Annotated in this window: 39 protein-coding genes (2 of these 39 running past the window's edge); 23 read left to right on the top strand and 16 right to left on the bottom strand. The window is 55.6% G+C overall.

The annotated features are described in order from the left end of the window. The 11 genes from Pla100_RS23000 to Pla100_RS22955 all read left to right on the top strand — a co-directional run. Positions 1-217 carry the end of an efflux RND transporter permease subunit gene (locus Pla100_RS23000; RefSeq protein ID WP_146580575.1) on the top strand. Its footprint begins 3737 nt before the window's first position, so the window shows 217 of its 3954 coding nt (coding positions 3738-3954); the start codon falls outside the window, past its left edge; it ends in the stop codon at positions 215-217. Then, entirely contained in the window at positions 214-1470 is a 1257-nt protein-coding gene (locus Pla100_RS22995; protein WP_146580573.1) for a GspE/PulE family protein, read from the top strand. The genes Pla100_RS23000 and Pla100_RS22995 overlap by 4 nt, the downstream gene beginning before the upstream one ends. Further along, the gene (locus Pla100_RS22990; protein WP_231603415.1) at positions 1467-2480 is read left to right on the top strand and encodes a type II secretion system F family protein; all 1014 of its coding nucleotides are present in this window, start codon (positions 1467-1469) and stop codon (positions 2478-2480) included. The genes Pla100_RS22995 and Pla100_RS22990 overlap by 4 nt, the downstream gene beginning before the upstream one ends. Continuing rightward, complete coding sequence (locus Pla100_RS31040) at positions 2477-3268, top strand: hypothetical protein (protein WP_197168171.1); 792 nt, start codon at positions 2477-2479, stop codon at positions 3266-3268. Before Pla100_RS22990 ends, Pla100_RS31040 begins: the two co-directional genes overlap by 4 nt. Beyond that, positions 3265-4542 carry a type II secretion system F family protein gene (locus Pla100_RS22985; RefSeq protein ID WP_197168170.1) on the top strand — a complete coding sequence of 426 codons (1278 nt, stop codon included), beginning with the start codon at positions 3265-3267 and terminating at the stop codon, positions 4540-4542. The genes Pla100_RS31040 and Pla100_RS22985 overlap by 4 nt, the downstream gene beginning before the upstream one ends. Continuing rightward, a complete protein-coding gene (locus Pla100_RS22980; RefSeq protein WP_146580569.1) occupies positions 4539-4937 on the top strand; it encodes a prepilin-type N-terminal cleavage/methylation domain-containing protein in 399 nt (132 codons plus the stop codon). The genes Pla100_RS22985 and Pla100_RS22980 overlap by 4 nt, the downstream gene beginning before the upstream one ends. Further along, entirely contained in the window at positions 4934-5434 is a 501-nt protein-coding gene (locus tag Pla100_RS22975) for a prepilin-type N-terminal cleavage/methylation domain-containing protein (RefSeq protein WP_197168169.1), read from the top strand. The genes Pla100_RS22980 and Pla100_RS22975 overlap by 4 nt, the downstream gene beginning before the upstream one ends. Next, on the top strand, positions 5431-5760 hold the full coding sequence (locus Pla100_RS22970) for a hypothetical protein (RefSeq protein WP_146580565.1): 330 nt from the start codon (positions 5431-5433) through the stop codon (positions 5758-5760). Before Pla100_RS22975 ends, Pla100_RS22970 begins: the two co-directional genes overlap by 4 nt. A gap of 139 nt (positions 5761-5899) precedes the next feature. After that, positions 5900-6736 (top strand): DUF1559 family PulG-like putative transporter, encoded by an 837-nt coding sequence (locus tag Pla100_RS22965; RefSeq protein ID WP_146580563.1) that lies wholly within the window; start codon positions 5900-5902, stop codon positions 6734-6736. Between the two features lie 6 nt (positions 6737-6742). Next, a complete protein-coding gene (locus Pla100_RS22960; RefSeq protein WP_146580561.1) occupies positions 6743-7579 on the top strand; it encodes a hypothetical protein in 837 nt (278 codons plus the stop codon). A gap of 164 nt (positions 7580-7743) precedes the next feature. Further along, a complete protein-coding gene (locus Pla100_RS22955) occupies positions 7744-8724 on the top strand; it encodes an RNA polymerase subunit sigma-24 (protein WP_146580559.1) in 981 nt (326 codons plus the stop codon). Between the two features lie 657 nt (positions 8725-9381). Here Pla100_RS22955 and Pla100_RS22950 read toward each other — a convergent pair. Continuing rightward, positions 9382-16479 carry a GEVED domain-containing protein gene (locus tag Pla100_RS22950; protein WP_197168168.1) on the bottom strand — a complete coding sequence of 2366 codons (7098 nt, stop codon included), beginning with the start codon at positions 16477-16479 and terminating at the stop codon, positions 9382-9384. Between the two features lie 443 nt (positions 16480-16922). Between Pla100_RS22950 and Pla100_RS22945 the strand changes: the two genes are divergently transcribed. The 3 genes from Pla100_RS22945 to Pla100_RS32475 all read left to right on the top strand — a co-directional run bounded on the left by Pla100_RS22945 (position 16923) and on the right by Pla100_RS32475 (position 19507). Next, positions 16923-17837: an AraC family transcriptional regulator gene (locus Pla100_RS22945; protein ID WP_146580555.1), complete on the top strand. Its 915-nt coding sequence runs from the start codon at positions 16923-16925 to the stop codon at positions 17835-17837. Between the two features lie 298 nt (positions 17838-18135). Beyond that, complete coding sequence (locus Pla100_RS22940; protein ID WP_146580553.1) at positions 18136-19281, top strand: hypothetical protein; 1146 nt, start codon at positions 18136-18138, stop codon at positions 19279-19281. Positions 19282-19375: 94 nt separating this feature from the next. Then, positions 19376-19507, top strand: coding sequence for a transposase (locus tag Pla100_RS32475; protein WP_146580551.1), 132 nt, complete (start codon positions 19376-19378; stop codon positions 19505-19507). A gap of 291 nt (positions 19508-19798) precedes the next feature. Here Pla100_RS32475 and Pla100_RS22930 read toward each other — a convergent pair whose 3' ends face one another. The 7 genes from Pla100_RS22930 to Pla100_RS22900 form a co-directional block, all read right to left on the bottom strand. After that, positions 19799-20350, bottom strand: coding sequence for a DUF1579 domain-containing protein (locus Pla100_RS22930; RefSeq protein ID WP_146580549.1), 552 nt, complete (start codon positions 20348-20350; stop codon positions 19799-19801). A gap of 998 nt (positions 20351-21348) precedes the next feature. After that, positions 21349-22782 carry a right-handed parallel beta-helix repeat-containing protein gene (locus Pla100_RS22925; RefSeq protein ID WP_146580699.1) on the bottom strand — a complete coding sequence of 478 codons (1434 nt, stop codon included), beginning with the start codon at positions 22780-22782 and terminating at the stop codon, positions 21349-21351. A gap of 82 nt (positions 22783-22864) precedes the next feature. After that, a complete protein-coding gene (locus Pla100_RS22920; protein WP_231603414.1) occupies positions 22865-24988 on the bottom strand; it encodes a heparinase II/III family protein in 2124 nt (707 codons plus the stop codon). Positions 24989-24996: 8 nt separating this feature from the next. Beyond that, positions 24997-26277: a DUF1552 domain-containing protein gene (locus tag Pla100_RS22915; protein WP_146580545.1), complete on the bottom strand. Its 1281-nt coding sequence runs from the start codon at positions 26275-26277 to the stop codon at positions 24997-24999. A 10-nt stretch (positions 26278-26287) separates the two neighbouring features. Then, complete coding sequence (locus Pla100_RS22910; protein ID WP_231603412.1) at positions 26288-28825, bottom strand: DUF1592 domain-containing protein; 2538 nt, start codon at positions 28823-28825, stop codon at positions 26288-26290. Between the two features lie 158 nt (positions 28826-28983). Next, the gene (locus Pla100_RS22905; RefSeq protein ID WP_231603410.1) at positions 28984-30606 is read right to left on the bottom strand and encodes a FecR domain-containing protein; all 1623 of its coding nucleotides are present in this window, start codon (positions 30604-30606) and stop codon (positions 28984-28986) included. Then, positions 30606-31148, bottom strand: a complete 543-nt coding sequence (locus Pla100_RS22900; RefSeq protein WP_146580538.1) for a sigma-70 family RNA polymerase sigma factor — start codon at positions 31146-31148, stop codon at positions 30606-30608. Before Pla100_RS22900 ends, Pla100_RS22905 begins: the two co-directional genes overlap by 1 nt. Positions 31149-31707: 559 nt before the next feature. Between Pla100_RS22900 and Pla100_RS22895 the strand changes: the two genes are divergently transcribed. From Pla100_RS22895 to Pla100_RS22885, 3 genes are all read left to right on the top strand, one after another. After that, on the top strand, positions 31708-31908 hold the full coding sequence (locus tag Pla100_RS22895) for a hypothetical protein (RefSeq protein WP_146580536.1): 201 nt from the start codon (positions 31708-31710) through the stop codon (positions 31906-31908). Between the two features lie 232 nt (positions 31909-32140). Further along, positions 32141-33460 carry an MFS transporter gene (locus Pla100_RS22890; protein ID WP_146580534.1) on the top strand — a complete coding sequence of 440 codons (1320 nt, stop codon included), beginning with the start codon at positions 32141-32143 and terminating at the stop codon, positions 33458-33460. Between the two features lie 140 nt (positions 33461-33600). Then, positions 33601-34551, top strand: coding sequence for a DUF4886 domain-containing protein (locus Pla100_RS22885; protein ID WP_146580532.1), 951 nt, complete (start codon positions 33601-33603; stop codon positions 34549-34551). Between the two features lie 565 nt (positions 34552-35116). On the opposite strand, the gene Pla100_RS22875 is transcribed toward Pla100_RS22885, so the two are convergent. Next, positions 35117-36493: a magnesium chelatase gene (locus tag Pla100_RS22875; RefSeq protein ID WP_231603435.1), complete on the bottom strand. Its 1377-nt coding sequence runs from the start codon at positions 36491-36493 to the stop codon at positions 35117-35119. Between the two features lie 277 nt (positions 36494-36770). On the opposite strand from Pla100_RS22875, the gene Pla100_RS22870 reads away from it, so the two are divergent. Together Pla100_RS22870 and Pla100_RS31840 are read left to right on the top strand one after the other, a co-directional pair. Next, complete coding sequence (locus Pla100_RS22870) at positions 36771-37445, top strand: hypothetical protein (protein WP_231603408.1); 675 nt, start codon at positions 36771-36773, stop codon at positions 37443-37445. A gap of 768 nt (positions 37446-38213) precedes the next feature. After that, entirely contained in the window at positions 38214-38603 is a 390-nt protein-coding gene (locus Pla100_RS31840; RefSeq protein ID WP_231603406.1) for a hypothetical protein, read from the top strand. 178 nt (positions 38604-38781) lie between these two features. Here Pla100_RS31840 and Pla100_RS22860 read toward each other — a convergent pair whose 3' ends face one another. The 3 genes from Pla100_RS22860 to Pla100_RS22850 all read right to left on the bottom strand — a co-directional run bounded on the left by Pla100_RS22860 (position 38782) and on the right by Pla100_RS22850 (position 41898). Continuing rightward, positions 38782-40176: a phytoene desaturase family protein gene (locus Pla100_RS22860; RefSeq protein ID WP_146580528.1), complete on the bottom strand. Its 1395-nt coding sequence runs from the start codon at positions 40174-40176 to the stop codon at positions 38782-38784. 123 nt (positions 40177-40299) lie between these two features. Beyond that, entirely contained in the window at positions 40300-40551 is a 252-nt protein-coding gene (locus Pla100_RS22855) for an acyl carrier protein (RefSeq protein WP_146580526.1), read from the bottom strand. Positions 40552-40638: 87 nt separating this feature from the next. Next, positions 40639-41898: a beta-ketoacyl-[acyl-carrier-protein] synthase family protein gene (locus tag Pla100_RS22850; RefSeq protein ID WP_146580695.1), complete on the bottom strand. Its 1260-nt coding sequence runs from the start codon at positions 41896-41898 to the stop codon at positions 40639-40641. Between the two features lie 165 nt (positions 41899-42063). Between Pla100_RS22850 and Pla100_RS22845 the strand changes: the two genes are divergently transcribed. From Pla100_RS22845 to Pla100_RS22830, 4 genes are all read left to right on the top strand, one after another. After that, on the top strand, positions 42064-42780 hold the full coding sequence (locus tag Pla100_RS22845; protein ID WP_146580524.1) for a hypothetical protein: 717 nt from the start codon (positions 42064-42066) through the stop codon (positions 42778-42780). 33 nt (positions 42781-42813) lie between these two features. Next, entirely contained in the window at positions 42814-44259 is a 1446-nt protein-coding gene (locus Pla100_RS22840; protein ID WP_146580522.1) for a phytoene desaturase family protein, read from the top strand. Between the two features lie 472 nt (positions 44260-44731). After that, positions 44732-49192, top strand: coding sequence for a PVC-type heme-binding CxxCH protein (locus Pla100_RS22835; protein WP_231603403.1), 4461 nt, complete (start codon positions 44732-44734; stop codon positions 49190-49192). Between the two features lie 53 nt (positions 49193-49245). Further along, the gene (locus tag Pla100_RS22830) at positions 49246-51852 is read left to right on the top strand and encodes a glutaminase family protein (RefSeq protein WP_197168166.1); all 2607 of its coding nucleotides are present in this window, start codon (positions 49246-49248) and stop codon (positions 51850-51852) included. A gap of 215 nt (positions 51853-52067) precedes the next feature. Here Pla100_RS22830 and Pla100_RS22825 read toward each other — a convergent pair whose 3' ends face one another. From Pla100_RS22825 to Pla100_RS22810, 4 genes are all read right to left on the bottom strand, one after another. Then, positions 52068-53066, bottom strand: coding sequence for an RluA family pseudouridine synthase (locus Pla100_RS22825; RefSeq protein ID WP_146580520.1), 999 nt, complete (start codon positions 53064-53066; stop codon positions 52068-52070). 81 nt (positions 53067-53147) lie between these two features. Then, positions 53148-53546 carry a PD-(D/E)XK nuclease family protein gene (locus Pla100_RS22820; RefSeq protein ID WP_146580518.1) on the bottom strand — a complete coding sequence of 133 codons (399 nt, stop codon included), beginning with the start codon at positions 53544-53546 and terminating at the stop codon, positions 53148-53150. A 78-nt stretch (positions 53547-53624) separates the two neighbouring features. Beyond that, positions 53625-56984, bottom strand: a complete 3360-nt coding sequence (locus Pla100_RS22815) for a serine/threonine protein kinase (protein ID WP_146580516.1) — start codon at positions 56982-56984, stop codon at positions 53625-53627. A 116-nt stretch (positions 56985-57100) separates the two neighbouring features. Further along, a protein-coding gene (locus Pla100_RS22810; RefSeq protein ID WP_146580514.1) for a 1,4-dihydroxy-6-naphthoate synthase crosses the window boundary here: on the bottom strand, positions 57101-57671 show its 3' portion. 326 nt of this gene lie beyond the right edge of the window; 571 of the gene's 897 nt are visible here — the last part of the coding sequence; its start codon lies off the right edge, out of view; the stop codon is at positions 57101-57103.

The raw sequence follows: 57671 nt of genomic DNA, 5'->3' as shown, positions 1-57671 counted from the left end.
CCGTATCGGATCGACCGGCCAATCCAAAGTCGACCAGATCACCGCGTCGCGCGTCCATGATGACGGCGAGCAAGGATTCCATGACGACTCGTCGAGTCCCAAGCGGTTCACGGGAACGGGATCGGTGGTCGTATTGGATGACGTGCCGATCCTGAAAGTCCACTCACCGCCGAACAAGAGCAACGCGGGCCGCCCGAATCCAAAACGCGGGAGATGAAACCGTTCATCCAGTGGCCCATTGATGCTCGATCCCCGTCGAGTCCGCAGTTCGCGACCGAAATGGTCAAAGCCACTTTGGATGCGGCGATCGGGTGTGGGGCCAGTGATGTGCATTTCCAGCCCCGCTCGGCGACTTGGGAAATCTCGTTTCGGATCGACGGCGTGTTGCAACCAGTCGAGTCGTTCGATCGCAGTGAGGAAAGCGACCCGGTTGCCCGTCTGATGGCGTTGGCGGGATTGCCGTCGTACCGTGGCGGCGTTCCCCAAGAAGGTCCACTGCGGTGGACGACGCAGCACGGCGACGAACGAGAAATGCGAGTCGGTGTGTTCCCCACGGTCCATGGCACCCGCGCGGCGATCCGTATCATGGACCGTCGCGAGTCGATCCGTGATCTCGATCAGCTCGGATTCGATGACAACATCAAGGTGCAATTGCAATCCATTTGCGACGCGACCGATGGTTGGTTGTTGGTCGCCGGTCCGGCCGGCAGCGGCAAGACGACGACGCTTTACGCGTGCTTGAACCGGATCGCCTCGCATCCAACCGGCCCGCATGAAGTCGGTTCAGGACAACCGCGACGCAGCGTGTTGACGATCGAAGACCCGGTCGAATCGGTGATCGATTCGATCAGTCAAAGCCAACTGCAACCGATGACCGGATTGACATTGGCATCGGCACTCCGCGCTGCGGTTCGGCAAGACGCCGAAGTGTTGTTGGTCAGCGAGATCCGCGATGTTGAAACCGCCGATGCGGTCTTGGCAGCATCGATGACCGGGCATTTGTGCTTCTCGTCAATCCACGCCGGATCGATCGGCTCGACGCTGCGTCGATTGGTGCAAATGAACCTACCCACATTCGCGATCCAAAGCGGTCTAAGAGGAATCTTGTGTCAACGCTTGCTTCGTCGTCGATGTGCGGCGTGCGAGGGCCGATCACGGATAACGGACGATGCGTGCCACTGTTGCCACGGGACCGGGTATGATGGTCGAGTGCCGATCGCCCAAGCGGTCACGTTCGACGGGGCTGAGGCCGGTCAATCCATCTTTGACGCATTGGTTCAGCATCGTCCCGCTCACGAGATCGATGAGATCGCGACACGGGCGGGCGTTGAATCCTTGCGGACCCAAGCGACCCGCTTGGTCGAGCAGGGACAAACTGATGAAGCCGAAGTTTACCGTGTCTTGGGGACGTCCATGAGTTCTAAAATAGGAATCAACGATGACCAAGCCCCAGGAAGCAACCTGAAGTGACCGACAAACCGACTCAGCTCGACGACGACGCGTTGACCATGTTGCTCGACGAAATCGTCGCGATGGTTCGTTCGGGACGTACGTTCGTTGAAGGTTTGGTGGATTTGGATCAATCCGGCATGGGGCCGATCGGAAGGGCGGCCGGATGGGTCCGCCGCCGCATCGAACAGGGGCATTCGGCGGCCGATGCGATTGCCGACCTTTCGAGAACGCATCGCGAGCCTGTTCGCATCGCGATGGACGTGATGGCCCGCACCGGATCGACCGAACCGATCGAAGAGGCCGCGAGATTAATCCGCGATGGCGACGAACAATTGCGACAGAGTCGATTGGCGGCGATCAATCCGTTGCTCAACGTCATCGTGGCCGCGACGGTGGCGTTTTTCGTGTTGCCATTCATGATCACGTCGTTCGCCCAATCCGAACCGATCCGAGACGCGTTCGCTCCATCGGTTCAACAAATCAACCAAACCTTCCGTCAGAATTTCCTGCTCTCCGTCGTGGCAACCGTCATCGTCGTCGGTGGGTTTGCGGGCGGCGTCTACGTTTGGTTGATTCGGTCGATCCACCGGTCCGATCCGTTTCGAGATCACGCAATCTTTTGTCGTTGGTTGGCATTGCAACTCGGTCTTACCGAAACCGCCCGCACGCTCGAAACAGCAGCTCGAGTCGTCGGTCCTCGCTTCGCCGAATCCTGGAAAACCGTCGTCGAGCGGGTTCGCGGTGGTTCGATCGCCGCCTCCTCATTGATGATGCCCGCAGGAACGCCCGATGCCGTTCAAACTTGTGTGGCCGATTGGGTCGGCGGTAGCCGAGACACCGAATCGATTCAGAACGACCTTTGGCAACTCGCGGTTTTGTACGACCAGAGATCGCATCGACGCCGAACATGGTGGATCGATGTCGTGCCGCGTTGGGTTTCGTCCGTGCTGATGATCGCCGTCATCGTGTGGCTGGTTCGGACAATGGTGTGGCCGTTGTTGGAAATCCTCAAGGAGGTAACGCCATGAACCGTTCATCCATCGGTCGAGACGCCGAGTTGGAAGTTTGGCGGCACGTCCGAATCGAGGCGAGACGTCGTCTATCGGGAACGTTAACGATCGGCTTCGTTTATCTTCTGTTAGCCTTGCTGGTTGGCGCTTTCTTGATCCACGCGGTCGAGGACGTCGCCCACGACACGGTCTATCTGCAGGGTTGGAATCAAGAAACCCTGGAACTGCGATGGATGACCGAATTGATTTGGGGCTACGTGGGAATCGGGATCTTGGCATTGGTGGGTTACGTCATGGCGATGTTGATGATTCACCATCGACTACCGGGCACGACTTGGCAAATGATCGCTTCGACGCCGTGGGTTGGTTCGACGATGCGGATCGTCGCGGTCGCTGATTTTTGTCAATCGATGTTCCATTCGCTCGGCGATTCGTTGACCTATGATCAAGCGTTCTCGAAAGCAGCCGTTGAGATGCAATCCGATGGTTTGAAACCTTGGTCAACCGGTGCGGCTGAACAAATCCGATCGGGTCGATCAATTGGTCAAGTATTAAGCTCCTGTCCGACGCGTGAAGGTTCGATAATGGCGTTAGCCGCCATGACTCAAAGCCAAATATCAGCGGACCAATCCCTCCGAGTTTGGCACGATGCGGCGACGGAATGCCACGAGCTGATCGCATCCCGGTTGCAGCGGACGATCCAGGTGATTTCCATCTTTTGTCTATTGGGATCGGTTGGGTTGGCGGCGTTCGCGATGCTGGTTTCGACGCGGTTCATGGCATCCGTTCTCGGAGGACTGACATGAATGTCACCTCGCCTTTATTGATGATCGCCGGCGCGGGCGGAATCGGAATGCTGGCTGGCACGATCCGCACGATCCGACTCAATCTCGTGCGTCGACCGCCCGATCGGGTTCGTTTATGGCCGATCTCAGTTTTGGTATTGTTTGAGTGGCTACTTTGGTACGCTTTCTTGATCGCCATTCTGCTCGCCGCCCCGCACCCAACGACGATCCTGTTGTTGGTCTTGATGGTCGCTGCGATCATCACGGCATCGCGTTTGAGATACTCCGAAGAAACCCGATCGCTCAACCGCTGGCTCCACTGTGCGGCTGAAGTGGGGGCACCGTTGCCGGTCGTCGTCGAAAGTGTGTCCGATGGACTGGGCAGTCGTTTGGCGAGTCAAGCGAAGAGTTTCGTTCGACGCGTCAACATCGGGGTGCCGGTGATCGATGCCGCCCGTAAGTCCCGTCTTCCGATCGAGGCCGATACGTTCGCGGCGATGGTTTATCCAGACGTGTCCCGGGAACAAACATGGCGTGCATCGAATGCAAGGAAGGCAACCGACGCGTTGGCGCAACGGCAAGGTACCGGATCGACGTCACTGGTACCGCAACACATGACGTACGCGATCAGCATGATTTTGATGGCGTGGTTGTTTGGGAAGACGACGCGAGAGTTCTTAATTCGCCTAAGGGACGAATTCGATAACATCGCAACCTTACGTTCGTTTTTACATGAGTCGGGATTGTTCAGTTCTGTTCAAGCGGCGAGTAACGTGATCGCGCTGCTCGTCGTTACTTGGGTGCTCGCCGCGTGGGTGATTCGCTATCTGCCGTTGGGGATGGTTCGTTGGATCCCTTGGTTCGGGCCACGCTGGATCGACCAACGACGTTGTGAGATCTTGAATTCGCTCCATCGGGGCATGCGGGTCGGGCATCCCGTCGGACAAATTCTTGAATTCGCAGAACAAACCGCCCGAACGCGATGGTCGCGTCGACGTTGCCAAACCGCTCGACGGCTGATCGACGACGGCAAATCGGTGCCGGTCTCTCTTCAACGGGCACGCTTGATCACGACGAGCGAGCAAGCCTGGCTCACCGCTGCAGAGGCCAACGGGCATTTGCCACATGCGATCGAGCATTTATGTGACAACATTCATCGCCGACAAACGCTACGATGGAAACGTCGGATGGCGTGGTTCGTGCCTCTGACGACGGTGTTAGTCGGATTGTTCGTCTTGATGCACGCGTTTTCCGTGTTTGAATTCTTAAGCCATCTCATTTTGATCTTCTCATGATCGCACCACGCGTCTGTGGATCACGCGGATTCACGTTACTGGAAACCATGTTAGCGCTGGCCTTCTTGGCGGTCGCATCGGGAGTGACGTTGAAGATGCATCAAGGTCGTTTGGATTACGACCGTGGTGCGATGGACCGGTTGGCCCATCAGTTGAAACTCGAGAACATCGCCGAACAATTGTCGCTCATTGATGACGAACAATGGATCGAATCGGCCAAGCGAATCGCCGCAGAGTCGCACGCCGAAGTCGACGTTGAATCATTCGAGACCGATCTTCCAGAATCCGATACCACCGAGGCTTCCTCCACGACGGGATGGCACGCGATCATCACCACGCAATCCGCCAGCGGCCGTTTGACAAAACATTACTGGCGTTTGAAGGGACAGCCATGAGTCGATCGCATCGTCACGCTCGTCGAAGTATTGTGTCTGGCTTCACTCTGATTGAAATCGTTTTGGTGCTATCGTTGGTGGGGTCGTTGTTGGCGGGCACGATCGGCTTGATGTCGATCGCAAGTGAGAGCACGAAACAAGCCAAAGAACGTCGGTTATCCCGATCCGAAATCCGCCGTTTTGCCGATGACGTTCGCCGTGATGTGGCCGAGGCCGACGAGGTGACGGTCGAAGGTGAGGTGATGACGATTTCGAACGGCACTCCGCCGACGACGATCATTTACCGAATCGAGCCCGGCCAAATTCGACGAACCAAACAAACCCAATCCGATGACACTTCGGACCAGGAATCACGCGATCGGTATCTCGTCGGTCCCATGTTCAACATTCAAACCGCACTCAAGGACGATAATCGAATCGTCCAATGGACGTTGACTCAAATCGAGCGCCCGGAAGATCCCTTGAAAATCATGGCAGCGCGAAGGGGATCTCGATGAGTCGCTGTTCGATTTGCCCGAACCGAAAATATCGCGGAGGGGCGGTGGCGTTGATTCTGGTCCTCGTTTTGGCTTTGATGGTCGGAACGTTCGCCGCGTCGGTCACAAGCTTGGCGTCACACGAACGCCGCCATGAACTTCAACGCCAAAGCCACGCCGATTTACGCGCAGCCATCGAAGCGGTTGCCCAGTCCGGTTTACTGACTCAAGAGAACGATACCATGAAACTTCCATTGAACGAACCTTCGCGAAGCTGGATCGAAGTCAAACGAATCTCATCGTCGAGTGAAGAGCCGAAGTATACCGCCGAACTGGTAGAGCGGTAACACTAAGTGGTGGCGACTTTCAGTCGCCAATCCCCAGAACGTCGACTGAAAGTCGACGCCACGTCAAACTGACATTCCGGGTCTTCGCCGAAGCGGCTACGACCCAGCCTACGTCTTACCGTTTACTTTTTATTCAATTATGAACCGCAAAGCTTTCACTCTGGTCGAACTGCTCGTCGTGATCGCAATGATCGGTGTGCTCGTTGGAATGGCCGCCCCAGCGGTGCAGTCGATGCGAGAAACTTCTCGACGGGCTAAGTGCCAGTCGAGGCTGATTCCGATCGGGATGGCGATTCAAGGTTATCACGATCGCTGGATGCAGTTTCCGATCGGCACGATGGCTCAATCAGGACCGATCGAATCGGTGGCGTCGGGCGATCATCACAATTGGCTTGGTCGACTCATGGACTTGATGGACCAACCCGTGATCGCTCGACGGATCGATCGATCGGTGAGCGTTTACGACGACGCCAACTCGGACGTTTTGCAATTGAGTTATCCGGGCGTTCAATGTCCTTCGAGCAGCGGCGACCCGGCCAACGCGAGTAGCTATGTTGGGCTTCATCATCCCACCGAAAAACCGATCGACGAAACCGATCACGGCGTGTTCGTGCTGAACGTCGCGATCACCCGCGACGACGTCAGCGATGGGCTTTCCAACACCGCCTTTGTGTCCGAGAAAATCTCCGGCTTTGACGACCTGGGTTGGCTCAGCGGCACGCGGGCGACGCTTCGCAACGCGGGCGATGGTATCGTCGGTGCGATCGATCCATGGGTCAAGCATCCGCCGACCGCCGTCGGATCGATCGGCAGTCTGCACCCCGCCGGAACGCATGTGCTGTTCGGTTCCGGGGAGATCCGGTTTCAAGCGAGCCAAACCGATCCGCGGGTCTTGCATCAGATGATTGATCGCCGCGACGGACAGTTGCCCCGATCGTTTCAAACGATCCAGCAACAGCGACTCGACAGTCTTTAGCATTAGGTGAACGCTATTTCGACTCATTGCGATCACGAAGATTGGCGACTGCTCGGTTGGATCGGGATCTGGTCGCTCGCGTTCCTGGTTGTCATAGCGAGCCTTTTGAAATTAACGTCCACGCTCGACGACTTGACCGATGACAGTCGGTTCGTCTTGGGTTTCGCGATGGGCGGGCTCGCGGTGACTTGGACAGCGGCGGCTACGTGGGCGGCGCTGATTCATTTGCCCTCGGCTTCCGATCCGACGAGGCAACGCGTCCGGTCTCGAATTGCGGTCGCGGTCATCGGCATCGTCGAAATCGTATATCTCGGCTGGATGTCGCGACCTTACTCGTCGTTATTCGTTGAGGCGGTGCTATCAACGATGGTAGCCACGGCCGGACCCATCCTCGTTTGGCAGTGGACGCGACGCCGCATTCATCGAACTGAACAGGTCGTCTCGCACCGCCGGAAGATTCGGCACCTGATGGAGATGACGTTCATCATCGCCATCATCGCGGCGGTGTTGAATTGGGGTTGCCGATGGCCGGAAATATCGACGACAAAGTTGGTGGTGATCGTTTCCAACGCTTTCGTGTGGACGTTCGTCTTAAGCGTGATCCTGGGCCGCTGGTGGCCATCGGCCGTGCTCGCGATTCCCATCCTTATCTCACAACTCGTCGTCTCCGCGTCTCTAGTGGAGTCGATGGGACAAGCCGGCGATGGCCAAATCGAACAGAACGCCGGCACGATCCTTGGATTCCATTTCTTTACTTTTTTGCTATTGATCCTAATGCGATCAAGCAACCACCGCTGGATCGGTAGTGAGAAAAAATACGAGTTGTCCTCGTCACCAAACTAACTGCTGCCGGCTCGGACACTGAACCGCTGCGTACGATCCTATAGACTATCCTGGAGAACATCCAGTTTGTGGTTACGAAAACAAGGTCCTGATAGATGCGATTCGATGCAACACCGTTCTTTTGTCTCACGCTCGTGTTTCTCTCTTTTTCGGCAATGACGTGCATGGCTGACGATGCTCACATACTTGCTAGGCTTGGGGGCCAGTTGAACGCGACCGAGAAAGCTTCACTCGAAGAGCAGGTTGCAAAAAAACCAGACGACGTTGAATCGCGAACGAAACTTCTTGGTTACTATTTCACCAAGGGACGCCAAGATCCAGATGCCAAAGCCGCCAAGGAACGTCATGTCAGGTGGCTGATTGCAAATGCTCCGGAATCGGAGGTTCTTGGCTTACCGTATAGTCAGCTCGATAAGGTGCTCGATCCCGAAGGGTACGACCGTTGCAAGCACGCTTGGCTAAGCGTTCTTCAAAAGTCCCCTGAGAATCTCGTCGCACTCCGCAATGCGTCCAAGTTCTTTTTGCTGCATGATCGCAGAATCTCAGAAAACTTCTTGCTGAAAGGACAACGGCTCGATGCGGAAGATCCCAAATGGCCAGCGTCGCTTGGCCAGCTCTATTCGCTTGGCATGACTTCGCTTCCGATGGGCCCGGTTCGAACCGCGGCTGCGGCCAAAGCGTTTCGTCATTATGAGTTAGCGTACGATCGCTCTGATCCGATGGAATCCGATTCGCTTCTGGCCGCCTTGGCTGCGACCGCGTTTGAGGCCGGTCAGATAGACGATGCGAAGAAATTTGCGGAGATGATGCTTGTCGATGACGCGACGGGATGGAATCGAGGCAACCGAATTCATCATGGAAATCTTGTTCTCGGTCGGATTGCCCTTACTCAAGGAAGGATTGACGAGGCCAAGTCAAGGTTGCTTCTTGCCGGCAAGACCAATGGCTCGCCTCAACTCAATTCCTTCGGACCAAATATGCTTTTGGCGAAGGAACTGCTCGAGCGCGGCGAGAAAGAGGTGGTTTTGAATTACTTTGAACTCTGCAAGGAGTTCTGGAAATCGCCTCGGCGACAACTTGAGCATTGGATCGATGTGGTAAAGTCAGATCGAATCCCGGAGTTTGGCGGCAATCTTGCTTACTAAGACATCGCCGGCACTAAACAGGTGCTGGCCGAACTGCCAGCGTAAGGAAAGTTGCCCGGTTGTATCGCTTCGCTCGACCACCGGGCTACTGGCTAACAACGCCTTCGGCGTAAAGAGCAAGGGGCTTCGCTGGCCCCGGCGCGGGTGTTCTTCGACAGCCACAGATTGCACCGATTTCCGCAAATCCGAATGCGAATCCACCATCTGTGCAGATCTGTGTTCGTCCGTGACCGAAGAAGATCAACAACGCCGATTCTCTCCATCGAAGGTACCAGAACGCTAATCTCTGCTAGTCGCACACTCATCAGGATGTACAACACGATGAGCAGGAGAATCCAATTAGTGTTCGATTAGCGCAGATTAGCGTTCCTAGTCCTTTAAAGGCGATCGAATCACGAGCTGCATGCTGCATGAACTTCGCGGATGATCTGCCTCGGGTCTCGAATTGGACGCAAACATGAGAACCAAAACCCGATTTTGACGCTACGCGAAGCATTTCCTTCAGCATTCAACAAGATACGAACAACGTCCATCCGCTCCGCGTGACTTCATCCAACACCCCATCTGTCATGCGATCGTAATGGCCTTGATCGTAAAAAATCGGTTTGCGTCCATCACCTCGGGTGACCCGATGATAGATCGCACCGGATGTCACAATCAAAAATTGTTACGCAGTTCCAACGATGCGATCTGTTCGGGCAATGGAGGCTCATCCATTTGCTGCAAAACGGCATCCACCAAAATTTCACGTTCCTTTTGCATGCCGACCATGGCTTTCGATCCGGTGCGATCGTCCGTTAGAAGTTCTGCAACGATCTTCTGATTCGACTGTCCGCCTGGCAAAATGGTGCCGTCGAATTCTCGGTTTGATCTTGGTGGCGACTGCCCGATCGAGTGGTTCGCAATTGCAATGGCGATCAAGGATGTCGGACTCGTACGTTTCGACAGGTTTTCGCCCGCCGGGTTTTCGAAGTCGCGTAGATTGAGGAAATTGATCACGCGTAATGCGTCGAGGGCCGACGCCCTTGCATCACCGGTAACGTCAAAGAACACGTTAGGAAACGGTCCAGTCGTTGACGCAGGTACCAGCAGTCCCTCGTTATCGGAAAACCGTTGGCGATTCAATTCGTTGATTACCGTTAAAGCATCCACAGCATTCACGCTACCATCGTTATTGACGTCGTGCGGGTCGACCGGGTTGGACCACTCGTCGGGACCGATCAGCCGCAGCGTCGCGGCCTGCTGCGAGACGACGCGAACGAATTCGCCATCGACGACCTCTGTGGCGATCCGTCCCCAACCCTCTCCGATCTCGACACGGTCGCCGGGGTTGGATCGTACTAGCAACGTGCTGCTCGCGGGCGAGAGTCGCAAGACTTGGTCCGCGTCCAGCTTCAACGAATTGTTGCCGTCGCCGATGATGTCAAACGCCTCGAAATTCTGAAGGTTCGTCCCGCCGTCGCCCGTCAAGTCAACGGCAAAGTTGGCTCCGAGAAGTCGCAACGTGTCGTTGCCATCGCCACCATCGGCGAGCACTGTCAACGCGCGGCCAACGATCGCCGATAAATCCATCAGTGACACGATATCGTCCTGCGGTGACGCGATCAGTCGGATCGACGCGACGGACACTGGTGGAACCCGTAACAGTTCTTGCGTACCGGTGCGGACCACCAAGGTCGCGTTGGTGGGCGATTCACCTTCGGCGGGCTCGTCCGGAATTTCGATCGTGACGCTTGTCTCGCCGCCGGGGAGATGAACTGAGACATCCGCCGCCGTGTCGCCGTCAACGATCGTGACGAGGTAGTCTTCCACTTCGCCATCGTCGGCTTGGCCGGTCGGCAACAGACCGCCAGCGGTACTGATGCGAAATCGAGCAGCCGTTTGCCCCACGCTCGAGCTGGCCGGCACTGTGAAGCTGAGCGTGTTCTCGCCCGCTTCGACGTCGTGGCTCGCGAAGATCTGCTCACCCGCATCGTCCCAATTGCCATTGCCGTTGAAATCGATCCACGCATCCAGCTTGGCCCTTTCCGACGCTGTAATCAAAACGTTGGCGGTCGTCGCAAAATCGCTGATTGCGAGCAAGGTACTGCCGAATGCGACACCATCTTCGTCGTCCGGCGTTGCCCCGCTCGTATCATCGCCATCGGCGTCGTCGCTTTTCACACCATCGGCTTCTGTGTCAACAGCTTGACCTAGCATTGGCCCGGTCGCAATGTGCCTCGCTCCGTCTGCCGCGAGTGTGGTTGGAAACGGAGCTGGTGCATCACCGAAGTCTCGCGTCCTCGCAGGGGCCGTTGCAACCGTGAGCTCAATACGTGCCGCGTCTAAATCAGTTGGGTCGATACGATCCTCGACGATGATATCAACGAACGCTTTCTTGAGTTCACCCGGTACGGGACGAAAGACAACCGACTCCAAAAACTGCCGAACCTCTTCGACCGTACCGTTGAATTGCAGGTTTGATCCGACGACTTCGCCGCCCGACGTTTGTGCTGCCAATTGTCCGGCCAACGTTTCTACAAGCACGTTCAACAACTCGATCTCGGGCTGCAGGATATCGAGTCGGATTTCCAAGTTTCGTTCTTGCGACTCGTTCGTTGTCTGATTCTTCTGAACATCAATGTTGATGTTGTTTCGGATCTCGGTGGAGACATGCGAAATTGCCTCGCCGTTGTTCAGTTCGAGAAAGAGAAAATCATCGCCAGCGTTTGTCGGCCGAAGGATATGGAATTCGAACACTCCTTGGCCCGCAACGATTGTGCTTTGTCCCAACACGTTCCCCAACGAGTCGGTGGCGGTCATCATTACGTCGCGTGACTCTCCCGGCAATTTACCTGTGACCTTCACCTGATTATCGTCGGTGCTTCTAGCGGTTAGGTTTTCGATCTTTGTTTCTAGATCGGGCGCGGAAGGAGCGACGATTTCGAGTTTGCGCAGGATACCCTTTCTAAATTCCTCGATTTCGATGAGAAATGCTTCTCCCGGAAGAATATTGAATTCGTCCAGGCTGACGAGGCTCTGACCAGCGGGAACCTCCCGCTCTTCGTCGCGAATCTTGACCCTGCCACCGTTGGTAAAATGCAGGTTGAACTGTGTGTTAGTGAAACGTCCGGATGAATCCTGCTCAAATCCCGGCACAACGGATGGGGCCAGATCGCTCACCGAAATGAAGGCATTACCAAACGCTTCCGGAGTAATTGCCGATATTTCGAAAAGGCCGCCACGCTTGTAGACGACAAACGGCGTTTCATTGGTAAGCCGGTCCAGACGCAGAGTCCCAGTCACCGTGTCGTAAGCGACGAGTTCATCGGAAAGCGGCCTTTCACGTCCGGTGTTGCGGTCAAACAAGCCCAAGCCGAAGCGTATGTCCTCGGGAAATGCATGCACTTCAAACGTATTGGGCGGCGTGATAGGCCGACGCGCCAACAGAACAGTTGGAGTGCCGTCTCCAAGACTCAAGGTGATGATAAAGGTTCCGCCATCGGCAAACGGGTCGGACGGCAGGGAGTTCACGATCTCTCGATCAACGTCCGATAGTATCAGGCTCAGCGGTACAGGAACATTCTGATCAATGGTCGCCGAAGCGATGACTTGGATTGGCCGAATTTGGCCAGCGCCGAAGATAAATGGCAGCACAAGTTGCGATCCGATTACGCCACCACTTGCCGTCTCTTCCCGGGACACTTCGAGCGAGATTTGCAGCTCACCACCAACGGCGACGTCAAATGGAAGTTCTCCCTGTTCAAACCGGATAATACCGGCACTGATGTCGCGTCGAGGATCGCTGGGAGCTCGGAAACGGTCCAAATCCGAGAAACCGACAAACCCGACCGCGTCCTCGATGCCAATGTCCTCGCCGGGAATGCCAAGCTTGAGGGCGGGTTTCGCGTCGACATTACCGACCTGAGTCTTGATCGTAACACTGCCATCGTCGCCGAGAACGACCTCGACGCGCGGATAGATGGCGACGAACGCAGCCGCCATCGGCACGAGATCCCCTTGAGCCTGAACGGTCGAAGCAAAAGCGCGAACACGGAAGACACCGGCCCGATCGTATCGGACTAACGATTCACGCGTCGCGGAATCTTCGAGCTCGATCTGCCCGTTAACATCGTTGTAGGTCAGTCGCGAACCCAGCGTTCCATCAGCGTTGCGAACATGAAACTCCTCTCGCAAGGCTGTCCCGGATACGCGCCGCCCGACCAGCTCCAGCGTCTGTCCATCCCCCAGTTCGACGTTAATGATGAACTCGTCGTCTGCGGATAGCGCATCAACGCGGCGACGATCCGCCTCGGTCAGTGCGATCACCACATCAACCTGCTCGCCAACAAATGCCTTACCTGCAGCCAACTCCGGACCAAAACGATCCTTCCACTCGGCCCGCAGCAACGCAGGATCGTCCTGGAAACGAATCGACATTTTGGGCGAACCCAGGATGTTGACCAACTCAGTGATCTGCGAACCATCATCATCATCCAGCGTTACCGCCGGCCTTGCCACGCGCAACTCACTGCCGTTAGCAGCCAAGTCTTCCAAGAACTGTTGATCGTAAGTGTGGCGTGCCGTCACGGTTCCGCCGCCTTGCGGTATGACAAATATGTTTGTCGTCCCGTCGCGCCAAAGAACCGTCGCTTTCAGGTCATCTAGGCTTGGGTTGCCGTTCTCCAAAGTGTCGCTGCCGGTGATTTCTAACACGGCTTCGCGTTGCGATACAGGATCGAGCGCGGCCGATGTCACAGTGACGTCTAAATGCAAACCGGCGGGGCCGCGATCGCTGACAGGTACATCAATGGATTCGCGAGCGATCTCGTTCCCACCTTCCGTCACCACAACCACGGCGCGGAACGTCTGGCCTGATTCAGGTCCAGCCGGGTCGTCGAAATACTGATGCGGAACCTGCTGAGTGTTAAATGACGGCGGGTTGCCCGAAAACGCTCCCGTTCGCTGGAGCAACGTCGGTGGCTCGCCATTTCCCCAATCGATCGTAACTGTCAAATCTCCGACCATGTTAAACAACGTGCCGCCGATGCCGCCCAGGTTGACGGCTCCTTCGATGACTGGCGTGGCCGTAAGACTTAACTTGGGTGCCAATAGCAGATCGGGAATACTGAAGGACTTTTCGTCGATCTGTGTCCGACCGTTTGTGTTTGGATCGATCAGGAACGACTTAATTGTTATCACGCCCTCTTTCAACATGCGCGGGGCGTCGAACAAACCGCCGCCCACCGCCGCACTCGCGAGCGACGCGATGTCACTCACCGAGTGCATGTTACGGTTGGTCGCGACAAAGGTAAAAGTGCCCGTATCTTGAACCGTCTGCCGATTCCCGAACGGTCCTCGTAGCAACGCGATCGGAACACTAATATCGAATTCGTCTCCGATGCCAAAAAACGTCAAGTTGTCGTCATCCGCGAAACCTCCAAGCGGGTCATCCGGATCGCCTCCAAGAGAACGGGAGAAGCTGCCCAATTCGATTTGCTGCCGCTCGACTTTGAACTGGAATGGAAACACTCCGTCACCAATCGTCTGGCCGCTGACGCTAACAAGTCCTTTCAACGCAATTTCACGCGTCCCTTCTGGAATTAGTTCCAACAGGTCGATTTGATCCAATTCGACGTCGTAGCCTTTGCCGTCCAGGATCGTCGTGATCCGTTGGGTACGATCGCCGATCTGAAATGACAAACTGACTTCTTCGCCGATTTGCGCCGATGCCACCGAGCCGGACACGCGAAGTTTGGCGACTCCAGGGGCGGTATGAATACGATCCGTAAAAACCGAAGAGACCGAGAACGAAGGTGGATTCAGCGGTCCCACCGAGACCTTTCGTTCTTCCGCAGACTGCTGGCCGTTCGGCAAAGTCAACGTGGCGCGAACGATGTACTCGCCGATTTGGGTGTACTGATGTGTAAATTGGCGAGACAATTCCGCGGTGAAGGAGTCCGGCACTTCGGCGAAAATACCGTCGTTAAGCGATCCTCCGTCCTTGGATCGTTTTGGCACGATCGATTGCACAACCAGTGGCGTGCCGTCCCCAAAGTCGATGGTCAGCGTCGCGGGGTCATCGGTGGGACCAAGATTGAAAAGGATGTTCTCTGCTGTGACGAAAACGGTCAGTGGATCGAAAGGCTGCGTCGGATCGCCCGTTGGGTGCAACACTTCGGCCTGTGTGCGAATATCCACGTCGACCGGCTGTGCCAGTCGCTCTGAACTTTCGACAAAAAGCGCCTCGACATCGTCGAGCAGTAATCGAATCTCGTCGAGTACCTCTGTTCCCGTGGAGTCGAGCAAGAGGAACGTCAATCTAGTTTCCGGGTGCTTAATCCCAGCGGGTACAAACACGCTGGGATCAAAGAACCCGCCGAGATCTCCGGCGGCGATTGCGTCTTCCAAGTCAAAACTGAACGATTGTCGCGGCGCGCCCGCGGCGTTCTGGACATCCACCACAGCGATCGCATCAAAAAAGTTTCTGGCATCAATCAGATTGCCCGTCTTCGCCCCGATAAACGATTGCACACGTGTCCCGATCTTGACGTCGCCCGTGACTCCGCCAGCGAGCCGCCCGTGAACGGCACCAATGCGTACGCCTCCACTGATCGTGTTGTTGTCCGATTTGCCGTCGGTCACGACATCAAACTTGTCGATCTCGAAGAGACCATTTACACCTACGAACGGTGCATCCGGATCTTCAGTCCCTTCTTGAATAACAACGACTTTTTCGTCGAACCGGATATCCAAGAACGAGACAAATCGATCAAGAAACTCGCGGACAACCTGTACGGATACATTGAATTCGCCGGGCTCTGTGTAAACGTGCCGCAGCGTTGCTTGAAGGTTCATTCCCAATTCGAAGGGAATCACCTCGGTGGTTCCATCCCCATAGTTCACGGATAAAAACAATGGCAATTCATCGACGTTAAAGAGGTTGCCCGCGTCACGGAGCCGTTGCTTATGAACTCCCTGAGCAATATCGTCGGCGGAGATGCCCACTGGCATGAGAAGTAGGTGGTTTGTATCTATGGAGAATACGCTCAAGAGGGGCAAAAACTCTACTTGTTCGAAGCGCAGAAACTCAAAGTCGTTGTAAGTCGAAGTGATCCCGTCAACGGAAAAACGCTCACTGCGAAAACCGCCGGGACGGGAAACATCCCCAAAGAACTCCCGTCCTGCGACATTACAGAGGTCGATCCCCACTGTGAACTCTTCGCCAAACCGAATTTGGGTTCCATCTAAAAGCGTTCCGTTGCCAGCGACTACTTGAACCGGCGTACCACTCAACTGAACGTCGAGATCATTGTTATTGCGAAAAACTAAGACGGCTGGTCCCTCCGCAAATTCGATCTCGACTCCAGGCGCCGCGCGTTCAGCTAGCTGTGTGATCTCGACTGCACCGAAACCTTGAGGTCGAGGCTGGATCACGCGGTCGATGGGAATCGGGATGGGAGTGTAGGCTGCAAGCACTTTGGCTGAAATATCTCGAATTCGAAACTCAGCGTTTCCCGCTGCGACCGGAGATGGCTTCAACTCCGATGTCAAATCGACTCGCGTCGTGTCCTGCACAAAGTCCAAGTCGAAGTTACCAACCCGATGGCCCTCGGCCGAGGTAAGTCCAGTCCCAAAGACCTTGATGCCCTCTGCGTCTTCGGCGTTCTCAAACTTCAATATCAAGGAATCCGTCTCAGCATCGATCCTCGCCGAAAACTCGCCGGTCAAACCGGGGTGATTGTCTGGGATGACTTCGACTCCACACGCCAACATTTCGCGATTCTCAAGTTGCTCGAGGCGCAAAAAGCGTCGATTTCGCAATCGGGAGCCGCGCTTCGAACTATCATTGCGCTGCATAGTGTTCAGGATCTCAAAGTACGAATCTCGCGACATAGTCGGACTCCTGAATACTTGGATCGACTCCACAACAGCGTTGAAACATGACCGGACTCGCGCAAGCTGGGAATTGGCGGATGAAGTACGGGTTACCACTTATGGACAAACGACATTCTAGTGCGGGGGAGACTGCTAGGCTTGTCGAGGAATGCTATTTTCACAGGCCGGACGAGGTTCGAACTGACCGGCAAAAGACGATTTCCTATAATCAGTGATTCAAATATCAGCCGTGAGGGCAACGCCGCGACCGCAACCCTTGCCCCGTCTCGTCGCGTGATAAGCATTCGGTTGAACACATCATCCAAACCAACATCGATGCGATGCCGGACATTTCCGACAACAACCGACGCCGAATCGTCGACACTTGCCTGTTGATGGAATGCGACTTGAACTTTCGCTTCACCGTCGCCGGACTAGCGGAATATGCGGACTTGTCCGAGTTCCATTTCCAGCGGCTCTTTCGCCAGGTCGTCGGCGAAAGCGTGATGTCGCATCTGCGGCGACTTCGTCTGGCCAACGCGGCGTTCATCTTGAAGAATTCCGATTGCCCGATCACCCAAGTCGCGATGGAATCCGGTTTCGCCACCCATGCCGGTTTCACTCACGCTTTCACTAAAGCCTATGGACAATCGCCCGCCGATTTCCGCGCCAACAACCTGCGACACGCCTACATCAAACTGCCGACACCCGGCGCTCCGTCAGCTGATCGCGGTGCGCTCGCCGCTTGCCCGTTGTCAGTCCAAATCGAAAGGACGCCGACGCGGCGGATCGCTTTGATGCGTTACATGGGACCGACCAGCGGCATGGCGGGGATATGGCCCGAAATGATACGGTGGTGTCGACAACGTGGTCTGACCAAAAAGAACTCGACGTTCCTGGGAATCCATTACGATGATTGGAGCGACCACATCGAAGCATCGTCGGCCGTCTACCGATACGATGCGGCAATCGAGATCAACAGCATGTTTCAGACTGACCGCGTTGCCAGCACGACCTTCATCCCCGGAGGCCAAACGGCGTTGGTTCATTTTCACGGATCGCTTACCGAACTCGATCGAACTTGGCGAATCTTTGCAGAACAGTGGTTGCCCGCCAGCGGTTATCAACCGCGACTGAATTTTGTCTACGATCTTTATCCATCCGAATTAATCCTCGGTTCACGGCTGTCGCAAACGATCGCCACACTCCGTGGTATCGATTGCACGTTGTGTATCCCAATCTGCCAACCCGAGTAGGGGCTTCAGTCGGGAACACCATCACCTTTGCAGGGGACGACAACGCGAGCTACGAGAAAGATTGTCCGAAGAAGGCCGCAACAACGTCGTTTAAGAACATTCGATTAAGAAAGCAGCCAAGCGACTGCATCAGCTGATGAGCGGCGAGAGAATCGACACATGAGTCCGTGGCGGTAGGGACGTTAATGCACCCTCGGCTAGTTTTCGATCGCCAGCCTTGGTGACACCGTTCACTGATCTCCAATCGCGTGCTAGAATCGCGCAGGTTAGAAATCTCTCTGGTCGAATAGGCTCTGCGATGTCCACTTCCGCCGATTCTGATTTGATCGAGTGCCCCGCATGCGGGTTGTCGATGAAGATTCGCAGGCTGGATGTCGCTTCGCGAGCGGTCTGCCCGGGATGCCGTCAAACGATCCAGTTACCCGCCAAAGGACAATCGTTGTCCGCGGTCAGCACGTCCGCGTTCGACGAACTTCCGCCCGCCGTCGTTATCACCGAGCCTGTGCATCGGCCGAAACGTCGCCTGTGGAAAAAAATCGCCGGTCAAGTTTCCGGCACAATGGATCGTCAACGCAAGAGTCTGATTCGCGCAGCGATCGTGTTGTTGGTGATTTTGGCGATGGCAAGCATCGGTGTCGGGCTTTACTTGGGCCGCGAAAAAATACCGCTCCAGGCCGTCAAGACTTACTTGAAAAACGAGGACTCGCCCGACAAGGTGCTGGACAATTTCCAGCGTGCTGTCGTTGCGGTGCTCGCTCAAATGGAATCGATCAGCGACGAAGATTCGAGGGACAATGCGATACCACGACTGAACGGCTTCAGCACAGGTTGCCAATCCTTATCGACACGCGCCATCGCGATCGGACCGCTACCAGAAGAACAGTTTTCATCGCTGAAGGATCGTATAAAAAACGAGGTGACGGCGTCAGCGCAGCAGGTCATTGATGCGGCCAAACGACTTATGAGCAACAGCAAACTGAACAATGCGAAGTTGCAACAGTCGCTCTACTTACAGCTCTCCGCCGCAGAGCAAATCGGATCGACGTTGGAGACGGCCTGGCGACCGATTCCCTCGCCCCAATCCGCTTCCGAGCGTCTTGCCCACGAAATCAAGATGATCCGCTACCGAGTCTGGGGTGCATCGTATTCGGTAAACAATCAACGAGACTATGATCAGCTAGGCGGAATCATCGAAACGGCCGCCAACGAATTGGAATCGATTCTGGGCCGCTTAACCGTGCAGGCCGATAGACAGACCGACGTATCGGAGTCGATGATAAGCTCCAAGTACAACGACGAGTTGTTGGCCGACACACTGAAACGACTGAGCGTTCTCCAATCTCGATACGGCCCGCTGGGAAATGCGAAGGCGACGGATCGCTATCATGATGCGTTGGAAACCATCGGCAATCGCGTAACCTCCGTCGAGTCACAACCGCTTTGATCGCGGGCTGCCGGGTAAACTTTCGTCTTGTGCCGGGAGGTGCCTCAAGGCGGAAGCCCGAAGGCTGCTGGGGCGCGACAATGTCGTACCGAGCATGATTGCGGCGATTCAGACTCACCGACAACTCTTGCACTGGCATCCCCACCTGCATGTGTTGATCACGTGCGGCGTCGGACGCTCTGGTTTCGTCGATCGCAAGACACTCCGGTGTCGGCCACCGGAGTAGGTTCAGTGCCCGCAGACTCCCTTGCTGTTCGACCAAGGATACGCCCACATTATGCATTTCCACTTAATGCACCTACTGCTGATATGTGCCATCGGAGTTTCACTCTGAAGCCCTTTGTCTTAGTCTGTTCCGGCTATCGGTCGAGAACTGTTTCCGCTCGGCTTCACTATGCAGCGCGGGCGGCACTACACCGGCACAATTGTTGAAGCCAACGACTGCTGCGGAAAGAAAAAGCAAGCGTTCGAAACGCTTGCAGGTCAAAATCTTGCGTGATGCTGATAATCAGCTCATCTACTTCTCTTTTCTTGTGTAAGCCAATTGCATGAACTTGGTTTCTTCGCTGCCTTGGGGAGTAATGTACATGGTCATCACACGTCTTCGATCCATGTAGACCGTGGTCAACCTGTGTTTGGCCGGGTTGCCGTCCATGCCAGGTGCAATTCCGACAAGTGTCATTGTCTTTTTGTCTTTGTCGTAGTTGCCCTTCATATGCATTATTCCAGGACTCAAAGAATCCACCCAGGTTCCAACGTATTTCTTTGTCTCGGCGTCATAGCCAGTGCTTCCATGGCCTTTGAATTCTAACCCCATCATTTTGCCTTCAAAGTTGCTGATCAGCCAAAAGTCGCCCAGCATCCTGTTGGATTCAATGCCCTTGGTGACTTCAGGAGTTCCAGTTGCGTAATTGGTGATTTCAACATCCCACTCCCCGGCATCGTTTTTAAGAACCTCGTATTCGGGGCCTGCAGATGGGACCTGAGCAACCGCGTTGGATTGCAAGAGTCCGCATTGAACAATCGCGCAACCGAACGTTAAGATAAACAATTTGAGTAAGTCTGTCATTTTGACGTCCTGGAAAGTTCTGAAACTGAATGTATCGCTAACGGTCGGCGAGAATTGGTTATTCTAGCGGACAAGTGATGTATACTATACCTATCTCGGGAAACACAGCTGCGAGCACTTAGTCCCTTCGGATCCCAAAAGTAACGCAGTCACGAAACCGACCAGTAGACCCGAGAAAGCCCAGGGCACTCATCGGTTTAGTCCAAACCGGACCACGAAGCGTGCCAGCACGGAGTCTTGATTGCGGTGCACATTGGCAACTTAGGACGAATCGTCCTGACTCATTCAAGACCAAGTTGCCAGGCTGCTTCGGTTTCATCGATCGGGACAGTGATCCGAAGTCGGCCACCGGAGCATCATTCGCGGAGGTTGGTTACGTTCGTTAGCTGCGCAAGGACACGTTCTCATAGGCGCGCAAGCGAAAAAGTCGCCGCATCCGGTTCCGTACGGTGCCGAACACACGCGTCACGGGCATAACCCTGTGGTCGCAGGTTGGAATCCAGTCCCTGTTACTTGTATGTTTTCACGGTAGCGAAATCCGGCTACCATCGGGGTTGCTTTCGATTAGATCGTGGTCAGTCTTTTTCGCGATCGGGTTAAGAGACATTTAGGCTACTACGGGCTTGAACCCAACGCGATTCGCTCGTTGATCCGCTGGTCCTTGTGGTTCTCGACCGCAAAGCACGCGGTGTTTTTCAACGACCGGAGAAGCTCGTTCAAGCATCTCCTGGTCACTTTTTTCAAACTCGCGAAACTCATCGAGTGTCTTGATCCTTTCGTATCGCCTGCCTGGAATAATGGTCGTCCTTGCCGCCAGAGCCCCAACGTCTCGAGCCGTCCTCATTTCCGCTTCGAATCGTCCAGGGTCAGCGGCTCGAACAGATCAAAGTCCGGCTTTTGCTGACGCATCCACTTGCGACGGACGTGAGTCGGCAACAGTTGTAAGGTCTTTTGCTGGCCGTGATTTGATGGAGTAACGTGGCATCTCGTGAGCGCGCCTAATCGATCTGTTTCACGTTCCAGCCGTCCACAGTCATTTCACCGTGAACCCCGCAGGCAAATGTCAGAGACGCTTCTAGGCCGGCGTTTTGATTGACACGAGCGGAGTCGATTCGGTCAGCGTCAAATACATTCGAAAGCACGTTACCGCTCATTGTGGCTGCATAGCTCTCGTCATTGCGAAGCAGCGGTCGCGATTGCTTATGACACTCGACGACGTTATCGCGAATGACGATGGTTGAAAAATTGCTGTCGCGGTGGAAACCGAATAGCCCCTCGGTACGTGGTGTTGCCGTGGCTCGTGCGATGATGTGATTGTTTCGAACCACGAGATTGCTGATGGGCTCATTAATCCAGATGACACCACGACCGGGATTGCTAACAAGATTGTTGTGAAAAACCGCCGGCCCTTTTGCGGGAGCCTTGCCAAATCCTGAGATCAGATTGCCGTGGTCCGCCTGTGGATCGAAGTCGAACAGGTTGTGGTCGATCTCGACGCCGTTGCGCACGAACTCAATGCTGTAACTGTCCTTGAAGTAGTTGTGGTGGATGTGGAACGTCTTGCCGCTCTCGGGGACCGGCCCGCCAGCGTGCTTAGGAATTGAAATGGTACCGTGACACACGTTGTGATCGAGTTCGTTGTCCTCGTCATTCTCGAACGGGAACTCCATGCTGAAATTCACTTCGATGGTATTGTGATGAACCCGGCACTGTCGGGCCTGCCGCACTTTGATGCCATAGAATTCGTGTTCCTTCCCCGTGCGGGTGCGGGTGAAACGGTTGTCGAAGATCTCGCATTCGCTCATCCAGACGGCGAAGATGCCGCCGCCGGTGATGCCGCCCTTCACTCCCGGTTGGCCTTTCTGCCAACGCCCGCCGGCATCGACGAACTCGCAGTCGTGAATCTTCGTCCTCTTCATGCCGAAAGTGCGGATGCCGCTCCACATCGTCTCCTTGATCCGCAGGTGATGCAGGTGCACGCCGGTGGAAAACCAACTGAAAATCGCCCCGTGTAATTGTGGGCCGTACAGAGTCATGTCCGAGATCGCGACGTCGTTGGTGTCCCGCATGATGCGGATCAGATAGGCATCAACGTCCAGCCCTTCCAGTCTCATTTCGGGGTCCGGCAGCGTTTCGGTGGACGGTCTCCACTTGGGAACGTGAGTGAGCGTGGTTTTATCCATTCCCGCACCCTTCAGCGTGATGTTACCGCTTAGTTCCAGCGTAGCGTCCAGTTCAAACGTTCCTGCCGCGAGTTCGATCGTATCTCCTGCTTTCGCGATCTTCACCGCAGCGACGAGTTCTTGCGTTGTTCGGATCGGTTCGTTTGCGAGGACCGGCACAGCAAACGCCAAGAAGAATGTTCCCAGTAATGGTGCGTGTAAAAGTGTCAGGAATGAGTGAACCAAAGAGTTCTTTGAGTTAATACTCATCCGATAACCTTCGAAAGCTGATGAGAGCAGACGTGACTTCGCCCAGGCACAAGGAAAGCCAGAAGCACTGCAATGATCCACTTCATTCTGGCTGTTTCCTCTCCCTGCTTCGAAGCCGGACATAATCTTCGGGAGATGCCGTCTGCCGAATACGGGTAAAAACCTCGGTGGGTAGAAGCGACGGAGAATTTCCCGCGACCACGCTCCGACCGGCCCCGCCTTTCTCTTCGACATGGATTCTCCCATGATCGCCGGGTTCGATCTTCAGGCGGAACTGACGACCGTCGGTAAAGCGGACAGAGTACACGTTACCATCTCCGATCGATACTGTCTCTACCGGGTTGGTCGCTCCCGGTTTCAGGGGCACCAGGAGGGTTACGTGGCGCAATGTCTCTGATTCCGTCCGATGGGTCACGAGGCGGGCTGGAATATTCTTAAAGTAGGAGCGATTCTCTGGATCGGGTAAAACCTGCGTCTCGAAGCCTTCAGACGCCAAGGGGACGATGGCGAGGTTCGGCTTGCCATCTTCTCGGGTCACGACAGCCATTGTGTCCGGATCGATTTCGACCTGATCGGTCAGCAAATTCCAGTAGAGATCATACTGATGAGTCGTCGGTGTGCCGGGAACGTTGGCGTCGTCGATCACGAAAAACAGGTCCGGCTTGAGAAATAGAACGCGCCGAACGTGAACCGGATTGCGATCTCCGACACGACTCACCCCGCAGGCGAAATCGTATTCGGGTGTCGATTCCCAGGAAGCGTCGATCGGGCTGCCGTAGTTGTTGTTCCGCTTGGCGGTCTTGCCATCAATGAACACCGTGCTGTGATCCTTGGCTCCACCGAGGTTCTTCCTGCCATGGAGGGAATCGTAGAGCAGGGGGTGCCCGTAGGCCCAAAGTGCCACGCTGTTGGCGTCGTCGTGTGCGTGACTGGCTCGACCGTCCGGCCCTGCGTCCAGCGCTAGGTAATTTGCGCTCGTATCCCAACCCGAACGCATGATGCAGATTCCTCCGTAGGGCAGATACACCGACGAAAAGTCAGGCGTTTTGCCTTCTTTGCCCCGTGTGGCGACATAGCGAAAATCGTCGCGGTGCGGATAGTTCTCGAGCGCCCGCAGAAGCAGGTTGTCGGTAAATGCCAAATAGTGGCTGGCCTCTTCGGAATGACCCTGCCCATAGAAATAGCCAGTGCGATCTGGCGGGCAGAGTTTCATGGTGAAGTCGGCCAACTTCTCGGCCCGCTTTAGATAGTCCTCGGGAAATTCATCGTGCCGTCCCCATTCCCGAGCGCGCTCATAGATTTCCTGCACGCCGTTAAATCCCAGGTGAGAATACCAGAACGAGAATTCGAAAAATGTTCCGTCCGGAAGGTAGCGCCAGTCCGTGAATTCATACAGTGCCTCGATCGCGAATTTGCGCCACATTGCCGATTCCGGGCATTCCGGGAACATCCCACCGATGGTATAGAGACCTACCATTTCCGCCCCCATCCAGTTGCTGGTGTCACGTTGGGTGAGCGAAAGACTTGAGTAGTATTTTGCCTGCTGTATCAGGGACTTGCTCATGATCACCAGCGTGTCGTCGGTAAATTCGGGGTCCTTGCGAAAGGTCACGTAGCTGTTCCACCAGGAGTAGCCGGTGCGCAGTCCGAAGTTGAGAGTGGTCCACGGTTCGGGCGTGCCGCCTTTATGATCCGGAGTCACATCCCAAAGCTCGCTCGGATAGGGAAAACGCTCCACGAAATCACGGATCAACCAAGCTGCGGTCTTGGCATGCTTGGAATCCTGTGACTGCGCGTAAAGCGTAATCAAGCCGAGCGTGTCGCCGTCGTAGCGTGCTTGGAAATGTGGCTCGAACGTGCCGTCTTTGATCCGTTCGTTCAAGTTCGCAACCCGCGACTCCGCCCACGTCGGATAGCGAGGCAGTTTCGACTTCCGCGGTCCCCGATCTTTCACGAAGCGCGCTTCGAAGTGTTTCACATTATCACGGTTGCGAAGGTAGTCCGCCCATGCTTTTCTCGCCTGCGGCCAGTCAGATCGAGACACGGTTTCTTGAACCTTTGAGAGGCCGGGCAGGCTGAGGTCGACCCGGGCGAAAAACTGCTGGTCTGTCAAACCGGCTTCTTTTGTTCCTCCATCGTCGGCCACTGCCGGCAGAGCGATGATTAAAGCGGCGGCGATCAAGAGAGTGACAGGTGAAGTTCTCATAACGTTTTTCATAGTGCTTCCAGCCCCCGCATCGTTCCAGTGCTGGTGGCGAACTTGTCCGTTTCGATGCCGAGTCTTTGCAGAACACTTACAAACAGGTTGGGCAGCGGGTAGTCGCTGTTGGCGCCGAGAGCGAGGTGCTGTGCGTGGCGGAACCCGCCTCCGGCGATCAAGACGGGTAAGTTGTTGTTCGCATGGGAATTGCCGTTGCCCAAAGCCGTGCCGTAGATCACTGATGTCGTGTCGAGCAAGGAACCACCGCCAGCATCGCGCTCATCCAATCCACCAAGCAACGTGGCGAGTTCTTGAAACTGAGCTTCTTCGATACGTCGGAGCTGCTCAAGTTTTTCAGGCTGATTGCCGTGGTGCGTCAGCGGATGCGTGCCGGTGCCGACTCCGGGAATATTTGGCTTGGCATCGTTCTGGTAGACGAAGATCGAAACCAGTCGCGTCGAATCCGTATCCATCGCGATGCGAGCGAGGTCATACATCACACGAGTCCGCTCGATCAAAGCGCCGGGATCGTCATAATCTTGCGGCGGTGCCATTTCAACACTCGGCTTAGGTTGTTGCTCCCACTGCTCACTCTTGTGCAATCGTTTTTCGAGATCGCGAACGCCAGTGTAAAATTGGTCCAGCTTGTCTCGATCTGACGAACCGACTCGATTTCCTAGCTGTTGTGCTCGTTCACCCACCGAATCAAGAATGCTGCGTCCGTGACGAAGCTTCGCGAGCTGCGCTTCGACTTCCTGCTTCGAACCCTGCACGAACAATTTCCGGAACAACCGCGACGGTGAATCTTCGCCGGGAATTTGCACACCGGACTGCGTGTACGAAAGGCTTCGCTTTGTACCGACGGATAGCGTCAAGGATGGAAACCGGGTCAGATGCCCGATACGTTCAGCTGCGAACTGATCCACCGAGATCGAGTTCCGAAATCCCCCCATACCGGGATGTGGTGCTGCGGTCAGGAAACACTGCTCGGCTTCGTGACCACCATCAACTTCAGGATGCGAGACACCGGAGAAGACAGTCATCCGATTCCGGAATTTATCGAGGATCTGCAAGTACGGCGAAGCCTTGTAGTCGCGGCCTACGCCGTCGGGGAAAAAGTACTTGGGAAGAATGCCCTGATTGGTTTGAATCGCGATGAGACGCTGCGGCCCAACAGGGGCTTCCGCAGCGGCAAAAGCCGGAGCCATTGCGTCGAGCAGCGGTAAAGCAAGCCCAACGCCAAGACCGCGTAATACCGTGCGGCGACTGATATATGATTGAGAGTTCTTGGTCATGAAGGATACCCTATTTCGATCGAAATGTCTTGCTGAGGATGACTTGTTGGAGCAATGTGCGAATCGGGTATCCCTCTTTCCTGCTTTCACGAAGGATCGAGTTCACCACATCGCGATCCACGAACGAAACGCTCGCACCGGTTGCGAAAGTTAGAAACCGCTCGGTCAGATTGCGTGCAAGTTGCTCGTCCTGAGCGACAAGTACGTTTCTGAACTCGTGTATGTCGTTAAACGCATGACCGTCATCGGTGACACCAGAAGCGTCTACTGGCAATCCTTGTCGGTATCTCACGTCGCGAAGTGCAACGACCTGATCAAGCTTTTTGCCTTCACCCAAGCTGCGGTAGTGGTCACGCCATTTGCCCATCACGTCGAAGTTTTCCAACGCGAAGCCCGGTGGGTCGATTGACTTGTGGCAACTCGCGCATGTTTCCGATCGGCTATGCTTGGCCAATAACTCTCGAACCGTGGTGGCACCGCGAGTATCCGGCTCAATGGAGCCAGCGCCGGGTGGTGGTCGCGAAGGCGGAGTTCCCAAGATTCGGTCCATCACCCATACGCCTCGTAGTACTGGCGAAGTCGTCAAGCCGTTGGCAGTGACCTTCATCACGCTGCATTGAGTTAGCAGGCCGCCATACGGTGACTCTGCCGGCAATGTGACGCGGCGAATTTGCATTCCCTTCACTCCATCGATTCCGTAAACCTCCGCCAGTCGCTCGTTGATCATCACGAAGTCAGAGTCAACGATCGTTTTCACGGGCAGGTTCTCACGAAGCATTTCGGCAAACGTCGCTTCGGTTTCCGCCACGGCTGAAGCGACAATAAGGTTGTCTGAGAAATACTCAGGGAACAGATCACGATCTGGAGATGTGTCGTGAACTTTCCGAAGGTCGAGCCACTGGCCCGTGAAGTCACTGATGAACCGCTTGGACTTGGGATCGGCAAGCATCCGATCAAACTGCCTTTGCAATCCGGCGTCGGTCAGCAATTCACCGGACTCCGCCACTTCGATCAATTGGCTGTCCGGCATGCTTCGCCAAAGCGTGTATGACAACCGAGCTGCAAGGGCATAGCCGTCCAGTTCACCCGGCATTTCTTGCAGATAAAGAAAGTCTGGCGAGCAAAGTACCGCCTTGTAAGCCAGTCGCATCGCATCCTGAAAGCAGGCTTTGTCGTCAATAGCGTCGAGTGCGAATGCGAGACAACGCTGTATTTCGGACTCCTCCGGCCTTCGACGATAGGCTCGCTTGATAAATCGACGCAACAGCGTTTCCGCGTCCTTGCGAGGCTCCTTTGAGACCACCATCACCATGTCTGGCGACAATTGAAACGCCTCGCGCAGCCCGTGCTTGTTAGCGGTTAAGTCTGGCAAATTCAGAGGCTCAGGCGGCTTCAGCCCGCTCGCTTTTGTCCAAGGCTCAATCGGCAGATCACCGAACAGTTGTCGATAACTCACTGACGGCCAAGGTTGATCGTCTGATCCACCCTCGCACGATTCATCAGCGAACGGCCCCTCGATCTCAAACCAATCCACTGCGATACCGTGGCCGCGATAGCCCTTCATAAACGACTCATGAGCTTCCCGTTGCGACTTCGGATCTTTCTGCTTTGTCGTGTGTGAAACTTGCCGATCGTCCATTGTCGCGCAATAGAAATCGAGCAGCTCCTTCTCTTGATGCCATGCAACAAACTCGACGACGCCTCCATCTTCGCCCTCGGGAACATCGAATTTTGCCAGAACTCGCTTGGCGGCCGTCGTGATCCATGCCACTTGGCCTTCTTCTGGTGGAAGCAACTCGCCCTTGTCCCACAACGCCGCACGACAGCGAACACGGAAGCGATACCAACCTGGGATTTGTTGCGATGTGTTGCGAATGTGTCGTGGGGCTTGAGCGTTGTTGGGTTGTTGCCAGAACCAAGTCCACTCGGGACGCTTGTCGACGCTGCCGTATCGCTCTTTCCAGTCCTTACCGAGATAGCGACCTTCTTCGGTGAACCACGTGCGGACTTTGGTCGGCTTTGGAGCCGGCCGCAAACGCATCGCACCGTCGATCGCCACTTCGGCAGCTTCGAGATAGCGGGCCAACTGCACGTAGGATATCTCCTGTGCCGCAGCGACGTTGTCGAAACCGTCTGATTCAGGATCGGGCGGCAGCATCTCTTTGAGTTCCAACCACGGAGCCGCCAGCAGATCGCGCATCGTGGTTTCATATTCGACCGGGTTCAGCCGCCGTCCACCCACGCGACCACGAGTCGCATAACGATCACGCCAAGTCGACTGCAGAGCAGAAGCCGTCAACTTCGTGAATGCTGCAACTTCCTTCGGATCAGGCCGCTCTTCATCCTCAGGCGGCATCTCACCGGACACGATCCGATCGTAGACCTTCGCCCACGTGGCAAGATTCACGGTATCATCGGGTTGAACCTTCAGGTCCTGCAGATTCAGCCCACCCTCGGAATTCGAATCATCGTGGCAGTGGTAACAATGCCTTTCCATCAAGGCATGGCCGACGGGAGAAGCGGCGGCATCGACGTCAGCAGCAGACACCAATGTTGCTTGACCGAGGATCCAAACTGCGGCGATGAGGCAGGCGTATCTGCGGCATCCCGCCAAAGGTTGGCGGCACGATGGCGCCATGACGACGGGGGCTGTCGATAGCTTGACAACGCCAACAAATTCAGATTTTAAATGAAACGGACTTCTCATTATTTCGTTTCCTGCATTGGAGCCACACTCCGCCACGTTGGACCGATCCGCAGCTCATCAACCAGGCGGACTTTTGATCCCGTTGAACTCAGCAACACACGATCGAGGTGAGCATCCATGTCCACGCCGCGCGTGACAACATGCCATGTGGCCGGTTCGGCATACCCGAGCACGTCTTCTTCGCCATAGATACGGAAGTAGATTTCGTCTTCCCCTTCGCTGCGTGAGACGATCTTACCGATCCACAACGTGGTCTGTTCGGCAGGCAACACCAGCGGGCTGGTATGAAAAACTCCGCTTCCGGTCATCACACGCGGCTGAAATCCAACGCTGTGGCCAAAGCTGATCGAATCCGAGAAGTAGTCAGTCGAGGACCGAAAAGTCAGACGCAGATCTTCTCGACGCGTGTGTGATTCAGTCCGCCGCTCTGTCTCCCGTGCCATCAAACTGAAGAACGTCACACCTTCGCGGTCGAGATCGAGCGAGCGCATTAGTGACCGCACGTAAAACACGCGACCGGGCGGCAGCTTGAGCATTCCCAACCGACCACCGGGCACTGGCCATGTAACATTCATCTGGGCATGTACGATTTCAAAGTGGTCAGGTGAGTCGTCTTCGACGGGGGCTTGCCGCTCATCTGGCATTCGTTTTCGCCAGGGCCCCGCCCAACCTTTCCCGACCGTGCTTTCCTCCAGTGGCAGAACTCCGGGTGAATAGTTGAAACCTTCGTAGGCGATCAGCAAGTCGGCTCGTGAGCGCGGATTCACTCGGTTGACAAACTCTTGAAATCGTGGCGAGTTCATTGGAACTGCCGTCGGACGTCCGTCATCATCAATGGCGACACCTTCACCGGCTCGCAGTATCTTTGACAACTGCTGCGTCGCGTTAATCCGGCGATAACTGACTTCGCCATCAAGGACATGCACCTCCGTTGCCCCACTACGGGCTACTTTGACGGCGAACTCAGTGCCAAGGTCGATGACCTCGCTGGTCGGCGTCATCACGACAAATCCTTCAGCGCCATCGGTCGCTTGCACCACGATATCGCCAAGTTCAACAACGACACTTGCTGCCGACCGTAAATCAATCGTGGCAGGCCCAACCAGCACCAACTCGGCTCCCCCGTCAAACCGCAGCACGGCCGTGCCACGATCGAGTCCGAGGCGTCCGGGGTTCAGCCGCGAGCCTTCCTTCAAGTCATCGCCTTGCCAATGGCAATCTTCCGCCAACAGTATTGTCGCTAGCGGGAGGGCGGCGGTGATCGACGGGCCGTTGTTGTCGACCACTGCATTGGTTGGCGGTTGACGTGATGCCACAAAATCTATGCCCACAATGATCGCTACTGAGACCGCGATCACGAACCAGCGCATCGTAGGGCTCCAACCTGCGATGCGACCACCTACTGTAGGCGTGTGATTGTCACGGATGCGATAGTCAATGACATCGGAATCGAACGTCGGCAGGGCTTCGTCGGATAACGCCGAATGAAGATCAACATATCGCAAGTACTCGTCGCGGGCGGTGGGATCGTTACGCAGTAAATCCGCCAAGTGAGCCAACTCAGCATCCGTGGCCCGGTTGTCGCACATGGCGGAAATTAGAGACTGAAAGTCGCTGTGCATCACTCTACTCCCAGGGTGAAAGAGAGTCGCCGCTGCACACATTTCATGAGCGCCATCCGAATTCGCTGCAAGGACTTGTAGATTGCGTCGACACTTCGCCGCGACGATTCTGCGAGTTGTTCGACCGAAAGATCTTCGAAGTAGTACCCTTCCACAACCAAACGTTGATCCTTCGGTAGCTTTCGCAGGCACTCACGCAAATGAATCCGGCGTTCATCTAGCTCATCCGCCATCTCTTCACGGCGCCCGGCCAGCGCGGCGACTGTCTCATCATCCAAGAAGTGTTTCCATCGCTCATTCGTCCGCATGAACAGTCGCGTTTCATTCAGTGCAAAGCGGCACGCCCACGGCATAAAGGGCTCCGAAGGATCAAACAGTTCGTGCTTTTTCCATAGAGCAATCGCCGTGTTTTGCACGATGTCACGAGCGTCATGGACATTTGGAACGAAGCACATCACGTAGCGCAGCAACCCACGCTGGCACTCCAAAAATCGCCGCATGAACTGTTCGTAGCTGTCTAATTCGCTGGTTTTCTTACTCATTCACGTAAAGTCTGCCAGTCACGCATCGAATTGGACGTATTTCTTCAAAGATTTCGCCACTTCAAGGCCCGCCTCGTTTTGGGAGTGAAAGGTGATGAGCGAGCATCAAGCAATGGCCTGTGTCGGTTGCGAGAAATGCATTGTATTGCGCCTCGTCGGTCAGGTCAGCTTCCAGGAGGAATGCTGACTTCGGAAGTTGGTCACCCAGGGCGTCCAGATCGGACAAGCTCTGCCGTCAATGGATCCGTTGCGAGTTCAGGACGAACCGTCCTGTTCTTCGAGCAGCGTAGTACGCTCCGTTTTCATCGACCGAAGCGGAGATTGGAGTCCGCAGAAGTTGGACAAACCGCCAGCTCGAAGTGAATCCGTTTTGGATTGGAGGTGACTCAGACCGGAGCGGGTTTCGACCCGTCGCGAGCGCGCACCGGCGGCCGACATCGGAGCACGCTGGTTCGTCGATGCTTTCGAGGCGGGACACTTTGGGTGCGGGTGTACTCAAGGATCACTGAGTTATTATCGTCGCTCAGAAGATGTCTTTCGCCAGTTGTCGGTCGAACAAATGAGTTTCAGGCCGTCCGATGGCACACACACTCCGCGATGGAACGCCGAACACATGGCCGGTCGACAGTTGCTTTTCTTCTCTCAGATTTACCACGCACTTGATTCTCGCATCCCGGTCGTCGATCGAAATCCGCAGCAAATGCCCGCAGACTACGAAGCTCGCAACCTTATTTGGAGCGGTAAGGAGGAAGCACTATGACGAGCACACCGCAAACGTCCAGAAAAAGTTTCAGTTGCCCGATTGGCCGAAAGAATAATTGACCCGTCGTCGAAAACAGCGGTGAATCGACACTGAGTGAATCTCTTTTTGAAGAACGTGGCCGAACCAAGTTCGTGACTTGATTGTCCGCTAGTGAGTCCCGCCGGCACGAAGCCGGAATGACGCTTCCTGTTTCAACATTGCAATTGGCTTGGATCGAAGCCTGATCATCATGACGGCCCCGCCAATCGAGAACGAATCTGAGCCACCGTTGTATCACGAGCAACTGATTCTGCTGATTTTGGCGGCCGTGCAATTCATCACGATCGTTGATTTCATGATTGTGATGCCGCTCGGGCCTCAGTTGATGCGGTCGTTGGCCATCGCCCCCCAAGCGTTCGGATTGGTCGTGTCGTCGTATACGTTCGCCGCTGGAGTGGCAGGACTGATTGCTGCCGCAACGGTGGACCGGTTTTCTCGCCGGGCCGCGTTCATGTTTTTGTACAGCGGATTTCTTTTAGGAACCCTGCTGTGCGGACTGGCCACGAGTTATCCAACACTGCTCACCGCGCGAATCGTGACGGGCGCGTTCGGCGGCATTTTGGGTGGGATGTCGATGGCGATCATCGGCGACGTTTTTCCGGAAAGTCGTCGTGGTCGTGCGACCGGATCCCTCATGACCGGTTTCGCGATTGCCTCGGTGGTCGGTGTTCCACTGGGGTTGGTGATTGGTACGAACTACGGATGGCAAATGTCGTTCATTGCGTTGTCCGCGTTGGCATTTCCGATCTTACTGCTCGCTTGGTTTGCTCTTCCCCCCCTTGGTACTCATTTGTCCGAATCACGTCCGTTCACGGTCAAGGCATTCCGTGCAACGTTTCTGCAAGTGAACCATTTAAATGCGTTTGCGCTGATCATTGCGTTGACGATGAGTGGCTTTCTCGTGTTTCCGTTTCTGAGCGTCTACCTCGTCGGCAATGTTGGCATGACGGAGAATGAGTTGCCCATGGTTTATGTCGCTGGCGGATTGCTGACCTTGTTCGCCTCGCCGGTGGTGGGGCGATATGCCGACCGTTTTGGAAAGTTGCGTGTCTTTCGATCGATCGCTCCTGTGTCGGCGCTGATGCTGTTGTTGATCACGCAATTGCCGGCGGGCACGAAGTGGTTGGCGATTGCCGTATTTGCAACTTTGATGGTGTGCAACGTCGGTCGCATGATCCCCGCGATGGCGATGGTTGTCAGTAGCGTGGCACCGTCGAATCGTGGTGCGTTTCTGAGCGCGAACTCGTCGATCCAACACATGGCCGGCGGCGTTGCATCCTACATCGGAGGCTTGATTGTTGTACAAGCGGCGGATGGTCGACTTGCGAACTTTTGGCTGATCGGGTTCGTCTCGGCCGCCTTCACATTGCTAAGCTTATGGCTTGCCGGCCGTTTACGGTCGGCGATCGAACCGGAAGTTTTAGCGGAAGAAGTTAGCCTTCCCGCAGCAGCCGAAGCTTCGGTCGAAGCAGGAGAACCGCTCGTTGTCTGCCTGGATAAGGTGTCCTAATTGGTACGCGAGTCGTTTCCAGTAAACGTCGAAAGCTAGTACGCACTTACCCGGTGCAAGGGCAGAAGTTAATTCCGGAAAGTTCCCTAAGAACGATGAAAGTAATCGTTAACCAATTGAAAGCGCAAGAGGATTGATCCATGGAACGTTGTCCCAAAACATCTCATTCGAGCGTCGTGGTTGCCGTCACGATTTCGTTGTTCTTGGTGACGTTTTCTTCGAGCGTGCGAGCGGAACAGAAGACGATACGTCTGTTGACGATCGGTAATAGTTTTGCCGAGAACGCTCTTACGTACTTGCCGTCGCTTGTCGAATCGGCCGGACACAAACTTGTCGTTGGCCGAGCGAACTTGGGAGGATGCACGCTGGAGCGTCACTGGAAACATGCTCAACAGTTTGAGGCGGATCCCGACGGCAAGGAGGGGTCGCCTTATGGCGGTGGAAAATACTCGTTGAAGGATTTGCTGACCAAAGATCGTTGGGACTTCATCACGATTCAGCAGGTCAGTTACACGAGCCACGATTTGCAGACGTACCAGCCATTCGCCAACAATTTACATCGCTACATTCGTGAGCACGCTCCCGACGCGACGATTCTCGTTCATCAGATTTGGGCTTATCGATCCGACGATCCTCGTTTCCAAACGTCCAACGAAGGCAAAGAACCTCACACTCACGCTGTGATGTACGATCAGGTTCGTGACGCTTATCGGGCGCTGGCTAAAAAGTTAAACCTGAACGTTCTGCCCAGCGGCGATGCCATGTTTCGCGCCGACACGGATCCGGTCTGGGGATACCGCGTCGACGATCAGTTTGATTTTGAGAATGCCTCCTACCCGAACCTCCCCGATCAAAAGCACTCGCTGCACGTTGGTTGGTCCTGGAAGAAACGGGACGATGCGAGACGCGAACTAGGCATCGACGGTCATCACGCAAGCTCAGCAGGAAAGTATCTGTTGGGGTGCGTGTGGTTCGAAACCTTATACAACGAGAACGTCATTGGAAACCATTTCGTTCCCGTAGGCCTCGATCCCGAATATGCCAACTTTCTACAGCAAACGGCTCACGTCACGGTTTCCGGCGGCACGTGAATAACGATCGTTACGACACTTCATCCTTGCCGAAGGCAGGAAGGAGCGAACAAGCGGTGTGAGGTGAGGGGCGAGTACGGCGAGTTACGCTTGAACGGAAATCTTGCTGAACGCTCGATTTCCGACCCTCCCAACTTCGTCGGAGACTGCTGATTTAGTGAGCCGCAAAGCGTTAGCCGCGGGCAACTCGCCACTACCGGCAGCTAGCGGGCTGTTGATTTAGTCGTATACCGAATGACAACCATTAGCCGATGGGCGTTAGCCCCGGTTAACGGCCGTGTAAGCCGCCGCTAACGCGGTACGGCTAATTAAATCAACAGCCCGCTAGCGCCTTGCCGCTCACAATTGTAAAACGCAACACGACTAAATCGGCAGTTTCCATTAGATCAACAGGGCGATGGCACCTGTGCGACTAGTTGCGTGGTCTTTGAATCGAAACGATGCGCGGAAATCACGAGTTTCTGCGAATCGCATCGCCGCCGCATTAAGAAGGCGTCATTGATTGAACGCGAGATGTTTCACCTTCTTCTATTGATTGACAGATCAATTACCGATGGTAGTTGTCTCAGGTCTCGTAGTGGATCTTGCCGTGTTTTTGAGAGCGGCTAATTTTGTCGAGGCTGTAAAGTCCGGCCAAGATAAACTCGACGCACGAGGCCCGCATTGCTTCGTTCTCGCTCGCGTTGACTTCAAAGGCGCGGTCCCACGCCGGGGGCACGTGTTGCAATCGTTCGGCGTATTGGCGACTGGGTAACAGATCACCGACTTCGACTCGCACACCGCCGCGAAAAATTTCCGCGATTTCGGCGAGGCCGTGCTCTTCGATGTATTCGCTGAAGACGATCTGGATGGCTTCGGCGATCACCGCGTCGAGGACTTGTTTCTCGCTCATTTGATGGGTGCCCATCAAGTCGAGTTCGAGCTTGCCTAATGAACTTGCGTAGAGATGCCCCAGGTCACTGATTCGCGGGACGGCGGGTTTTTCGTTGTGAACGATGCCGCGTTGTCTCGCCGACGCCACGATCGTTCGGAAGTTCGCCAACGAGAACCGCGCCGAAACGCCGGACGCTTGATCGATGTACTTGCTTTGACGTGCCCGATTGGTGATCTCTTCGATGATCTGATACATGAAGTACGGCACGTGAACCGGATACTCACCACCGAGGTCCGAGCCGACTTCCTGTTGCAGGATTTCGATGCCTTGGTCTCGTTCACGCGGGTAGTGAGTCTGAACGATCGTGCCGATGCGGTCCTTCAACTGCGGGATCACCTTACCGCTGCGGTTGTACGTCGCCGGGTTGGCCGAGAACAAGATCATCACATCGACATCGAACTTGATCGGATAGCCACGGATTTGAACGTCGCGTTCCTCCAAGATGTTAAACAAACCGACTTGGACGAGATCGTCGAGTTCGGGAAGTTCGTTCATCGCAAAGATGCCCCGGTGCAGTCGAGGGATCAAGCCGAACGATAAGGCTTCCTCGGCGCTCATGCTAACACCGGCGGTTAATTTGGCGGGATCGATCTCGCCGATAATGTCGGCGAACTTGGTACCGGGGCTGAGTCGTTCGGCGTAACGATCCGCCCTCGGCCACCAAGCGATCTTGATGTCTTCGGGGGAATGCTCTTGCACCAAACGTCGACCGAGTGACGAGATCGGCTTGAGTGGGTCTTCGTGGATCGGCAGATCAGGATGATCGATATAAGGGATGAAAGGATCAAGGAAGCGAACCAACTGACGCATCAGTCGACTCTTGGCTTGGCCCTTCTCGCCCAAGAACAGCATGTCATGTCCGGCCAACAAAGCCAAGTTGATTTCGGGAATGACGGTGTCGTCGTATCCCACGATGCCAGGAAAGAGTTCCTCGCCGGCGGCCAGCATCCGGGAGAAATTGTCGCGGATTTCTTGTTTGACGGTTTTGGATCGCCAACCCGTCGTCATCAATTCGCTGAGGTTGGACGCGTCGGGAGGGTTCAAGGTGGCGGGATGTTCCGTGGACGTGGTCACGCGGGTCGACTCCATTGACGAGGCGGTTAAAAATGTTGGGTGGGAGTGTGCTTGTAGGTGCGTTTGTATCGTAGCGTTCCGCCTACCCGCCCGCCCGAAATTCGCGATCCATCTTGACACTTGGATCGATCAATTCGTATTGCCTGAGGAGTCCTGGAACGTTTTGTTCTTAAGATCTAACGACCTCAACCTGACCCTGGTAAACCGAATCATGGCCACTTCCTTGCTCTCTTTCGATCACAATCCTCGCTTTCGCACGCGAAACCGAGGACGAATTTTGCGATGGTTACTTGGAACGATCTTGTTGGCCACCCCGATCGGATGTGGCAAGCAAGAAGTCGCTCAGACGGCCTCATCGAACGCAGTCGCCGTTGCCAGCCCACCGATGTCGGCTGAGGACGCCGAAGCGGTCGTAAGCCAATTCCTGGATCGAATCCGACGGGGCGGTGACCATCAAGACGCGATGGCGTTGTTGACCGATCGGGCGCAATCAGAATTGCAACGAATCGGGCAAGTAGTTCAACCGATCGGTTCGCCCGACGCTCAGTTTCAGGTCACCCGCAGCACACCAATGCCTGTGGATCCTGCCGCAGGTGAAAGCCCCGTCAATGGCCGTTTGGTTCATTGCATCTGGACCGAGCCGGCCGAACAAGACGCGGCCGGCAATCCGACCGGAGCGATGCAAAACTATCAGGTCGTTTGGTCCGTCGTGATGCAGGGTGATCAATACCGCATCTCCGGATTAATTCTCGAAATGGATCCGAGCCAGCCACCGTTGGTCCTGGATTTTGAGAACGGTGATCTGATGGCGCAAATCTTAGGATCGGCCCCGGCGGCTCAAACCGCCCAGTCGCCGGGACAGACACCTTCGGATCCGATCCGCTAAAAGAAGCGGTTTCGTGATTTTTTTGGTTTCGGACGATCGAGGATTCGCCCGAATTTGCGTCGACCCCACGACCATTGACCGGCGGTGGCTCAGTAGGCTCGCAATCGCGAAAACCGCACGAAATACGCTCTTTTCCGTGATTTGTGCCCAATCAACATGCGGTGTGCATTGATTTCGAATTCCCCTGGTGCGATTGCGATGACCTTGCGATCTCGATGCTTTGGGGTATCTAGGTAATTGACAACGATGCTCCCCGGGTTACTGTAACGCAATCATCTGGACAGGCGATGCAGTCGCCGCAGCTTCCCCACGCCGCCAATCGGGCGGCCCGGAGCGTCTGGATCGGGGGTTTCGACAGCGTGTCGGGGCTTCTGGTGAATCAAGTCACATGGGGTGGTCGGAATCCGCCTCCTAGTTTTCAGGTGTGCGAATTCGGATCGCACCGAACACTCCAAACCTATTTAGGAGATGTCTATGAATCGGAATTTGGTGAAAGGTGCGACGGCCTTCGCATTGCTGGCAGGCGCGTCGTTGGTATTTAGTGGAACCGCTGAGGCTGGCTTGTTCAGCAAGTTGTTCAAGAAGAAATCAAGCTGCTGTGCTCCTGAGCCTTGCTGTGCTCCAGAGCCAACTTGCTGCGAACCAGCTCCAGAGCCTTGCTGTGCTCCCGAGCCGACTTGCTGCGAACCAGCTCCTGAGCCTTGCTGTGCTCCCGAGCCGACCTGCTGCGAGCCAGCTCCTGAGCCTTGCTGCGGTGCCGAGCCTGTGATGGAAACTTCCTGCGGTTGTGGCGACGCCGCACCGATGATGGAAGCTGCCGTCAGCAGTGAAGGTTATGAACTTGCTCCCGGCGAAACCTTGGTTCCCGGCAGCGTCACGACCGTCGAAGCCCCGATGGCCGCTCCCGTCGCTGAAGCTCCTGCTGCTCCCGTAGCAGAAGCACCTGCGGCTCCGGCTGCTCCCGCCGCACCGGCTGCTCCCGCCGCTCCTTCGGCCGGTGATGCCGTCCCAAGCAGCAGCGACGCTGCTCCTCCAGCACCGAAGAAGGAAGCCAAGAAAGCGGAACCTAAGAAGGAAGCTCCGAAGAAGGAAGCTGCCGACGAAGCCGCTCCTCCAGCGCCTCCTGTTCCCACGCCAGACGCCAACACCGACATCTAGTCTGAGTTGGACGCCCTGTGCGTCGAATGAATGAACTCATAAGAACCTCGCTCGATGATTCGGGCGAGGTTTTTTCGTGACCTGCTCCCCTGCCAGCTCGTCTGGCAGGAAGCCGAGGTTGGCAAGCTAGACACATCCCTCCGGGATAAAAACTGACGCGTCGTTGTGGTTGAAGAATTCACTCGACCAAGCAGTGGCGATTGGCCATGCTGATCCCGCTAACGATCGCACCGACGATGCCTACGAAGCCCTGATCGGTACCGCACAAATACAGGTTCGGCAAGTGCGTTGCCCCGTCGAGTTGTTTGTCCGGTGCCCCGTAAACGGCTCCGTTGTCGTGCCAAGTGAAACGCCGGATGGTCTTGGGCGTGAACACATCGGTATCGATGACGTTGGAGCGGAAGTCGGGCATGAATCGCACCGCCGAAGCCACCGCCGCGTCGTACTGGGTGACTTTCTCGGCCTGATATTTCGCATCGGGCAGTTCGCTCCATCGGTCGTGGTTGGCGAGCGTCGTGATCCGGATGATGCCGTCGGGCAGTTGGCCTTCGTCGGCATCGTAGATGTAGTTGTTGGGGCTGCAGATCACGCCCGTCCGTGCGTCGCAAAGTTCGTCCTCGGGACGTTTCCAATGGAACTTTGCCGAGTCGTTGTAAAAGACGATTGTGCGATCAAATCCCAGTTCTTTGGGGTCTCGGTCGAGCACGCTGATCGATTCGATGAACGACAATTTGCCGGCCTTGGCGATCTCCGGTGTGGTGATGTCGTCGCACATCCTCATCGTTTCAATATTTCCGGCTGACGAGAGGATTCGTTTGCCTTGGATTTCGGTCCCGTCGTCAAGCACCACGCCGAGCGCGCGTCCATCCTCGACGTGAATTTTCGAAACGCCGTGACGCAACTTCAATTCACCGCCCAAACCTCGAAACTTGCGGACAAGGTTTTTCAGAATCACGCGAACGCCTTTGTACGGTCGTCCGAAGCCTTCCAAATAACACGCCCGAAACATGATGCAAAATTGACCGAAGTCCATGTCGTCTTCGCGGGCGTTGCCGTACCACATCAACGGACAGATCAACATCTCGATCAGCAACGGTTCGCTGAGGTGTTCGCCCATGACTTCGCGGGCGCTTCGCATGAAATCCGGCGAGCCGCCGTCCATGTCGGAGTAATCCAACAAGGACCCACACAACGAGCGAAAGCCATCGATCTGATCCGGGAAGTGCTTGGCGATCTCGCTTTGGAGCATTTCGATATCGTTGTTGAAGTCCAACGAAACATCGGGAAAGCGAATCGAAGAGCCGATTTGTTCGGCGAGCTTGAAATCCTCCCAACCGAATCTCAATTGGCGGATCAACTTGGCCAGCGGTCCCCGCTTGTCGCCCTTGCGGGCGAAGTTGGTCATCGCGTGTAGCCCGACGTCGTAATCGCGGCCGCCCATGCGATAGAACGAATTCAGACCGCCGATCGTGTAGTGTCGTTCGAGGATGCAGACACGCTGATCGAAGTGGGCCAGCCGGATCCCGGCCGCCAATCCGCTCATCCCGGCGCCAATGATAATCGTGTCGTACATGAGGAAGCAGTTGGCGGTTGGCAATTAGCGATTGGCTGTTTGATTCATCGTGATCTTAGGAAGAGGATTGACGGGTTTGACCGCCATCGAACCAAGAGCGAATCGCCAACGGCCAAGAGCCATTTAGATATCCTTCATCTTTGGTTCGAGATAGGTCACCGTCGAGTGCATGCTGGCCAGATTGCCGTAGTCTTCCTCTGGAATTTGGACGCGGTGTCGTTTTCGCAGTTCCATGACGATATCGAGGAAGTCCATCGAATCGAGTTCGAGTTGGTCGCGGAATGGTTTTTGGTCATCGAGCCCGTCGAGATCTTCATCGGGTGAGATGTCGTCGAGAATATCGATGATTTCGGCGCGGATTTCGGCGGGGGTCATAGACGGTTGAGCGAAATGAAAGAGTTTGAGAGCGGAAACACGAGAGGTTAGTCACGGGGCAAGATTGTATCCACCGATGGGCGTTCCCTACACCCGGCCAACGATGACAACGGAGTTGATTCCCAACATTCCGAACGAATTGTTGAGAATGTAATCGACGCGGGCGTGCTCTTGCGGCTCGTTGAGCACCAAGCCCGGCAAATGGCAGTCCGGATCGAGGTCGTCGACGTTGATCGTCGGGTGGGTCACCCCGTCACGGAATGCCGCCAAATTGCCTGCTAGCTCGAGCGCGCCGGCGGCACCCATGGCGTGGCCGATGTAGCTTTTGGTGTTGTTAATCCGCGTGTTGGTGCACTGGCCGAAGACCGAACGCAGGGCGGCGCACTCTTGTGAATCGCCGCTCATCGTGCCCGTCGCGTGGGTGCTGACGATGTCGATTTGATCAGGTTCTAGCCCCGCCCGTTTGAGCGCCATATTGACGCACTGAGCCTGACGCTCGGGGTTGGGCAGCACAAAATCGGTGGCGTCGGTGTTCATCGCGTAACCGACCAATTCGCCGTAAATCTCCGCCCCGCGGGCCTTCGCGTCGCTGAACCGTTCGAGCGTGTACAAGCACCCGCCTTCGGCGACGACGATCCCGTTGCGACTTTTATCAAACGGTCGCGACGCCGCGGTGGGGTCGGCGTGCGAGGCCAACGCGTTTTGGCTGTTGAAACTGGCGAAAATCCCGAACGTGTGGATCGACTCGCTCGTCCCGCCGGCGATCGCCACGTCGCATTCGTGCAAACGCAGCATCTGAGCCCCCTGGATGATCCCGGCGTTGCCTGCGGCACAGGCCGCCCCGATCGTGTAGTGCGGTCCGGTGACGCCCATGTTCAGAGCGATCTCGCCGGCGGGGTTGTTGGCGACCGTGCGGGGGTTGTGGTGATGGGACCAGCAGCTCGTGTCATAGTCGAAGCCTTTGATCACAAAGATTTCGTTTTCGGTTTCGACGTTCCCGTGTTCGGTCACGCCGACGTAAATGCCGACCCGCGAACGGTCGAGGTTTTCCCAATCCAGCCCGGAGTGGGCGACGGCTTCATTGGCCGTGTAAACCCCCACGCTGCCCGCCCGGGTGCCGCGGCGGATGTCCTTTTTGGACTGGTATTTCTTCGCATCGAAATCGCACACGCCGGCCAGAGTCTCGCCGAAATAGCGGATTTCATAAGGTTGCACGCCACTGCGTTTTTCCAGCAAAGCTTGCCGGAACGTGCCCCAGTCGTTGCCGTTGGGTGCCGTCAAGCCGATGCCGGTGATGACGATGCGCTGATCGTCGGGAAGTTTCGAAGCGAGATGGGGGGCGATCACGTTGGTTGAAACCCACGAAGAACGGTTAGACACGAAGAACGGTGGAACGGTTAACACGGTCTCGAAACGCGGGCGCAAAACTCGGTTTCGAGGAACCCCAAAACGTACCGTTTGAGCGGGTTTTACTCAACGCCTACAATCTTGATATGAGCCTACAATCCTGATATGAATCGTCCCCGCCGAATTTCCTGGTCGCTGCAAACGTTGATGGTCTCGGCGACGATCGCCGCGTTGGTTGGCGGGAATGTGTTTTCCATCGTCCGATTGCGTCAAGCGGAAACGGAATTGGACGCATTGCGGCGAGAGGTCGGTAGTTTGCATCATACGCCCGCCGGTTCGCTCGCGGTGGTCCGGATCGCCTCCGACACGCCGCTGACGTACCGATTTCGGGTTCGGACACCCGTGACGGACGATCCGACGCAGCGTTGGAATTCCGCCCAACCACCCAAAACCCTCTATCGGATCGCTTACAGTACGATCCTGCCCCGAGGCCGAACCCAGCCGGAGTGGTACTCGGCGATCGCGGTGCCACCCGGAGAGTCGGTCGTGACGATCCAGATCGCCGAAGATCCCCGCGACGAACGCTGGAAAATCTCTACACTAGTCCGCAGCGAATCGGCCACCCGCCGAATGGGCACGGTCTTGCCCGACGAGCACACTCGTTTGTTCCGCCAATCGCACGACGTGGTCAGCACCGGCTTGAAGCGACAGGACGTCGTCGTGATGCCGCCGGGTGAGACCATCCGCCTACCTGTCCGCCTACTCGACGAGCGGTGGCTAGTTGGCGAACAATCGTTGTTGCTCTACGGTGACAAAGCTCCCGACGAAGACCAAGTCGGTGTTTACGCCGAACTCCAATCCGCCGACCAACCATTGTCCTAGTCCGTTCTTCACTCTTCACTCTTCACTCTTCCCATGCCGAAAGACTTTCTCAAAGGTGCCGCTGGCGAATACGACGTGGTGGTCATCGGCAGCGGTTTGGCTGGCATGACCTCGGCCAACATTCTCGGCCGCGCCGGGCACCGCGTATTGCTCCTCGAACAACACTACAAACTCGGCGGTTTGGCGACTTGGTTCTTGCGACCCGGCGGACACACGTTTGATGTTTCGCTGCACGGTTTCCCCTACGGCATGATCAAGTCGTGTCGTCGTTATTGGAGCCGCGATATCGCCGACCGGATCGTGCAGCTTAAGAACATCCGTTTCGATAACCCACAGTTCTCGCTCACGACGACGTTCAACCGCGAAGACTTCACACGGTTGTTGACCAGTCGCTTCGGCATCGAAGAGAACACCGTCAACGAATTCTTCGACACCGCCCGAGGCATGAACTTCTACGACGATCAATCGACCACCACGCGGCAACTGTTCGACCGTTTCTTTCCCGGTCGAGACGACGTGGTGCGGTTGTTGATGGAACCGATCACGTACGCCAACGGGTCGACGCTCGAAGATCCCGCAATCACGTACGGGATCGTTTTCAGCAACTTCATGAACAAAGGTGTTTTCATTTACGAAGGCGGCACCGATGATCTGATCGCGCGGATGAAGAAAGAGTTGGTTGCCAACGGAGTCGACATCCGCATCAATTGCCCGGTGGAAGAGATCGAGGTTTCCGAAAGTCCGATCACGGGAACGCGAGTGTCGGGCGTCAAAGTCCAAGGTCGCACGATCAAGTGCCGCGCCGTGGTCAGCAACGCGAATTTGCGAACGACGATTCTGAAGATGATCGGTCCCGAAAAACTCGATCGCGACTTCGTCGAACAAACCGAAGCGGTGCGTCTGAACAATTCAAGCACGCAGGTCTACATGGCGCTCAAGCCGGGCGAAGAAATCGACGAATCATCCGGCGATTTGTTCTTCACATCGACGTCGAGAGAATTCCGCACCGACTTGTTGCTCAGTCGTGATATCACGTCGCGAACGTTTAGCTTTTACTATCCCCGCACCCGACCGACAAAAAAAGAGCGATACGCGATCGTTAGCAGTACGAACGCGAACTGGTCCGATTGGGCGGATCTGAACGAAGAGGACTACGCGGCGAGCAAACAAGACCTCGTCGATACGACGATCGACTCGCTTGAAAAGTATATCCCCGGCATCCGCGATAAGATCGACCGCGCCGAAGCGGCCACACCTCGGACGTTCAACCACTACACCATGCACGAAGGCGGAGCGAGTTTCGGAACCAAGTTCGAGGGACTCGCGGTCAGCCGCGCGCTCTCGCAGCAGATCTCCGGTATGTACCACGCCGGCAGCGTCGGCATCATCATGAGCGGCTGGCTCGGCGCGATCAATTACGGCGTCATCGTTAGCAATGAGGTCGATCAAATGCTCGTCAAAGAATCGACGCCGGTTTAGGTCCTTGCGTGCGTCAGGCGATTCGGGCGGTCGGGCCATATTGACGGCATTGCGACTTTTCACAGGGTCTATGCGCTTATTCGCATGCACGTTTGCTCGGTTGCGAACTAAAATTAGGTGACAACCTAATAGCCTATCCGAAAAGGGGTCTGACCCTCTCCGGCGAAACCAGAAACGCAATCAATATCGACTCGCCTCCAAAGGGTCAGACCCCTTTTCGGATAGGCGCTAGGCACCTGACCATAACTTTTTGGGCGAATCACACGTAGTAGCGTCTCTCCGAGACGTTGAATGCTGCGACTCTCGCAGAAACTCGTCTACGTGTTTTGTTGATTTACTTTTGCAATCGTGCTTAGCAACGATTCTGCCAATGCTTTCTAGACAATTGCTTTTTAGCCGCCCCGCTTTGAATTCACGATCCTTGTCGATGTCCCGCTCCTGCAACCACAGGTGAGTCGCGATCTGCATTGTCGTGGTTTGGTTTGGATTGGCCATCGGTCGATTTGGGTTCGCCGAGCAACCAACCGACATTCGTGTTTTGTTCTTGGGTGATGCGGGACGCAATCACGAGCCGAAGAACCGCTTCGTCGAACTCGAGGCGGCTTTGGAAGCTCGTGGGTTTCAGTTCAGTTACACCGAAAGTCTCGCGGATCTTAACCAAGAAAATCTCGCGGATTTTGACGCGGTGATTCTCTACGCGGATATTTTGGAGATCGATCCTGCGGCAGCGTCCGCCTTGTATGAATTTGTGTCTAGCGGTGGCGGCTTCTTGCCGATCCACTGTGCAAGTGCTTGTTTCCGTAACTCACCCGAATACATCAACTTGGTCGGTGCCCAGTTTGATCGGCACGGCTCGGGGGTTTTTCGCGCCCACGTTTCTGAGTTCTCTCATCCGATCGTCCAAGGGTATGGTGGCTTTGAAAGTTGGGACGAGTCTTATGTTCATAGTCACCATCGAGAGAACGAGCGGACCGTCTTGGAGTACCGAGCCGACTCGAACGGTCGCGAGCCGTGGACTTGGATCAAACCGTATGGAAAAGGCCGAGTTTTCTACACCGCCAGGGGGCACGACAGTCGAACATGGACGCATCCGGGTTTTCAGAATTTGATCGAGCGAGGCCTGCGTTGGTCGACGGGGAACGCTCCTGAATCGACAGGCAGCTATCAATCAATGGCGACATTCCCGGTGCCATCGATTGCCGCAACTCCCGACGATCTGCCCCCGCTCGAGATGCAGGATGTCGGGCCGCAAATTCCCGTCTACCGAACGACCGAAGCGGGCAGTGGCGAACCCGAATTAGAACGGCTGATGCAAAAGCCGCTCTCTCCTGAAGCATCGTTGCAGCATCTGGTCGTTCCCGATGGCTTTCATGTCGAGCTGTTTGCGGCGGAACCGGATTTAGGTGGCAAACCGATTTGCATGGCCTGGGATGCCGCCGGACGCTGCTGGGTCGGGGAAACGGTCGACTATCCCAACTCGCTGGCTGACGATAACCGTGGCAACGATCGGATCAGAATCTGCGAAGACACCGATCGAGATGGTCGGGCCGACAAGTTTACCGTCTTCGCGGAGGGATTGAGCATTCCTTCGACCATCGCGTTTTCATTTGGCGGCGTGATCGTACAGAACGGAACCGAGACGTTGTTTCTGCAAGATACCGACAACGATGATGTCGCCGATATTCGCAGTGTGCTGTTGTCGGGCTGGGAGATGAGCGACACGCACGGCGGTGTCAGCAATTTTCAATATGGCCCGGACAATTGGATCTGGGGAATGCAAGGCTACAACCAGTCGGCACCGGTCGGGGGCGAAAGCGATCAGGATTCCTTTCGGATGGGATTCTTCCGAATGAAGCCGGATGGTTCCGAGGTGGAGTTTGTCCGGTCGACCAATAACAACACATGGGGTCTCGGCTTTAGCGAAGAGGGTTTTGTATTTGGTTCGACCGCCAACGGCACCCCGAGTGTCTTCATGCCGATCGCGAATCGTTATTATGAACGCGTCCACGGTTGGCTTCCGTCATTAACGTTGTCGTCCATCGCAGACAGCCATCTGTTTCGTCCCATTACGTCGAACATTCGTCAGGGCGATTGGCACGGCGGATTCACTGCGGCAGCAGGACACGCCCTCTACACGGCTCGGAAATATCCGTCGCAGTATTGGAACCGAGTCGCGTTCGTCAATGGACCAACCGGGCATTTAGTCGGCGCGTTTGTTTTAAGTCGGCAGGGAACCGAGTTCCGTTCGACCAACGCCTTCAACATGCTCGCAAGCGATGATGAATGGACGGCACCGATCATGTCAGAAGTTGGACCAGACGGCCAAGTCTGGGTCATCGATTGGTACAATTACATCATTCAGCACAACCCGACGCCCGACGGATTTGAATCCGGGAAAGGTGGCGCGTATGAGACCGAGTTGCGAGACAAACAACGAGGGCGGATCTATCGCATCGTCGCGGATCAATCGGAACCGAACGATTCGGTTTCGGATTATCCCAATGTTCAAGGTGTTCATTCCGATCAGCTGATCAACGCGTTATCGCATCCGACGATGTTGATTCGGAAACACGCACAACGGCTTCTCGTTGAACGAGGCCAAGCGGACGTTTGTGATGCGTTGTGCGGCCTCGTGCGAGATCAATCGACCGATGCGATCGGATTGAACGTTGGCGTGATGCACGCTTTGTGGACCCTCGACGGGCTTGGGCTATTAATACCCCCGCGTGCCGATGCGACCGCGATGCAGCGAGCCTGGCACGAATCCGCTTGCCAATCCGTTTGCGACGCATTGCGGCATCCGTCCGCGGGAGTTCGTCGTGCCGCTGCGGGCGTTTTGCCACCAACCTGGATGGCGATGAATTGCCTGTTGGATGCGAAACTCTTCGTTGATCCCGATCGGCACGTTCGTCTGGCGGCATTGCTTGCCGTGTCGGACTTCTCGCCGGACAACAGCAACCATAACCTCGGCGACAATTCGCCCGCTATGTCCCGCATCGGTAATGCCCGAATCGGCAATGCGTTACTGGCGGCTATTAACGATCCCAACAATCTGGCCGACCGCTGGATACCCGATGCAGTGATTTCCGCCTCCGCGATGCACAGTGACGCGGTTTTAAGAGGATTGCAACACCAGCGCGGCATGCCAGTGACGGCATGCGGAATCATCGAACGCGTCGCAGAACATCACGCGCGTGACGAATCGCGCGGCGTCGAACGGTCCGACGACGCGAGGCTGCTGGCGGAACTGAATACCGTCGAGCCTCACGTCATCGAAGCGGTGATCTCTGGCTTTTCCGCCGGTACCCACGATCAACAAAGTTCCTCGATCGACACCATCGTGGACTTGAAGCTCGAATCGATCGCAGCTCGTGTTCCGGCGGCCTCCAAAGCGAAACTGGTGCGGTTGGCGTCTCTTTGGGGAAGCCGCCGATTCGCCAAAGCAACCGAACAAGCCGTTGACGATCTGTTGGCTCAAGTTCACCAAAGCGATCTTTCCGTGGAGCAACGAGTTGCCGCAGCGAGACAGGCCGTTGACCTCAAACCAAACGACCGTCGCGTTGCCATCAAGTTGCTTGATGAAATCACAGCGATGACACCGGAGCCGGTCGCGATTGGGCTGGTCGAATCGCTAGAAAACTGTCGCTGGGAAGGACTTGGCAGCGAGTTGATTGGTCGACTTAGCGCCATGAAGCCGCCGGCCCGCGAGGCCGCCATGGCTCAACTCCTTCGGCGACCGGCGGCGACACTTGAGATGTTGGACGCGGCCAAAAAAGGACGACTCGTGTTGTCGGACCTATCGCTCGCTACTCGGGAGAATTTGATTTCACATCCGGATCCAAAGATCAGGCGATCGGCGAAAGATCTCTTGGCCGCCGGCGACGAATTACCCCGACGAGATCGATTCGCAGTTCTCAAAGATTATGCTTGGACCGCTCGGCATCGCGGCGACGCCCAAAATGGCAAGCAGGTGTTCATCAAGAATTGTTCGCAATGTCACGTTCATCGCGAGTTAGGGTATCGTCTTGGCCCTGACCTGACGGGAATGGCGGTCCTGCCGAGATCCGAGTTGCTCGTACATATTTTGGATCCCAATCGCAACGTCGAGGCCAATTACCGTTCGTGCACCATCGTGACCAATGACGGGATGATCCTTCGCGGGATGCTTTCGGACGAAACCAAAACATCAATCGGATTGGTCACGACCGATGGCAAGACCAATCGAATCCTGCGAGATGATGTGGAAGAATTGTTCATTTCATCGCAGTCGATCATGCCCGAAGGATTTGAGAAATCCATCGGTCGCACGGACATGTCGGATTTGCTGGCGTTCCTCGTCGAAAAACATCAATACGTCCCGATCGAGTTAGCGCCCTACGCGACCGCGATCAGTTCGAAGGGACTTTTCCACAACGACGGACCGGATCGATTCGTCTTTCCCGATTGGACTCCGAAAACCTTTCACGGAGTGCCCTTTCAGCTCACTGATCCGATGGGCCAAATGCGTCGCAACATCATTAGTTTGCACAGCGACTCGGCACCCATTCCTTCGAGAATGCCAAAATCGGTCACGATTCCCTGCGGAATGGCCGCCAAGGCGATCCATCTACTCAGCGGTGTGGGAGGTTGGAGTTATCCGTTCATCAAAGAGCCCAGTGTGTCGATGACCGTGCGGCTCCACTATCGCGACAAAGAAATCGAGGATCATCCTCTGATCAATGGCGTCCACTTCGCCGACTATCTGCAACGCAACGATGTCTCAGGAAGCCAGTTCGCCTTTGAATTCGAAAAGGGCCAACAGATGCGATACCTCAGCATCAAGCCGAAACGTCAGGATTCGATTAAGCAAATCGAATTCATCAAAGGGGAAGATGTTTCCGCACCGGTGGTCATGGCCGTCACGGTCGAAACCGCGAATGACACGTCTTCCTAAAAAGCTCGATATTTTCTCTCTTCAACTCACCTACTCGTCCAGGCCGGATCGTAATGATGCCACTCAAGTTCGTTCAATCTAACCGGCACTTTGCGGTCGTCGTCGCATCCCTCGTGATGGCCTGTTTTGCGACCGCATCGGATGATGCGTTCCGTCCGCCTGCCGTACCGCTGATTGCCTGCGATCCGTATTTCAGCGTTTGGTCCCAAGCCGACAAACTGTGGGAAGTTCCGACGACGCATTGGACCGGTGCCCGTCATCGCATGGCCGCGATCGTTCGAGTCGATGGAACCGCCTATCGATTGATGGGCGAAAGTCCTCAAACGATCGCCGCGATGCAACAGCGATCCGTTCGCGTCAATCCGACGCAAACGATCTATGAGTTTGAAACAAAGTCGATCGAGGTAACTCTTACCTTCACAACGCCATCACTGCCGTACGATCTTTCGATCATCAGTCGTCCGACAACCTATCTGGACTGCAACGTGGCGTCACGCGACGGAAAGCCACATTCGATCGAGTTTTACTTCGATGCACGGGGTGAGTTGGCCAGTGATGTCGGCGACCAATTGGTTTCGGGATCGCTGCCGAAGATCGATGGGCTCAAGACGCTCGAGGTAGGTACCGATACTCAGCTTATTTTAGGACGTTCGGGCGATGATATTCGAATCGATTGGGGCTACTTGTATGTTTCGGCGTTTGACCACTTCCAAACGGTGGCGAGCTTTGGTGACGCGGATACTCTCCGCCAGCAGTTTGCAAACGATGGCGTGATCCGAACCGACGAAGCGGCCGATCGGTTTCCGGCCAAAGCGGGTGACGTTGCTGCGGCGATCACGATGTCGTTGGGCAAGACAAGCGAGCAGCCGGTCTCGTGTACAACGTTGATTGCCTATGACGACTTGTATTCGATCGAGTTCATGAAATCGCGACTGCGTCCGTATTGGCGTAAAGACGGATGGGAGGCCCGCGATTCAATTTCCGCCGCGATGAACGAGCATGATGAATTGATCGAACAATGCCAATCGTTTGACCAAGAACTCATGGCGGATCTAACCGCAGCAGGCGGGCGAAAGTACGCCGAGATCGCAGCGCTGGCATATCGCCAATGCCTTGCCGCCGGCAAGTTTGTCGCCGACGAGAACGGGCAACCGCTGCAGTTCTGTAAAGAGAATCATTCCAACGGATGTATCGCAACTTCGGACGTGTTCTATCCGATGATGCCGCAGTTCCTTTTGTTCGGTCCGACACTTACTAAATCCGTGCTCGTTCCCTTCATGGAGTATGCCGCTTCGGATCGTTGGAAGTTCCCCTATGCTCCTCACGATTTGGGAACTTATCCCAAGGCGAACGGTCAGCGATACGGAGGTGGCGAACGAACCGAAGATGGTCAAATGCCGGTTGAGGAATCCGGCAACCTGCTGATCCTCTTCGGTGCCTTGACCCAAATGGAGAACAGCACCGAGTTCGCTGAAAACTATTGGACACAATTGAAGCAGTGGGCCAACTACCTTGAAGAAAAAGGTTTCGATCCCGAGAACCAACTCTGCACCGACGACTTCGCCGGACACATGGCACACAACGTGAACTTAAGTGCGAAAGCCATTTGTGGTTTGGGTGCATACGCGTTGATGTGCGAGAAACGCGGACTTCATTCAGAGTCCGCTCATTTCTTGAACGTCGCCCGAAACTACGCCAAGCAGTGGATGCAAGCCGCGCGGGATGGTGATCACTATCGGTTGGCATTCGATCGCGAGGGAACCTGGAGCCAAAAGTACAACTTGGTTTGGGATCGCTTATTGGGCTTGGGGCTTTTCCCAAGCTCCGTCGCCGAAACGGAAATGGCGTTCTATCGTAAAACTCAAAATAAGTTTGGGTTGCCACTGGATAACCGGTCCGATTACACGAAACTTGATTGGGTTCTTTGGACGGCCACACTCACGCAAGATCGTTCCGACTTCGACGCGTTGGTGGAACCGGTTCACGAGTTTCTCAGCTCAACGCCGCAACGCACTCCCATGACCGATTGGTACTATACATCAACTGCCAAGAAGGTCGGTTTCGATGCACGACCGGTTGTCGGCGGCGTTTTTCTACAGTTGCTCTACAACGATAAGGTCTGGTCCAAGTACGCAAGCCGAGATCAAACCAAATCATCAGGATGGGCTCCGATGCCAGTCGCACCAGAGCGAATCGTCCTGGTCCCCACCAGCGAGAATTCAGCTCCGACGTATTCGTACACCTTGGTTGAACCATCAAACGCTTGGTTCGAAGCGGACTTCGACGATTCAAGTTGGCGGCAAGGACCGGGCGGCTTTGGAAACCAAGACGGCGTCGTGCGGACGCGTTGGAACACAGCCAACATTTGGGTTCGCCGCGACATCGAGATCGTCGGCGAAGTTCCTCAACGGATTGCGATTCGCATCTGGCACGATGAAGACGCCAAGATGTATATCAATGGGAAACTCGTCCTGTCTCTCGGTGGATTCACCACGGGATACGAAACTTTTGAGATCGATCCGAACGTACTGCGTTCGGGAATCAACACGGTCGCCATCTCGTGCCGCCAATCGACCGGCGGGCAGTATATCGATTTCGGAATAGACAAGCTCGAACCGAAGGCTCCGGAACAGTCCGATCTAACAAGCAACTCGCCTTAACGCCTAGGTAATGGAAGAGTTTCGCGAGATGTACCGAACTCAATGGATCCGACCTAAAGACGTGGTCCGGCGACCAGTTCGAATCCGACTTCGTCGAGTTACCAAAAGTGACAGCACAGCAACTGCAACTGTCGCTCCGTTTTTCCGAGTCCGATCATCCGGTATCGATCTCTGAAATCGAGATCTTTGGGAAGTCAGGCTTATAAGGATTTTGATCAAAGGTTGGTTTCGAACGCGGCCGGACGGCGGAAGGTGACCGGCTCGTTCGTGTCGGGGTGGACGATCGTTAATGATCGAGCGTGCAGATGCATCGGCGGTTGATCGACCGCGAGTGTTTGTTGTTCGCCCAAACGTTGATCACGCAGGTACAACGGGTCGCCGACGATCGGATGGCCGAGTGACCACAAGTGGACACGGATTTGGTTGGTCCGACCGGTGATCGGAATCGCTTGGACGCGGCTGTGCTCGTTCGCGCGATCGAGAACCCGGAATTGAGTCTGTGCCGATTGGCCCTGTTCATGGGGGACCCGCGCCCCTTGGGTATCGACCGATCGTATTGAACGATCTGCCTGTTGCACCATTTCAACCTGACTGGACGGTTCAACCTGAGTGGCCCGGGCGATGGGCAGTCGGCAATCGTGACGATCCCAAGGTACCATTCCGTGCACCTGAGCGACGTACTCTTTCCGGACCTTGCGTGATTCGAATTGAGGTTGAACCAGGCCGGCGGCGCGGCGCGTTCGACAAAACAAAACGATTCCAGTCGTATTGGCGTCCAGTCGATGGGCGATCCGTAGGGTTTCGTTGGGGTAGTAGGATTCGAGCAACCGCGTCAACGTATTGAGATTGAATCGTCCGCTCGGATGAACCGGCATCGGTGCGGGCTTATCGACGACGAGGATCGAGGCGTCTTCGTGGACGATGCCGATCCGCCGGGCAACTTCCGGCTCGATCGTGTCGGGCATAGTATGAATCAACCGTTGGCCGCAACGGACACGAGCCCGCGGATGCAAAGTGACGCCGTCCGATGTGATCGCGCCGTCGGCGATCCATGATTGCCACTGTTGGATCGGGGTGGGCGGATGAAGTCGTTGCAAAAACTCAATCAATGGCAAACCGTCCATCGATTGACTCACTCGCATCAGACGTTGGTTGTCGTACGGATCGCAACCGGGAAGAGAAGGCAGATCGATCGTACGAATGAGATCATTCAAGATGATGAAACCGATGATCCAAACAAAAAAGCCCGAAGGACAGGATCCTCCGGGCTGGCAATTCAGTTGGATTGAAACGACTTACGAATCAAGACCCGCGTCGGTGGCGGGAAGTTCTTCGGCTTTGATCTTTTCGCCGAACGATTTTCCGTCTTTGCTCTTCAGTTCGTTGGCTTTCTTGAAACCTTCGAGGATCTTGGCTTTGGCTTCTTCGGGGTTTTCCTTGAGGTATTCCTTGGTGAAGTCTTCACCGTCGAGATACTTGTGGACCGCGTTGCCGTATTCGTTACGGACCTTTTTCTTGTCTTCGCCTTTGACGTGGCAAATGTAGCAGTTTGCTTTCTTTACGTCTTTCTTGAAGTCTTCCGAGGCGTCGGATTCCATCACTTGATCTTTAAATTGCTTTCCGAATTCGCTGATCGCGAACGACGGAGTTACCATGCAAGTCAAAATGCCCATCACGAGAGCCATGCGTTTCATCGAGTTGTTTCCTAAATCTAGACAGGGTGGGTAAAAAAAAGGTGGGTTTGCCGAACGGTTACGACCGCCCTATTAAAGTCACTCATAGGGGGGATTGTCAAATGTTCGCTGCATCGGCATTTTTGGCAAGCTTCTTTCTTGGAATCCGGCGAATAAAGAGCCATCTTGACGAAAATCTGCTGGAATCATGCGACTGGGCGAAATCGAGGTCGGCAGCGGATCGCTCCAACGGACAACCCATCGGGGTGTGCGATCGTCGGCCCAGGCTGGAATTTCGTCGGCGAGATCGTCCATGGTGGTCGTGTTCGTTTGTCCCAATACGTCGCGGACGATCAACAACGGGTCACTTAACGTGGCGTCGGTTTCGTAGGCGTTGGACGAACCACGAAGCCTCAACCAATCGACGTCACGGTCTTCGCTCAACGTTCCGGTGATTTCGATGTGGGGCATTCCGGGGTCAACGACGAACACACTTTCCTCGGCCCGTCGTTCAATCTCGACCGGATAGGATGTGTTCGAATTCAGACGCATCTGCAACAACCCTTGAGGTGTGTAGGCGGTCAGACGCTGCATCGACAAACGGATCGAGCCAGACCGGGGCTGAGGCCGCTGGACCGAGCCACCGGTTTCAATCATTCGGCCAGAGACAGCCAACAAACCATTCTCCCAGAGCAACTGCAATTCGGCGGCCTGATCCATCCGCAACATGGAGATTTCGCCGCGTACGATCACGTTGTACATCTCGATCGAAACCAGCGGCAACGTGGCCGGGGTGGGTTCGGTCGTGGCGGATGTCGTCTCGCTCCCTGGAAGGGTTCGTTCGGTGGCTAATTTTGCTTGCGTCACCACGTTGAACGCAAAGATTTCGTCACGTCGCGATGGATTGTCGATCGTGATCGAGCAATCCGTCAAACGAACTCGTCGGTTCGCCGTCATCGACAACAGACCACCTCCGTCGGTTTCGGTGACCGGCACTGTCCAATAAAAATGAGTGTCGACGAACTCGATTCGATTCGATCCGATCGAAATCATCTCGCTGCGTTGCATATCGACTTCATTGTCGGAACGAAAAACCACCGACGTTCCGCCGGGAACCGAAGACGCGATCACCAAATCATCTTGCTCGATCACGATCGGTTCGCTGACTAATAAAGGAGTGCTGAGTTCGATGCGTTCGGCATTGCTCGTTCTGGCAAGCTCGACTGCTTCGCGAAGCGTCGCGGTCGGGCGGATCCCTTCGGTTCGAAGTTGGTTTAGCAAACGTTGATCTTGCATTGATGCCGCCTCGACAACGCGAATCACGTTGACCTCAGCCGGAGCTGCCATTTCGTCCGGCGTTAAAGCAGGACTTGTCGTCGTCGGGTTCGACATCGGGTCGGAGGAAGTGCCGATCATGGGAAGCACGGGTTTGACGGAGGTCGCTTTCTTGGCCGGATCCTCCGACGAGGACGATTCCTTGGTCGCGTCGGCCAGCATGAGTTGGGCGAGAGTACGATCGGATAGGTCCGTTCCCATGGCAACCGAATCGCCTTCGGATTGCGAGGATGCTTTCCCCTCGTTGTCATTCGAGTTGATCGGAAACGGAAACCCTCCAAAACTTGGCGGGTCACTCGGCAGACGCACCGAACCGAGCTTTTGCGGATCGGCAGCCACCCCCGTCTCCGCCATATTCCCGCCCGGCGCTGCGGCAGTCGCGGAATCCGTGGCTGCATTGACACTACCAAGCTGATCCGTTGACGGTAAACCTGGGAATGGTGCGGTGTCGGCAATCCTTTTTGGGCGTCCGTTGGGATCGTTCGGTGTCATCTCGGATGCGGCCGCAGTGGTGTCCGAATCGGCTGATTTCGGTGCAGTCGCCTCTTCGAACGTCCCATCGCGACGCGGAATGCCGGGCAATTGCCCCTGCGACGCACTGGAAACGCCGGACAAAGGTTTGATCAGTGGATCCGCTTGAGGCAAAACAATCCCCGCCGTACCTGATGGGGTTTGCTGACCGGCATCCGACGTCTCGCCGTTGGGCGATTGCCCCGCCGATCGATCCGGCAGAGACTCCAGCGCAGAAGATGGTACAGTGGCCGCCAGTTGGGAACTAAACTCGCTCCGTTGTTGCCATGAAAGAATCTCCAGCCAACCGGCACTGGCCAACAACACGGACGCCGCGACCACCCAGGGAAGATGTGACAAGAAAACCTGTAACAATCGGTTTTCAACTTCAACGGCGACAACATCGACGCCGCTGCTGCGTGGCAATTCTTCGCGTAGGGCGAATTCACGCAGATCGGCGATCAATGCTTGCGAATCCTGATAACGCTGATCCGGTTGCTTTGCCAACATCTTCTGTAAGATCGCATGGAGATCTTCGCTGGCGTCGTGCCGCTCGTCTCGGATATCCGGGATCGCGGCGTTGCCGTGATTGAGCAACTTTTGCAGCATCGTGCCACCGGGAAACGGCGGTGAACCGGTTAGCATGAAATAAAACGTGCAACCGAGCGAATACAGGTCGCTGCGAATATCCGCCAGGCGTGGATCGTGCGCCTGTTCCGGTGAAATGTAATCGAACGTACCCAGCGTCACGCCACTGGCGGTCATGTCCTCGCTCGTTTCAAAGTTATCCGAGCGAGCCAAACCCATGTCGACTAGTTTGATCGAACTGGCCTCCGTAACGACGACGTTGGACGGTTTGATATCGCGGTGAACGATCCCGCGTTTGGACGCATGTCCGATCGCTTCGGCAACTTGACACGTATAGAAAACGGCATCATCGAGCGACAATGGTCCGTCCTGCGAAACAATGTCACGGATGTTGGACCCGTCGATGTATTCGAAGACGATGTAATACCACGGTCCGTCGTTTCCCACTTCGAACACCCGCGCGATCAACGGGTGATCGAGTTTCGCGGCGCTCTGAGCTTCGTTACGAAACCGACGTTGCAAATCAGGATCGCCGGCCGCGAACGGAACGACTTTTACCGCCACGGTTCGTCCGAGACGCTCGTCACGGGCGCGGAAAACCGCTCCCATTCCGCCACCGCCGATCTGCTCGAGTAGCTCGAAATGGTTGAGTCGTTGGCCTTGAAGTTCGCGTGTCAGCGAGGCCGGTGTCGCGTGCATCGGGCCGCCCGCCCGGTCGCCCTCACTGCCGTCGAAGTTTGTTTCAGCTCGCGAGCGACTCGAACCGTGTCGTCCCGGCTCCTCCGATTTTTCTCCACTGATCGATGCTCCACCTAGCAACTCGCGTTGTCCGTCTTCGACCCGTCGCGAGGAACCACCCATGGCGTCAAAGAAGTCTTGGCGGATGACCGTGTCGGCACCCTCCAAGTTGTCCAACTCAGAGTCCTTGGTTCTCGATTGCTCCGGATACAACGATTTTTCATCGGTCGAAGCGGCGCGATGCACCGTCGAGGCTTCGGGTCGGATGGAGGAAGAGGAGGAGTCCATGCGGCCGTGCATTGGGAAGAGAAGAGAAGCTTCGGTCCGTCGCCGTTGAAGTCCGGCAAATGCCGGACTCGATACTCTAGGTTAATTATTGCGTGGCTACTTCACAATCAAAACGCCTAACCCAAAACGCGTAAACCGGGCGATTGGTCTCCCACTTTACCGGATTTTTTGGCCATTTCCGATAGCTTATCCAAGGCTGCACGCCCCACCTCCCCGAGAGAGTGTGTCCATTCGTTCACATAAAGATCGGCGTGCTGCATCAATATCGCGTCATCCATCGCCTGAGCGTATCGTCGCATCGCGGGCAATGCGGTTTCGGGCGCGTCGCGGGCCAGACGCAGGGAATCGGAAATGACGTCGACGACGCAATGCATCGTCGCTTCGTCATGTCGCGTCCGCATCAATAACCCACCAAGCGGCAATGGACTTCCTGTGGTCGCTTCCCAACGTTCGCCGAGGTCTTCGACGCAATGCAACCCGGACTCCTGGTACGTGAACCGGCCTTCGTGAATGCACACACCGAAATCCGCCGTGCCGGCAGCCAAACTTGGCATGATGTCCGAGAACACGACATGTTCGACGCGGGTCGATTCAGGATAGAACAGATCGAATAACAACTTCGCCGTTGTGTGTTCCCCTGGACACAACGTCAATGCATGTTCGCGAAAAGCTTCGGGACTATCCGAT

The sequence above is a fragment of the Neorhodopirellula pilleata genome (genome assembly GCF_007859915.1).
Lineage (GTDB): Bacteria > Planctomycetota > Planctomycetia > Pirellulales > Pirellulaceae > Rhodopirellula > Rhodopirellula pilleata.
Note: the sequence above shows the minus strand (reverse complement) of the source record. Positions and strands in the feature narration are given on the sequence as shown.

What these genes read in the sequence shown, in the direction of transcription:
- Pla100_RS22995 (WP_146580573.1), top strand. Translation starts at nt 214, where the DNA reads ATGAAACCGTTCATCCAGTGGCCCATTGATGCTCGATCCCCGTCGAGT.
- Pla100_RS31040 (WP_197168171.1), top strand. Translation starts at nt 2,477, where the DNA reads ATGAACCGTTCATCCATCGGTCGAGACGCCGAGTTGGAAGTTTGGCGG.
- Pla100_RS22985 (WP_197168170.1), top strand. Translation starts at nt 3,265, where the DNA reads ATGAATGTCACCTCGCCTTTATTGATGATCGCCGGCGCGGGCGGAATC.
- Pla100_RS22980 (WP_146580569.1), top strand. Translation starts at nt 4,539, where the DNA reads ATGATCGCACCACGCGTCTGTGGATCACGCGGATTCACGTTACTGGAA.
- Pla100_RS22975 (WP_197168169.1), top strand. Translation starts at nt 4,934, where the DNA reads ATGAGTCGATCGCATCGTCACGCTCGTCGAAGTATTGTGTCTGGCTTC.
- Pla100_RS22970 (WP_146580565.1), top strand. Translation starts at nt 5,431, where the DNA reads ATGAGTCGCTGTTCGATTTGCCCGAACCGAAAATATCGCGGAGGGGCG.
- Pla100_RS22965 (WP_146580563.1), top strand. Translation starts at nt 5,900, where the DNA reads ATGAACCGCAAAGCTTTCACTCTGGTCGAACTGCTCGTCGTGATCGCA.
- Pla100_RS22955 (WP_146580559.1), top strand. Translation starts at nt 7,744, where the DNA reads ATGGCTGACGATGCTCACATACTTGCTAGGCTTGGGGGCCAGTTGAAC.
- Pla100_RS22950 (WP_197168168.1), bottom strand. Translation starts at nt 16,479, where the DNA reads ATGTTGGCGTGTGGAGTCGAAGTCATCCCAGACAATCACCCCGGTTTG.
- Pla100_RS22945 (WP_146580555.1), top strand. Translation starts at nt 16,923, where the DNA reads ATGCCGGACATTTCCGACAACAACCGACGCCGAATCGTCGACACTTGC.
- Pla100_RS22940 (WP_146580553.1), top strand. Translation starts at nt 18,136, where the DNA reads ATGTCCACTTCCGCCGATTCTGATTTGATCGAGTGCCCCGCATGCGGG.
- Pla100_RS32475 (WP_146580551.1), top strand. Translation starts at nt 19,376, where the DNA reads ATGATTGCGGCGATTCAGACTCACCGACAACTCTTGCACTGGCATCCC.
- Pla100_RS22930 (WP_146580549.1), bottom strand. Translation starts at nt 20,350, where the DNA reads ATGACAGACTTACTCAAATTGTTTATCTTAACGTTCGGTTGCGCGATT.
- Pla100_RS22925 (WP_146580699.1), bottom strand. Translation starts at nt 22,782, where the DNA reads ATGAGTATTAACTCAAAGAACTCTTTGGTTCACTCATTCCTGACACTT.
- Pla100_RS22920 (WP_231603414.1), bottom strand. Translation starts at nt 24,988, where the DNA reads ATGAGAACTTCACCTGTCACTCTCTTGATCGCCGCCGCTTTAATCATC.
- Pla100_RS22915 (WP_146580545.1), bottom strand. Translation starts at nt 26,277, where the DNA reads ATGACCAAGAACTCTCAATCATATATCAGTCGCCGCACGGTATTACGC.
- Pla100_RS22905 (WP_231603410.1), bottom strand. Translation starts at nt 30,606, where the DNA reads ATGCACAGCGACTTTCAGTCTCTAATTTCCGCCATGTGCGACAACCGG.
- Pla100_RS22900 (WP_146580538.1), bottom strand. Translation starts at nt 31,148, where the DNA reads ATGAGTAAGAAAACCAGCGAATTAGACAGCTACGAACAGTTCATGCGG.
- Pla100_RS22895 (WP_146580536.1), top strand. Translation starts at nt 31,708, where the DNA reads ATGAGTTTCAGGCCGTCCGATGGCACACACACTCCGCGATGGAACGCC.
- Pla100_RS22890 (WP_146580534.1), top strand. Translation starts at nt 32,141, where the DNA reads ATGACGGCCCCGCCAATCGAGAACGAATCTGAGCCACCGTTGTATCAC.
- Pla100_RS22885 (WP_146580532.1), top strand. Translation starts at nt 33,601, where the DNA reads ATGGAACGTTGTCCCAAAACATCTCATTCGAGCGTCGTGGTTGCCGTC.
- Pla100_RS22875 (WP_231603435.1), bottom strand. Translation starts at nt 36,493, where the DNA reads ATGACGACGGGTTGGCGATCCAAAACCGTCAAACAAGAAATCCGCGAC.
- Pla100_RS22870 (WP_231603408.1), top strand. Translation starts at nt 36,771, where the DNA reads ATGGCCACTTCCTTGCTCTCTTTCGATCACAATCCTCGCTTTCGCACG.
- Pla100_RS31840 (WP_231603406.1), top strand. Translation starts at nt 38,214, where the DNA reads ATGGAAACTTCCTGCGGTTGTGGCGACGCCGCACCGATGATGGAAGCT.
- Pla100_RS22860 (WP_146580528.1), bottom strand. Translation starts at nt 40,176, where the DNA reads ATGTACGACACGATTATCATTGGCGCCGGGATGAGCGGATTGGCGGCC.
- Pla100_RS22855 (WP_146580526.1), bottom strand. Translation starts at nt 40,551, where the DNA reads ATGACCCCCGCCGAAATCCGCGCCGAAATCATCGATATTCTCGACGAC.
- Pla100_RS22845 (WP_146580524.1), top strand. Translation starts at nt 42,064, where the DNA reads ATGAATCGTCCCCGCCGAATTTCCTGGTCGCTGCAAACGTTGATGGTC.
- Pla100_RS22840 (WP_146580522.1), top strand. Translation starts at nt 42,814, where the DNA reads ATGCCGAAAGACTTTCTCAAAGGTGCCGCTGGCGAATACGACGTGGTG.
- Pla100_RS22830 (WP_197168166.1), top strand. Translation starts at nt 49,246, where the DNA reads ATGATGCCACTCAAGTTCGTTCAATCTAACCGGCACTTTGCGGTCGTC.
- Pla100_RS22820 (WP_146580518.1), bottom strand. Translation starts at nt 53,546, where the DNA reads ATGAAACGCATGGCTCTCGTGATGGGCATTTTGACTTGCATGGTAACT.
- Pla100_RS22815 (WP_146580516.1), bottom strand. Translation starts at nt 56,984, where the DNA reads ATGGACTCCTCCTCTTCCTCCATCCGACCCGAAGCCTCGACGGTGCAT.